The sequence below is a fragment of the Streptomyces sp. NPDC090021 genome, from assembly GCF_044748225.1.
Lineage (GTDB): Bacteria > Actinomycetota > Actinomycetes > Streptomycetales > Streptomycetaceae > Streptomyces.
Genome location: NZ_JBIVFO010000003.1, coordinates 110,306 through 165,824 on the forward strand (window position 1 = coordinate 110,306; position 55,519 = coordinate 165,824).

Annotated in this window: 57 protein-coding genes (1 of these 57 only partly in view); 25 read left to right on the plus strand and 32 right to left on the minus strand. The window is 71.0% G+C overall.

Annotated elements, in window-relative coordinates; genetic code table 11:
* Window positions 1-109: 109 nt before the first annotated feature.
* From ACIPXC_RS02915 to ACIPXC_RS02925, 3 genes are all read right to left on the minus strand, one after another.
* Window positions 110-706, minus strand: a complete 597-nt coding sequence (locus tag ACIPXC_RS02915) for a CBS domain-containing protein (protein ID WP_401612850.1) — start codon at window positions 704-706, stop codon at window positions 110-112.
* 116 nt (window positions 707-822) lie between these two features.
* Window positions 823-1,692: a universal stress protein gene (locus ACIPXC_RS02920; protein ID WP_401612853.1), complete on the minus strand. Its 870-nt coding sequence runs from the start codon at window positions 1,690-1,692 to the stop codon at window positions 823-825.
* A 31-nt stretch (window positions 1,693-1,723) separates the two neighbouring features.
* Window positions 1,724-2,392, minus strand: coding sequence for a CBS domain-containing protein (locus tag ACIPXC_RS02925; RefSeq protein WP_401612856.1), 669 nt, complete (start codon window positions 2,390-2,392; stop codon window positions 1,724-1,726).
* 265 nt (window positions 2,393-2,657) lie between these two features.
* Between ACIPXC_RS02925 and ACIPXC_RS02930 the strand changes: the two genes are divergently transcribed.
* The 5 genes from ACIPXC_RS02930 to ACIPXC_RS02950 all read left to right on the plus strand — a co-directional run bounded on the left by ACIPXC_RS02930 (window position 2,658) and on the right by ACIPXC_RS02950 (window position 9,090).
* Window positions 2,658-3,566 carry a universal stress protein gene (locus tag ACIPXC_RS02930; protein ID WP_401612859.1) on the plus strand — a complete coding sequence of 303 codons (909 nt, stop codon included), beginning with the start codon at window positions 2,658-2,660 and terminating at the stop codon, window positions 3,564-3,566.
* Entirely contained in the window at window positions 3,563-4,420 is an 858-nt protein-coding gene (locus ACIPXC_RS02935) for a universal stress protein (RefSeq protein ID WP_401612862.1), read from the plus strand. Before ACIPXC_RS02930 ends, ACIPXC_RS02935 begins: the two co-directional genes overlap by 4 nt.
* A 7-nt stretch (window positions 4,421-4,427) precedes the next feature.
* Window positions 4,428-7,004 (plus strand): cation-translocating P-type ATPase, encoded by a 2,577-nt coding sequence (locus ACIPXC_RS02940; RefSeq protein ID WP_401612865.1) that lies wholly within the window; start codon window positions 4,428-4,430, stop codon window positions 7,002-7,004.
* On the plus strand, window positions 7,001-7,255 hold the full coding sequence (locus ACIPXC_RS02945) for a DUF1918 domain-containing protein (protein ID WP_401612868.1): 255 nt from the start codon (window positions 7,001-7,003) through the stop codon (window positions 7,253-7,255). The genes ACIPXC_RS02940 and ACIPXC_RS02945 overlap by 4 nt, the downstream gene beginning before the upstream one ends.
* 86 nt (window positions 7,256-7,341) lie before the next feature.
* Window positions 7,342-9,090: a GAF domain-containing protein gene (locus tag ACIPXC_RS02950; RefSeq protein WP_401612871.1), complete on the plus strand. Its 1,749-nt coding sequence runs from the start codon at window positions 7,342-7,344 to the stop codon at window positions 9,088-9,090.
* A gap of 25 nt (window positions 9,091-9,115) precedes the next feature.
* Here ACIPXC_RS02950 and ACIPXC_RS02955 read toward each other — a convergent pair whose 3' ends face one another.
* Window positions 9,116-9,580 carry a Crp/Fnr family transcriptional regulator gene (locus tag ACIPXC_RS02955; protein WP_401612874.1) on the minus strand — a complete coding sequence of 155 codons (465 nt, stop codon included), beginning with the start codon at window positions 9,578-9,580 and terminating at the stop codon, window positions 9,116-9,118.
* A 179-nt stretch (window positions 9,581-9,759) separates the two neighbouring features.
* Here ACIPXC_RS02955 and ACIPXC_RS02960 point away from each other — a divergent pair, with 179 nt between their 5' ends.
* From ACIPXC_RS02960 to ACIPXC_RS02985, 6 genes are all read left to right on the plus strand, one after another.
* Window positions 9,760-10,041 carry an SHOCT domain-containing protein gene (locus tag ACIPXC_RS02960; protein WP_401612877.1) on the plus strand — a complete coding sequence of 94 codons (282 nt, stop codon included), beginning with the start codon at window positions 9,760-9,762 and terminating at the stop codon, window positions 10,039-10,041.
* Window positions 10,042-10,098: 57 nt separating this feature from the next.
* A complete protein-coding gene (locus ACIPXC_RS02965) occupies window positions 10,099-10,569 on the plus strand; it encodes a pyridoxamine 5'-phosphate oxidase family protein (protein ID WP_401612880.1) in 471 nt (156 codons plus the stop codon).
* An 85-nt stretch (window positions 10,570-10,654) separates the two neighbouring features.
* Window positions 10,655-12,358, plus strand: coding sequence for a SulP family inorganic anion transporter (locus ACIPXC_RS02970; RefSeq protein WP_401612883.1), 1,704 nt, complete (start codon window positions 10,655-10,657; stop codon window positions 12,356-12,358).
* A 492-nt stretch (window positions 12,359-12,850) separates the two neighbouring features.
* Window positions 12,851-13,552: a pyridoxamine 5'-phosphate oxidase family protein gene (locus ACIPXC_RS02975; RefSeq protein WP_401612885.1), complete on the plus strand. Its 702-nt coding sequence runs from the start codon at window positions 12,851-12,853 to the stop codon at window positions 13,550-13,552.
* A gap of 232 nt (window positions 13,553-13,784) precedes the next feature.
* A complete protein-coding gene (locus ACIPXC_RS02980) occupies window positions 13,785-14,246 on the plus strand; it encodes an Hsp20/alpha crystallin family protein (protein WP_401612887.1) in 462 nt (153 codons plus the stop codon).
* Window positions 14,243-14,746, plus strand: coding sequence for a flavodoxin domain-containing protein (locus ACIPXC_RS02985; RefSeq protein ID WP_401612890.1), 504 nt, complete (start codon window positions 14,243-14,245; stop codon window positions 14,744-14,746). The genes ACIPXC_RS02980 and ACIPXC_RS02985 overlap by 4 nt, the downstream gene beginning before the upstream one ends.
* Before the next feature lie 274 nt (window positions 14,747-15,020).
* Here ACIPXC_RS02985 and ACIPXC_RS02990 read toward each other — a convergent pair whose 3' ends face one another.
* From ACIPXC_RS02990 to ACIPXC_RS03050, 13 genes are all read right to left on the minus strand, one after another.
* The gene (locus ACIPXC_RS02990) at window positions 15,021-15,512 is read right to left on the minus strand and encodes a CBS domain-containing protein (RefSeq protein ID WP_401612893.1); all 492 of its coding nucleotides are present in this window, start codon (window positions 15,510-15,512) and stop codon (window positions 15,021-15,023) included.
* Between the two features lie 52 nt (window positions 15,513-15,564).
* Window positions 15,565-16,224 carry a CBS domain-containing protein gene (locus ACIPXC_RS02995; protein ID WP_401612895.1) on the minus strand — a complete coding sequence of 220 codons (660 nt, stop codon included), beginning with the start codon at window positions 16,222-16,224 and terminating at the stop codon, window positions 15,565-15,567.
* Window positions 16,225-16,264: 40 nt separating this feature from the next.
* Window positions 16,265-16,867 (minus strand): CBS domain-containing protein, encoded by a 603-nt coding sequence (locus tag ACIPXC_RS03000; RefSeq protein ID WP_401612898.1) that lies wholly within the window; start codon window positions 16,865-16,867, stop codon window positions 16,265-16,267.
* A 104-nt stretch (window positions 16,868-16,971) separates the two neighbouring features.
* Window positions 16,972-17,238 carry an acyl carrier protein gene (locus ACIPXC_RS03005; RefSeq protein ID WP_401612902.1) on the minus strand — a complete coding sequence of 89 codons (267 nt, stop codon included), beginning with the start codon at window positions 17,236-17,238 and terminating at the stop codon, window positions 16,972-16,974.
* On the minus strand, window positions 17,235-18,539 hold the full coding sequence (locus tag ACIPXC_RS03010) for a dihydrolipoamide acetyltransferase family protein (protein WP_401612904.1): 1,305 nt from the start codon (window positions 18,537-18,539) through the stop codon (window positions 17,235-17,237). The genes ACIPXC_RS03005 and ACIPXC_RS03010 overlap by 4 nt, the downstream gene beginning before the upstream one ends.
* 1 nt (window position 18,540) lies before the next feature.
* The gene (locus ACIPXC_RS03015; RefSeq protein WP_401612906.1) at window positions 18,541-19,548 is read right to left on the minus strand and encodes an alpha-ketoacid dehydrogenase subunit beta; all 1,008 of its coding nucleotides are present in this window, start codon (window positions 19,546-19,548) and stop codon (window positions 18,541-18,543) included.
* On the minus strand, window positions 19,545-20,600 hold the full coding sequence (gene pdhA / locus ACIPXC_RS03020; protein ID WP_401612908.1) for a pyruvate dehydrogenase (acetyl-transferring) E1 component subunit alpha: 1,056 nt from the start codon (window positions 20,598-20,600) through the stop codon (window positions 19,545-19,547). The genes ACIPXC_RS03015 and pdhA overlap by 4 nt, the downstream gene beginning before the upstream one ends.
* Window positions 20,601-20,624: 24 nt before the next feature.
* Entirely contained in the window at window positions 20,625-22,415 is a 1,791-nt protein-coding gene (gene acsA / locus ACIPXC_RS03025) for an acetate--CoA ligase (protein ID WP_401612910.1), read from the minus strand.
* Window positions 22,416-22,571: 156 nt separating this feature from the next.
* Window positions 22,572-23,282 carry a response regulator gene (locus tag ACIPXC_RS03030; protein WP_401612912.1) on the minus strand — a complete coding sequence of 237 codons (711 nt, stop codon included), beginning with the start codon at window positions 23,280-23,282 and terminating at the stop codon, window positions 22,572-22,574.
* A 129-nt stretch (window positions 23,283-23,411) separates the two neighbouring features.
* Complete coding sequence (locus ACIPXC_RS03035) at window positions 23,412-24,056, minus strand: CBS domain-containing protein (protein WP_401612914.1); 645 nt, start codon at window positions 24,054-24,056, stop codon at window positions 23,412-23,414.
* 648 nt (window positions 24,057-24,704) lie between these two features.
* Window positions 24,705-25,688: a hypothetical protein gene (locus ACIPXC_RS03040; protein WP_401612916.1), complete on the minus strand. Its 984-nt coding sequence runs from the start codon at window positions 25,686-25,688 to the stop codon at window positions 24,705-24,707.
* Window positions 25,689-25,712: 24 nt separating this feature from the next.
* The gene (locus ACIPXC_RS03045) at window positions 25,713-27,389 is read right to left on the minus strand and encodes a hypothetical protein (protein WP_401612918.1); all 1,677 of its coding nucleotides are present in this window, start codon (window positions 27,387-27,389) and stop codon (window positions 25,713-25,715) included.
* Window positions 27,390-27,470: 81 nt separating this feature from the next.
* Window positions 27,471-27,908 carry a hypothetical protein gene (locus ACIPXC_RS03050; RefSeq protein ID WP_401612920.1) on the minus strand — a complete coding sequence of 146 codons (438 nt, stop codon included), beginning with the start codon at window positions 27,906-27,908 and terminating at the stop codon, window positions 27,471-27,473.
* A gap of 135 nt (window positions 27,909-28,043) precedes the next feature.
* Between ACIPXC_RS03050 and ACIPXC_RS03055 the strand changes: the two genes are divergently transcribed.
* From ACIPXC_RS03055 to ACIPXC_RS03100, 10 genes are all read left to right on the plus strand, one after another.
* Window positions 28,044-28,283, plus strand: coding sequence for a hypothetical protein (locus ACIPXC_RS03055; RefSeq protein ID WP_401612922.1), 240 nt, complete (start codon window positions 28,044-28,046; stop codon window positions 28,281-28,283).
* 220 nt (window positions 28,284-28,503) lie between these two features.
* The gene (locus ACIPXC_RS03060; RefSeq protein ID WP_401612924.1) at window positions 28,504-28,923 is read left to right on the plus strand and encodes a CBS domain-containing protein; all 420 of its coding nucleotides are present in this window, start codon (window positions 28,504-28,506) and stop codon (window positions 28,921-28,923) included.
* 312 nt (window positions 28,924-29,235) lie between these two features.
* Window positions 29,236-30,639, plus strand: coding sequence for an alanine racemase (locus tag ACIPXC_RS03065; RefSeq protein WP_401612926.1), 1,404 nt, complete (start codon window positions 29,236-29,238; stop codon window positions 30,637-30,639).
* Between the two features lie 85 nt (window positions 30,640-30,724).
* Complete coding sequence (locus ACIPXC_RS03070) at window positions 30,725-31,705, plus strand: ornithine cyclodeaminase (protein ID WP_401612928.1); 981 nt, start codon at window positions 30,725-30,727, stop codon at window positions 31,703-31,705.
* A complete protein-coding gene (locus tag ACIPXC_RS03075) occupies window positions 31,702-33,183 on the plus strand; it encodes an MATE family efflux transporter (RefSeq protein WP_401612930.1) in 1,482 nt (493 codons plus the stop codon). The genes ACIPXC_RS03070 and ACIPXC_RS03075 overlap by 4 nt, the downstream gene beginning before the upstream one ends.
* Entirely contained in the window at window positions 33,180-34,322 is a 1,143-nt protein-coding gene (gene hisC / locus ACIPXC_RS03080) for a histidinol-phosphate transaminase (protein WP_401612932.1), read from the plus strand. The genes ACIPXC_RS03075 and hisC overlap by 4 nt, the downstream gene beginning before the upstream one ends.
* Complete coding sequence (locus ACIPXC_RS03085; protein WP_401612934.1) at window positions 34,319-35,302, plus strand: PLP-dependent cysteine synthase family protein; 984 nt, start codon at window positions 34,319-34,321, stop codon at window positions 35,300-35,302. The genes hisC and ACIPXC_RS03085 overlap by 4 nt, the downstream gene beginning before the upstream one ends.
* Window positions 35,303-35,420: 118 nt before the next feature.
* A complete protein-coding gene (locus ACIPXC_RS03090) occupies window positions 35,421-36,440 on the plus strand; it encodes an ABC transporter substrate-binding protein (RefSeq protein WP_401612936.1) in 1,020 nt (339 codons plus the stop codon).
* Window positions 36,441-36,521: 81 nt separating this feature from the next.
* A complete protein-coding gene (locus ACIPXC_RS03095; RefSeq protein ID WP_401613116.1) occupies window positions 36,522-37,550 on the plus strand; it encodes a FecCD family ABC transporter permease in 1,029 nt (342 codons plus the stop codon).
* Complete coding sequence (locus ACIPXC_RS03100; RefSeq protein WP_401612938.1) at window positions 37,550-38,365, plus strand: ABC transporter ATP-binding protein; 816 nt, start codon at window positions 37,550-37,552, stop codon at window positions 38,363-38,365. The genes ACIPXC_RS03095 and ACIPXC_RS03100 overlap by 1 nt, the downstream gene beginning before the upstream one ends.
* Before the next feature lie 245 nt (window positions 38,366-38,610).
* On the opposite strand, the gene ACIPXC_RS03105 is transcribed toward ACIPXC_RS03100, so the two are convergent.
* From ACIPXC_RS03105 to ACIPXC_RS03165, 13 genes are all read right to left on the minus strand, one after another.
* On the minus strand, window positions 38,611-39,366 hold the full coding sequence (locus ACIPXC_RS03105) for a class I SAM-dependent methyltransferase (RefSeq protein WP_401612940.1): 756 nt from the start codon (window positions 39,364-39,366) through the stop codon (window positions 38,611-38,613).
* Between the two features lie 48 nt (window positions 39,367-39,414).
* Window positions 39,415-40,617, minus strand: a complete 1,203-nt coding sequence (locus tag ACIPXC_RS03110) for an aminotransferase class V-fold PLP-dependent enzyme (RefSeq protein ID WP_401613118.1) — start codon at window positions 40,615-40,617, stop codon at window positions 39,415-39,417.
* Between the two features lies 1 nt (window position 40,618).
* Window positions 40,619-41,938: a pyridoxal-phosphate dependent enzyme gene (locus ACIPXC_RS03115; RefSeq protein ID WP_401612942.1), complete on the minus strand. Its 1,320-nt coding sequence runs from the start codon at window positions 41,936-41,938 to the stop codon at window positions 40,619-40,621.
* Window positions 41,935-43,401, minus strand: a complete 1,467-nt coding sequence (locus ACIPXC_RS03120; protein ID WP_401612944.1) for a Y4yA family PLP-dependent enzyme — start codon at window positions 43,399-43,401, stop codon at window positions 41,935-41,937. Before ACIPXC_RS03120 ends, ACIPXC_RS03115 begins: the two co-directional genes overlap by 4 nt.
* 108 nt (window positions 43,402-43,509) lie before the next feature.
* Window positions 43,510-43,938 carry a GNAT family N-acetyltransferase gene (locus tag ACIPXC_RS03125; RefSeq protein WP_401613120.1) on the minus strand — a complete coding sequence of 143 codons (429 nt, stop codon included), beginning with the start codon at window positions 43,936-43,938 and terminating at the stop codon, window positions 43,510-43,512.
* Entirely contained in the window at window positions 43,881-45,263 is a 1,383-nt protein-coding gene (locus ACIPXC_RS03130; RefSeq protein ID WP_401612946.1) for a Ni/Fe hydrogenase subunit alpha, read from the minus strand. The genes ACIPXC_RS03125 and ACIPXC_RS03130 overlap by 58 nt, the downstream gene beginning before the upstream one ends.
* Complete coding sequence (locus tag ACIPXC_RS03135; protein ID WP_401612948.1) at window positions 45,260-46,075, minus strand: oxidoreductase; 816 nt, start codon at window positions 46,073-46,075, stop codon at window positions 45,260-45,262. Before ACIPXC_RS03135 ends, ACIPXC_RS03130 begins: the two co-directional genes overlap by 4 nt.
* 1 nt (window position 46,076) lies before the next feature.
* Complete coding sequence (locus ACIPXC_RS03140) at window positions 46,077-46,883, minus strand: FAD/NAD(P)-binding protein (RefSeq protein ID WP_401612950.1); 807 nt, start codon at window positions 46,881-46,883, stop codon at window positions 46,077-46,079.
* Window positions 46,880-47,356, minus strand: a complete 477-nt coding sequence (locus ACIPXC_RS03145) for a cyclic nucleotide-binding domain-containing protein (RefSeq protein WP_401612952.1) — start codon at window positions 47,354-47,356, stop codon at window positions 46,880-46,882. The genes ACIPXC_RS03140 and ACIPXC_RS03145 overlap by 4 nt, the downstream gene beginning before the upstream one ends.
* Window positions 47,353-48,522, minus strand: a complete 1,170-nt coding sequence (locus ACIPXC_RS03150) for a 4Fe-4S dicluster domain-containing protein (protein ID WP_401612954.1) — start codon at window positions 48,520-48,522, stop codon at window positions 47,353-47,355. Before ACIPXC_RS03150 ends, ACIPXC_RS03145 begins: the two co-directional genes overlap by 4 nt.
* 101 nt (window positions 48,523-48,623) lie before the next feature.
* Window positions 48,624-49,211, minus strand: a complete 588-nt coding sequence (locus ACIPXC_RS03155) for a hydrogenase maturation protease (protein WP_401612956.1) — start codon at window positions 49,209-49,211, stop codon at window positions 48,624-48,626.
* 247 nt (window positions 49,212-49,458) lie between these two features.
* The gene (locus tag ACIPXC_RS03160; protein WP_401612958.1) at window positions 49,459-50,529 is read right to left on the minus strand and encodes a hemolysin family protein; all 1,071 of its coding nucleotides are present in this window, start codon (window positions 50,527-50,529) and stop codon (window positions 49,459-49,461) included.
* Complete coding sequence (locus ACIPXC_RS03165) at window positions 50,526-51,857, minus strand: hemolysin family protein (protein WP_401612960.1); 1,332 nt, start codon at window positions 51,855-51,857, stop codon at window positions 50,526-50,528. Before ACIPXC_RS03165 ends, ACIPXC_RS03160 begins: the two co-directional genes overlap by 4 nt.
* Window positions 51,858-52,273: 416 nt before the next feature.
* Between ACIPXC_RS03165 and ACIPXC_RS03170 the strand changes: the two genes are divergently transcribed.
* The 4 genes from ACIPXC_RS03170 (at window position 52,274) to ACIPXC_RS03185 (ending at window position 54,193) form a co-directional block, all read left to right on the plus strand.
* Window positions 52,274-52,492 carry a hypothetical protein gene (locus tag ACIPXC_RS03170; protein ID WP_401612962.1) on the plus strand — a complete coding sequence of 73 codons (219 nt, stop codon included), beginning with the start codon at window positions 52,274-52,276 and terminating at the stop codon, window positions 52,490-52,492.
* Window positions 52,493-52,607: 115 nt separating this feature from the next.
* Entirely contained in the window at window positions 52,608-53,624 is a 1,017-nt protein-coding gene (locus tag ACIPXC_RS03175; RefSeq protein WP_401613122.1) for a sporulation protein, read from the plus strand.
* A gap of 84 nt (window positions 53,625-53,708) precedes the next feature.
* The gene (locus ACIPXC_RS03180) at window positions 53,709-53,924 is read left to right on the plus strand and encodes a hypothetical protein (protein ID WP_401612964.1); all 216 of its coding nucleotides are present in this window, start codon (window positions 53,709-53,711) and stop codon (window positions 53,922-53,924) included.
* Window positions 53,921-54,193 carry an antitoxin gene (locus ACIPXC_RS03185; RefSeq protein WP_401612966.1) on the plus strand — a complete coding sequence of 91 codons (273 nt, stop codon included), beginning with the start codon at window positions 53,921-53,923 and terminating at the stop codon, window positions 54,191-54,193. Before ACIPXC_RS03180 ends, ACIPXC_RS03185 begins: the two co-directional genes overlap by 4 nt.
* Window positions 54,194-54,227: 34 nt before the next feature.
* Here the strand turns inward: ACIPXC_RS03185 and ACIPXC_RS03190 are convergent, their stop codons facing one another.
* A complete protein-coding gene (locus ACIPXC_RS03190; protein ID WP_401612968.1) occupies window positions 54,228-55,160 on the minus strand; it encodes a M56 family metallopeptidase in 933 nt (310 codons plus the stop codon).
* A 4-nt stretch (window positions 55,161-55,164) separates the two neighbouring features.
* Window positions 55,165-55,519, minus strand: the 3' portion of a protein-coding gene (locus ACIPXC_RS03195; protein ID WP_401612970.1) for a BlaI/MecI/CopY family transcriptional regulator. Its footprint extends 53 nt past the window's final position; the window shows 355 of its 408 coding nt (coding positions 54-408); the start codon falls outside the window, past its right edge; it ends in the stop codon at window positions 55,165-55,167.

The window sequence follows — 55,519 nt, forward strand, 5'->3', positions numbered from 1 at the left end:
TCCTGTGCGGCGGGCCGGGTAGTTCCGGCTTCTGCCGCCGGACGCCGTCGGGGGGGAGGGGGGAGGGCCGAGCGGTCCCGTCGGGGACCGAGAGGCCCCGCTCGGGAAGTCAGTCGTGTGCCGCTTCGGCGCAGGTCAGCCGGTCGTCCACGTCGACGACCCCGTCGACGCTCTGACAGAGCCGGATGACGACCGGCACCAGCTCGGCTCGTGGCCGTACGCCGCTGAGCGTCACCACACCGTCCTCGACCGCGACAGTGATCGTCGAGGGTGCGATGCGGAGCGTCCGGGTGAGGACGTCCTCGATGATCTCCTCCTGGATGGCGTGGTCACTGCGAAGGAACAGCCGGATGAGATCGCTACGGCTGAGTACTCCGATCACACGGTCCTCGGCGTCTGTGACGGGCAGCCGTTTGACCCGGTGCCGCCGCATGACGCGGGCTGCGCGCACCACACTCCACTCGGGGCGGGCGGTAATCGCCGGGCTCGTCATCAGCGTGGCGGCCGTTGCCGCCCCGCCGGCGGGCCGCCGGTCGAGCAGGTCGGCTTCCGATACGACACCGACCGGATGACGCCATGCGTCGACGACGGGAACGGCGGTGATGTCGAACTCCTTCAGGAGCCGGGCGATCTCCTTGACAGCCGTGGTGGGCCGCACCGTGACGGCGGTGGGGGTCATCAGCTCCCCGACGCTGCGGTGTCTCATGGGCCGCCCCTGGAGCCCGGGAGGGCCGAAGTCCGCCTGTACGTCCACGGCGATGGTCACCCGCCGGTCATGACGTCGTCAGCGGTGCGCACACGGAGCTGCATCGCCCGCTCCCCTCACTCATGGGCCACGACGGCCACCGGGGCCGCCGCGTGGTGCAGGACCGCGTGGGTGACCGGTCCCAGGTGTGCGCCGAGGGGGGACCGGCGCAGGTGGCGGCCCACGACGACGAGCCCGGCGCCCTGCGAAGCGCGGACGAGGTGGTCTCCTGCCGAGCCCATCGACACGCTGTGGCTGACATCCACGTCGGGGAACTTGTGGCGCCAGGGCAGCAACATGTCCTGGAGCATGTGCGTGACGCTCCTGCCGACGTCCCGCTCGTTGTCCGGGTCGAAGAAGGGGACGTACGCGTAGGCGGGCGGCATCTTCCAGCCGTGTACGGCCCGCAGAGCGCAGCGGCGCCGGGCGGCCTCCTCGAAGGCGAACGTGAGCACGCGGTCGCACGATGCGTGGATGTCGACCCCCACGACCACCTCGGAGCCGGTTGCGGTGCCCGGTCCGTCGGGGTCGTCGCCGACCCGGACCAGCACGACCGGCGTGTCCGTGGCGACCAGGGTGGACATCGCCACCGAGCCGACGACGAACCCGACCAGCCCGCCCAGGCCCCGCGATCCCAGGACCAGCAGTGCGGCATCGGAGGCCTCGGCCGCAAGGGCCGCTGCCGGACGCGCCGCCAGGCATCGGGTGGTGATCTCCAGCAGGGGATGGCGCCGGTGCAGTTCCCGTGTCGCGTCCGTAAGGGCCTGGTCGGCCCAGCGGTCCATGTCCTGGCGTCCCACGCCCGGGAACACCGGGTCCAGCGGCCAGTCGACGGCGTGCACGAGGCGTAGCGGCACCTGCCGCAGGACGGCCTCCCGTGCGGCCCAACGCGCGGCTGCCCGGCTCTCGGGAGAGCCGTCGACGCCGACGGTGATGTGATCGTTCATGGTGTGTACTTCCTGTTGAGGGAGGATCGCTTCACCACTGCGCGGCCTGGCGTGGTCGGTCGGCCCGGGCGGTCGGTGAGTCGTCCGTCCGCGCGGTGACACGGGATGCCACGGCGACGACCCCGTCGAGCTTTTCGACGAGGCTGACGAGTGCCGAGAGCTGGCTCCGGAGCTCGACGCGGCCTTCCAGGGTGACGATGCCGTCCACCACGTGGACTTCGACCCCACCGGTGGGCACGCCCAGCACACCGGTGAGGACCTCGTCGTCGACCCGTCCGCGTATCTCGGAGTCGGGGCGGACGAACAGGCGCAGCAGGTCCCTGCGGGTGACGATGCCGACCAGCCGGTCCTCCTCGTCCACGACGGGCAGCCGCTCGATGCCCCGACGGGTCATCAGCCGCGCGGCATCGGCGGCCGTGTCCTCGGCGCGGATGGTGATCGCCGGATCGGACATGACGCTTCCCGCTGTGAGCGGGTCGGCCGCAGTGCCGGCCTGCCCCGACGGATCGGGGGCCCGGGCCGTGCGGGCCAGGAGATCCGTCTGCGAGACAACGCCCACGACGCGGTCCTCGTCGTCCAGCACGGGGAGTCCGGAGATGTCGTACCGCGTCAGGAGCTTCGCGACGTCCTTGAAGGCCGTGTCCGCAGTGACGGAGACGGCGTTGCCGGTCATCAGCTCACCCACCGTGATGTGTTTCATCAGGCCCTCCATCTCCGCCGTGCCGCTCGGGCCCGTGCCGGTGTCGGTTGTCGTCCCACCCTTTCGCCGATGCCCGTGCGCGAGCGAGGGCCGAACGGGCCCCGTCCCGGGGCCGGGCGGTCCATGGCCACCGGGCAGAGCGGCGGCCTGCGGAAACGATGGGGACCTTTGGCCCCGATCCCGGTCCCGGGCGGCCCTCTCCCGGGCCTGTCGGGGATGCCAGCGTGAGATGTGTCCCTCATCGGCTTCTCGGTTGGGAGGAATCGTGGAAAGCGCCTTCCGTACCCCGGACACCAGCTCAGTGGTAGTTGGCGTCGACGGATCGAACTCGGCACGCACCGCCGCCCTGTGGGCGGCGGCGGAGGCCCAACGCCGCGACCGTCCCCTGCACATCGTCTACGGGGCCGACACGGACGGCCGAGCCCTGTACGTCGCGGCGGAAACCCTCGAAAGGGTGCGTGCCAACGGCCGCGAACTCCTCGACGAAACGGCGAAGGCCGTCACCGACGAGTACCCCGGTCTGCGTGTGAGTACGGAGCTCGGCCGGTCCGACGCCGTCAGCAGCCTGCACCGGGCCGGTGCCCTGCACGGCACCGTCGTGGTGGGCAACCGCGGCCTCGGGGGATTCGACTCGCTGATGCTCGGCTCGGTCGGCCTCGACGTCGCCGCCGCCGCCATGACCCCGGTCATCGTCGTCCGCGGCACCGAAGGCGCGGAGGAGACCGGTACCGTCCTCGCCGCCGTCCGCGACGAGCACGACCTCCTGTACGCCCGGTACGCCGCGTGCGAGGCGCAACTGCGCAAGGGATCACTCCGGCTCCTGCACGTCTGGAACATCCTTCAGTCCGTGGGCCTGGTGGTCAGCATGCTCGACGGTGTCGACGAGATCGCCGGGGCGCACGCGGAGACCCTGAGCGCCGTCACGGACGCGGTTCGTGAGGAGTTCCCCGACCTGGAGGTGCGGGCCGATGCCGAGAAGAGCGTCTCCGTGGCCGGTGTTCTGGTCGAGGCGTCCCGCCACGCCGACCTGCTCGTCATGGGCGGCCGGCGGGCCCCCGGAGCCCTCGGGATGACCCGCAGCCTGGGCCGGGCCACGCACAGCGTCCTGCACCACGCGCACTGCCCCGTACTGCTCATCCCCCGGACGGGCACCGACTTCGGGAGCCGGTCGTGACCGGCCACCGCGGCCACGACATCGTCGTCGGGATCGACCCGGACAGGGACTGGCACCTGCCCCTCGCCTGGGCCGCCGACGAGGGACACCGCCGACGGCTCCCGCTGCGCCTGGTACTCGCGGTACCGCCCCACCACGACACACACCACGTCGACGACACTCCCGGCCACCTCGCCCTGCGACAGGCGGGAGCCGACCGACTCGAGCAGGCGTGCAACTGGGTACGCGACCGGCATCCCGAGGCCGACGTCACGGGCAGCCTGCTGCACGGGTTCCCGGCCCCCGCCCTGGGCGCGGCGGCCGAAGGCGCCCGCCTGATCGTGCTGGGCTCCCGGCGCCTGAGCCGCACCGCGGAGTTCTTCAGCGCGGGCTCCACCGTGGTCCCCGTCAGCGCCCAGGCCCGGTGCCCGGTCGTCGTCGTGGGCGACGCGGAACACATCAGCCACCAGCCGCCGTACCTGGTCGTCGGCCTCGACGGCAGCGCATCGGCCACGGCCGCGCTGGCGTTCGCCTTCGACGAGGCCGACCTGCGCGGAGCGGCACTCCGAGTCGTCTGTGTGTGGCAACCGCCGCTCTTCATGCTGAACGACGAAGAAGTGGCCCTGCAGGCTCAGCGTGCCCTGCTGTCCGAGGCCACCGCAGGCCTGTCGGACAAGTACCCGGACGTACACGTCACCCACGAGATCATGACGGGCCACCCGGTCGAGGAACTGGCGAGGGCGGCCGAGCACGCCCTGGCCGTGGTGGTGGGCCGCCGGGGCCGCGGCGGGTACACCGGTATGCGCCTCGGGTCCGTCGTCCACGGTCTTCTGCATCGCGCGCACTGCCCGGTGATCACCGTACCGACCGAATGAAGCTGCCATGACCATCCGGACGACCGCCGCGCGTCCCGCCGGTTCCCCGGTGGGACAGGGGCTCAGCCAGGCCGAAGCGGAACTCCGCCTGTCCCGGTACGGCACCAACGAAGTGGCACCTCCACGGCCCACGCCGTTGTACCGACGGGTCCTGGCCCAACTGCGCGACCCGCTGATCATGGTGCTCCTCGGGGCCATGCTGCTGACCGTCGCGATCGGCGACCACCCGGACGCCATCGTCATCGGCCTGGTGGTCCTCTTCAACACGACCGTCGGAGTGGCACAGGAGGTCCGGGCCGACCGCGCGGTCGCCGCGCTCTCCGCCCTCTCCGCCCCGCACGCGAGGGTGCTGCGTGACGGCACCCCGCACGAGCTGTCGGCCAGACTGGTGGTGCCGGGCGACACCCTGCTGCTGGGGGAGGGGGACATCGTCGCCGCGGACGCCGACCTCACCGAGGCGTCCGCGCTCCTGGTGGACGAATCCATGCTCACGGGCGAATCCGAGCCCGTGGAGAAGACCGCCGACGGCACGGTCAGTGCCGGCACCGTCGTCGTGCGTGGCCGCGGGGCGGCCACCGCGACGGCCACCGGGTCGGCAAGTGCCCTCGGGCGGATCGCGGCCCTCCTCGACACGGGCCGGGACCTGACCCCGCTCCAGCGCCGCCTCGCCTCACTGGGCCGGATCCTGGCGGTCGTCACCATCGCCCTGTGCGTGCTGTTCTTCGCTCTGGGCCTGGTACGCGGCCTCCCGTTGAGCACGATGGCAGTGACCGCCATCAGCCTGGCCGTCGCCGCGGTGCCGGAGTCGCTCCCCGCGGTGGTCACCCTCGCCCTCGCGCTCGGAGCGCGCCGGATGGCGGCCCGCAACGCTCTGGTCCGCCGCCTGCCGGCCGTGGAAACCCTTGGCTCCGTGAGCGTCCTGGCCACCGACAAGACGGGCACCCTCACCGAAGGCCGCATGGTCGTCCAGCACCTGTGGACCCCCTCAGGCACCGTGGACGTGGCCGGCAGCGGCTACGAACCGCAGGGAACCCTCACCCGAGAGGGTCAGCCCCTGGCGGCAGACCGGCTCCGCCCGTCCCAGGAACTGCTGACGACGGCTGCCCTGTGCAATGACGCCGGCCTACGACCACCGGGAGGCGGCTCGGACACGTGGACGGCCGTGGGTGATCCGATGGAGGCCGCCCTGCTGGCGGCGGCCGCCAGAGCGGGCTGCCCGGACCAGGACGCGCTGCACCGTGCCTGTCCGCGGTTCGCGGAGGCTCCCTTCGACAGTCTCCGCAAGCGGATGACCACACTGCACCACCTGCCCGACGGCAACGTCCTCATCTGCCTCAAAGGCGCGCCGGAGGCGGTGCTGAGCGCCACGGTGCTCGACGCGCCGCAGGAACTCCTGGAAGAGGCGCGCCGCCAGGCCGCTCTCCTGGCCGCGCGGGGTTTCCGGGTGCTGGCCGTGGCCGGCGCCGAGCGGCTCGTGTGGGACCGTCCGGCTCACGAGGCCGAGCACGGCCTGGGCCTCCTGGGGCTCGTCGCGATCAGCGACCCTCCCAAGGCGTCGGCCGCCACGACCCTGGCGGCATGCCGCGCGGCGGGCATCACCCCTGTCCTGATCACCGGCGACCATCCGGCGACGGCCCACGCCATCGCCCTGCGTACCGGTCTCGTCGAGGACGGAGCCGCCGGTGAGGTCCTCACCGGGCCCGAACTCGCCGCCGCCTCGGACAGCGACCTGACGGCGGTCCGGGTCTTCGCGCGGACCGATCCGCAGCAGAAGCTGGACATCGTCCGCGCGTGGCGCGCCCGGGGTGCCGTGACGGCCATGACCGGGGACGGGGTCAACGACGGCCCTGCCCTCCATCAGGCGGACATCGGTGTGGCCATGGGCGCCCGCGGAACCGAGGTGGCCCGGCAGGCGGCGGACCTGGTGCTCACCGACGACGAGTTGTCCACCGTGGTCAAGGCCGTCGAGGAAGGGCGACGCGTCTACGACAACATCCGGCGCTTCCTCGTCTACGCCATGGCGGGCGGAGCCGCCGAGATCCTGGTGATGCTGGCGGGCCCGATGCTCGGCCTGGCCCTGCCGCTGCGGGCAGGGCAGATCCTGTGGATCAACCTCCTCACCCACGGGCTGACAGGCGTGGCCATGGGAGCCGAACCCGTCACTCCGCAGGCCATGCGACATCCGCCCCGTCCGCCCGGGCAGCACATCCTGGCCGCGGGCGTCTGGCAACGCCTCCTGGTGCTCGCCGCGGTCGTGACGACGTTGAGCCTCGCCGCCGGCGTCGCAGCGCGCAGCACGGACCTGCCGTGGCAGAGCGTGCTCTTCCTGGCCCTGCTCACGGCCCAGCTCGGCGTGGCCCTGGGCCTGCGGGCCCGCCTGGTCACCCGGGAGAACCTCTTCCTCCCGGTCTCCGTGGCGGTCTCGGCGCTCCTGGCCGTGGCCGCCCTGTACGTGCCCGCGCTCCGGTCCCTGCTGGACACCGAGCCCGTGGGCTGGTCCGGTACCGGGCTCGCCATCGCGGCCGGCCTCGGGGCGTTCATCGCAGCCCGGATCCTCCGGGGCGCGTTCCACAGAAAGGCATGATCATGAAGACGTACGTACCGGGAACCGGCGTGCACGCCGAGGTGGGCGACCAGATCGTCGTAGGCGGCCCCGCCGTCGGCACACCGGGCCGCGACGGTGAAGTGATCGCCCTCCACCACGAGGACGGCACTCCGCCCTACGACGTGCGCTGGTCCGACACCGGCCGCACCACTGTGTTCTTCCCGGGTCCGGACGCGCACGTCCGGCATCTGCACGAGGAGTCGGGCAGGCCCCGCCCCTCGGAGCAATAGCGGCCCGGCCGGAAGGGAAAACCGCGCCCTCCGGGATTAGCGTGGAGGTGACGGCCCTCCAACGAATCCGTCGGCCGGAGGTGGACATGAGCGCGGACGCCCGGCCTGCTCAGGGCGGTGTGCCCCGGCTGCGGCTGGACGAGCTCCTCGAAGAGCTCCAGGTGCGCATCGACGAGGTCCGGGGCACTCGGGACCGGCTGAACGGCCTGCTGGAGGCCGTCATGTCGGTGGGACGCGAGCTGGACCTGCCGCAGGTCCTCCACGGCATCGTCGAGGCCGCCGTCGTCCTGGTCGACGCCGAGTACGGGGCACTGGGCGTCATCGGCGACGACCGGAAGCTGGCCGAGTTCCTGCCTGTCGGCATCGAGGACGACCTCCGTGCCCGGATCGGCGACCTGCCCTCCGGCCACGGCATCCTCGGCGAGCTGATCAGGCACCCGGAGCCGCTGCGACTGTCCGAGCTGTCCGAGCACCCGGCCTCCTACGGCTTCCCGGCCCACCACCCCCCGATGCACTCCTTCCTCGGGGTCCCCATTCGCGTGCGCGAGGACGTCTTCGGCAATCTCTACCTCACCGAGAAGCGCGGCGGCCTCGACTTCGACGAGGAGGACGAGGCGGTCCTGTCCTCGCTCGCCGTCGCCGCCGGCATCGCCATCGAGAACGCCCGCCTCTTCGAGGAGGTCCGCGTACGCGAGCGCTGGCTGGCCGCCGGCTCGGACATCACCAGCGCCCTGCTCTCCGGCACCCCGCAGGACGAGGTCCTGGAGGGCATGCTGGAGCGCGCCCAGGACATCACCGGCGCCGACGTGGGCGTCTTCTATCTGATCGGACCATCGGGAGAGCTGCGCGGTTCCATGGCCTCGGGAGACGGGGCGGAAGCGCACCGGGGAATCGTCCTGCCCAGTCCGGCCGGAACCCTGGCCGAGGCCGCACTGGTGCGGGACGGGCTGATCACGGTCGCGGATGTCGAGAGCGACCGGCGCGTCACTGTCCAGCCGGAGAGGTGGACGGGCTTCGGCCCGGCCGTCGCCGTCACCGTCGGCACCAAGGAGAAACTCAGCGGGGTCCTCATCCTGGCGCGTCGCCGTGGCCGTCCCGCCTTCGCCACCGCAGAGGTCGCGGCCCTCCCCGGCTTCGCCGGCCAGGCCGCCCTGGCCCTCGAACTGGCCGAGCGACGCCGTGACGCCGAACAGATGAGCATGCTCGAAGACCATGACCGCATCGCCCGTGACCTGCACGACCTCGCCATCCAGCGGCTCTTCGCCACCGGCATGACCCTGCAGAGCGCGCAGCGGTTCGTCGACCACCCCGAGGCCTCCGAACGCCTCGCCCGAGCGGTCGACGACCTCGACGCCACCATCAAGATCATCCGCTCGACCATCTTCGGACTCCGTGACCACGACGCCTTCGGCAGATCACCCAAACTCCGGTCCCGCACCGTCCAGGCCGTGGAGGCGGCCTCAACGGCCCTTGGTTTCGCCCCGGCACTGCGCATGGAGGGACTCATCGACACCGACGTACCTCCCGAGGCGGCGGACGCGGTCCTGGCCGTGGTCGGAGAGGCTCTGACGAATGTCGCCCGTCATGCCCGGGCCACCCGCGCCGAGGCTTCGATCGCCGCAGCCGACGGTGTACTCACCGTCACCGTGACCGACAACGGCGTCGGCCTTCCCGAAGGCGGCCGACGCAGTGGGCTGCGGAACCTCGCCGAGCGCGCCGAGAGGCTCGGCGGCGGCATGAAGGTCAGCCCGGCGGCGCCCGGTGGAGCGGGAACCCGTCTTGAGTGGTGGGTGCCGCTGACCTCGCCGAGCGGCTTGACCGCCACGGGCGGCTGAGAGGCCCGCCCCGCGGGCCCGTGTGTCAGAGGAAACTGCCACTGCCATGGGGGGCGTACAGGTCGAGCAGGCGGATCCGAGCAGCCTGCAGCCGATGGGCGAGGACCTGCCCCACCCAGTGGCCGAGCGCCGAGCCGAACGCCGTATCGGCGTCCATCAGGGCGCGGACCCCCTGCGCGTCGAACTCGTAGGCGCGGACCGGTGTCATCGCCTCGGCGCCCAGGCGCCACGTGTAGGGCTTGAACAGCCACGAGCAGCCGACCAGCTCGCCGGCCCCGAGGGTCTCGATGACGGCGGCCCGCCGGCCAGGGACGTGGACGTCCAGGGTGACGGTTCCCGAGCGGACGATCCAGAACCGGTCCGCCCGGCCCCCCTCGCGGAAGAGGCGGGTCCCCTCGTCGAAGTTGACCTCGTGGGCATGCTCCATCAAGCGAGAACGGCAGTCGGCCGACAGCGCGGCATTGATGCGGATGGGAGAAGGCGTACTCATGAACGGCCTCCTGGCTTGGTTCCGCCTCCAGTCTTGGGGAGCGGGTCTGCCCGGGGCAGGGGTCCTATGGGCCACCGCAGGGGCCGAACGGCCCATGCCGCGAGCGCCGGGAACGGGGATCCTCGACAGCAGACGGCCTGAGCACGGCCGCCGTTCCCGCTGAACCCGGCAGGTGTGAGATGTACTGGAACGGCCACGGCATGGGCGCCTGGGGATGGTTCGCCATGTCCTTCACCCAGCTGATCATCTGGGCCCTGATCCTTGCGGCAGCCGTCCTGATGATCCGAACCTTCAGACACGAAACGGACAGCAGGGTGGCTCCGGACCGTGGGGCCGCACTGTCCGAGAGGGCCGAGAGCCTGTTGGCGGAACGATTCGCCATGGGGGAGATCGACGACGAGGAGTACCAGCGCCGGCTCGCGGCGCTGCGCAGCAACGCCCGAGGCCCAAAGGGGCGGTGAGATGTCCGCCGCGGGACCGCGCCCGCGGCTCGCTCGCTGAACGCAGGAGGTCCGACGATGGAGGACCGGCCGGTCCGCACCGCCCCGCTCGCTCCTGCCCGCCCTGCGCCGTGGAGGCGAGCGGAAGAACTCGGCACCCAGGAGGCGCTTCGACTGCTCGCGAGCGTCGGCCTGGGCCGCATCGTCTTCACCCGCGATGCCCTGCCCGCCGTGCGCCCCGTCAACCACCTCCTCGATCGTGGGGACGTCATCGTCCGCGTCCAGGACGGCTCGACACTGGCGGCCCTGCTCGCATCGCCGGACAGCCCGGATGTCGTCGTCGCCTACGAGGCCGACGCCATCGACCCCGACACGTGTCTGGGCTGGAGCGTGGTGGCCACCGGCTACGCCAGCGCCGTCACCGATCCGACCGAGCTGAACCGCTACGCACAGCTCCTGAAGCCCTGGGCCGACGCGCCGTCATCGGGTGCCGTTCGGATCAGACCGGGCGTGATCACCGGCTTCAGGCTTCGGGCCGGTGATCCATAGTGTGTCCCTCGCGTGCTCGCCGTCCGAGCGGAACTCCACACGGCACGATGGTGCGGCAGATGTCACCAGTGACTCCGGAGGTGTTGTGTCGAGCCGCAGCCGCATCACCTTGGTGCCGTCGGCCTTCCGTGGGTACCGGAAGGCCTGGCTCAACCGCGACGTGCTTGCCGGTGCCACCGTCGCCGCCTACCTCGTGCCCCAGGTCATGGCCTACGCAGGTGTCGCCGGCCTTCCCCCGGTCGCGGGCCTGTGGGCCGCCCTGCCCGGCCTGGTCCTCTACGCAGTCATCGGTTCCTCCCGGCTGCTGTCCGTCGGACCGGAGTCGACCACCGCACTGATGACCGCAGTTGCCGTCGGCCCCCTGGCCGCTGGTGACCCCTCGCGGTACGCGGCACTCGCAGCCGCCCTGGCCCTGACCGTGGGTCTGCTCTGTCTGGTCGCGTGGGCCGTCCGGCTCGGTTTCCTCGCCGACCTTCTGTCCAGACCCGTGCTCGTCGGGTACCTGGGCGGAGTCGCCTTCATCATGATCGTGGATCAGCTGCCGCGGCTCGTCGGAACCACCGGTGGCGGTGAGGGCTTCTTCCCCCAGCTACTCGTGTTTCTGGGTCAACTGCCGGAGACTCAGCTGCCCACGGCGTTTCTGGCCGCCGGCTGCCTCGCCCTGTTGTTCACCCTGCCCCTCCTGTGGCGGCCGCTGCCCACCCCCCTGATCGTCCTCGTGCTGGCCACGGCAGCGGTGGCCGTGTTCGACCTCGACAGCCGCTATGGGATCGAGGTCATCGGTGCCGTTCCCACCGGGCTGCCCGGGTTCGCGCTGCCCGCACCGTCGGACTTCGCCCACTTGGTCCTCCCTGCGGTGGGCGTGCTGCTCGTCGGATACTCCGACGTCATCCTGACCGCACGGGCCTTCGCCCGCCGGGACGACCCCCGGCCGCTGGACGCCAACCGCGAACTGCTGGGCCTCGGTACGGCCAACCTGGGCGCCGGTCTCCTGCAGGGTTTCCCCGTGAGCAGCAGTGCCAGCCGTACGGCGCTCGCCGATTCGGCGGGTGGCCGTACCCAGGGGTACTCCCTGGTCGCGGCTGGCTGCGTGGTCGCCGTCCTGCTGTTTCTCGGCCCGCTGCTCGCCGATACTCCGGCCGCGGTCCTCGGCTCGATCGTCGTCTACGCCGCCGTGCGCCTGGTGGAGCTGGGCGAGTTCCGCCGACTCGCGGCCTTCCGCCGGCGTGAGCTCCTCCTCGCCCTGGGCTGCACGCTCGGCGTGCTGACCCTCGGCATCCTGTACGGCGTCGTCGTCGCGGTGGCGCTCTCCGTCATCGAACTGCTCGCCAGGGTCGCCCGCCCGCACGACGCGGTCCTCGGCACGGTGGCAGGCCTGGCCGGTATGCACGATGTCGACGACTACCCGGAGGCGCGAACCATCCCCGGTCTCCTCGTCTACCGCTACGACTCACCCCTCTTCTTCGCCAACGCGGAGGACTTCCGCCGTCGGGCACTGGCCGCGGTCGAAAGCCAGGACGAGCCGGTCCACTGGTTCGTCCTGAACACCGAGGCCAACGTCGAGGTCGACATCACCGCCCTGGATGCCGTCGAAGCCCTGCGCGCGGAGCTCGTCCAACGGGGCATCGTGTTCGCCCTGGCCCGCGTCAAGCAGGATCTGCGTGTCCCCCTCGACGCCTACGGGCTGACGGCTTCGGTTGGTCGGGAGAGGATCTATCCCACCCTCCCCACAGCCGTCACCGCCTATCGCGCCTGGCAACACGCCTCGGGACATGATCCCGGGCGATGACGGTACCGGCGTTCCGGGTCAGCCGAAGAGATCGCGCACGCGTAGGGTCCGGATCCGCCGTGTTCGGGGTTGTGGAGGAGTGTCCTGTGCCGTGCGCCGCCGACGACGGCCGCTGTGGGGGAGTCGAGCGCCCGGTCCGGCTTCCCGGGTCTTGAGCGCCGGCCGGGATGGGGGAGGAGCTGCCGGTTCCCGTTTCATCGGCGTGCTGCCTTCCGGCAGGTCCAGGGTCGTTCTCCCATGCGATCAGGGTCAGCGAGAAGCCATCGGCCCGGGGAGGGCAGGGTGGGCCACTCAGGCGGCCCGTGCGGCCCAGGCTCACGCGGTGCACACGTGTGTCGGATCCGTTCGGGTCGAGGGTTGGGACCGACCGGCCCAAGCGGGACGGCCTGCCGCTGGGGCAGTCTGGCAAGGAGTACCGGCGAGCCCGAGCCCGAGCCGGTGCCCGGGACACAGGACGCTGCAGAGGCCGGGAGCCTGAGGAGCGATGACGTCATGAGCACCATGGGTGGAGAGGGGGCAGCCCGTTCGCCCCACGAGTCCGGCGACCGGAGCGGGGGCCGCAGGACCGACCTGGGCCGTCGGCTCGCGGCCCGCCGTGCGGCGGCCGGACTGAGTCGCGCGGAACTGGGTGGGCGCTGCGGCGCCGACGCGCACTACATCGCCTCCTTGGAGGAGCAGGCCGCCCTCCCGGCGATCGGTACCCTCGTCCGCCTGGCCGATGAGCTCGGAACCACCGTCGAAGACCTGGTCGGCCAGGGCAGCGGGAGCAGTTCCCAGCCGTCAGCCGAAAGGCCGGACGCCCAGCTCGTCATTCTCGACGAAGGCGAGTGCCGAAGACTGCTCGGTATCAGGGGCATCGGACGAGTTGCCGTCTTCACCCCCGACGGCCCGGCCGTCCACCCCGTCAACTACCTCGTCGTCGACACGGGCATCGCATTCAGCACGGCAGCCGACACGGTGCTGGCACGCGCTGTGGGAACCGAGGCCGCCTTCGAGACCGAGAGGATCGACGATGTGGCGGCGACGGGATGGAGCGTCCTGGCCGTCGGCCGACTCGACGCGGTGTCCGATGCGGGCGCGCTCGAACGTCGCGCCGCGGCAGCGCACTTCGCACCGTGGGCAGGCGGGGACCGCACGCACTGGATGAAGATCACCCCTGTCAGGATCACCGGGCGCCGGGTGGCGGCCCGCTGAGCGGGCCCGAAGCCGTAGCCATGAACGAGCCGACCGGCCGACGGGGTCCCGCAGCAGTCAATGGCGATCACTCGCAGGGTGTTCTCGCTCGCGCAGGCCCCGTCGGGGGCCGAACGGCCCTGGCGCTGCCCCGACAGGCCCAAGCGGATCGGCCGGCGGCAGAACCAAAGTGGAGACAGAACCCGCACGAAGGGCGCCGGGTGACACGGCGCCGGAGATCCAGGAGCACCCCATGTCAGGCACACAGATGGAGCGGAGGCGCAGCCTCTTCCCCGACCTCACGGACTGGTTCGGAGCCGACTTCCCGCGATTCCCGACGTGGCGGCCGGCCCTCGACGTGCACCCCATCCCGATCGAAGTGACCAGCAGAGACGGAGTCTTCACGCTCCGCGCCGAGATGCCCGGAGTGGACCCCGAGCAGGACATCGAGATCACCGTCGACGGTGACACGCTCACCGTGAGCGCCGAGCACTCCGAGAGCAAGGAGGACAAGGACCACTCCGAATTCCGCTACGGCTCCTTCAGCCGCAGCGTCCGCCTGCCCGGCACGATCCCCGCCGAAGGGGTCGAAGCCGGGTACGAGGACGGCATCCTCACCGTACGTGTACCGATGCAGACCGAGCCGCCGGCCGGGCGCCGCAGCATCCCCGTGAAGCGCTCCCAGGCCGCCCCGGAGACGAGCGAGCGGTCATGACTGCCAAACGGGTGCTGGTCGCCTACGGGAGCAAGCACGGCGCGACCGCCGGGATCGCCGCGGAGATCGGCCGGACCCTCCGAGAGGACGGCCTGGACGCCGTCGTCCTGCCCGCCGACGACGTCGATGACGTGCGCGGCTTCGACGCCGTCGTCCTCGGCGGTTCCCTGTACGCCGGCCGCTGGAGCGGCAAGGCCATGCACTGCGCGGAACGCAACGAGCACTACCTCAGGCACCGTCCGGTCTGGCTGTTCAGCAGCGGCCCGGTCGACAGCTCCGCCGAGCAGCACGAGATCCCACCGGTACCTGCCGTGGCACGTCAGATGGAACGGCTGGGTGCCCGCGAGCACATCACCTTCGGAGGCAGTATCACCACGAGCACACCGGGACTCATCGCCAAGGCGGTCGTCCACCACGGCAAGGGTGGCGACTTCCGGAACCCGGAGAGGATCCAGACCTGGGCCCACCACATCAGCAGCGAACTCGCCGCGGCCGCCTGAACGGCCACCATGACGAGCCGGCCCGCCGAGAGGCGGGCCGGCTCGTCGGAGTTGCCGGGTCGGCGTAGAAGGCCGCCGGACCCAAGGGGGCGGCGGCGGGAGGGGCGGCGGCGGGTCCACCGTGACCGACACGTCCGAGGAACGCGAGGGCTGTCCGGGGCCGGGAGGGGACCGTTCGGCCCTGGCGGGCAGCGCCGGGCCGTGGTGTGCTGAAGGTGACGGAAGGAGTCCTGTGAGGATGCGGAGAAGCGGCTGACGGCCGTGCACCGCACGATCAGGATCCGCGAGAAGCGGGCGGGCTCCTTCCGTCCGTTCGTGCGTGCGGGCCCATTTCGTCCGGAGGGCCCGGGGGCTCCTCCAGGACGCTCCACGCGACCGGCCCCAGCAGGTCCGCCACCCTGCGGAAGACGTCCATCAGCAGGTCGTCCACGGTCAGCATGCCCACGACTCGCTGCCCGTCCACAACGGGCAGGCGTCGGACGCCGCTGTTGCGGAACTTCCGGTACGCCGCGTGGATGTCCTCGGCGGCATCGACGGTCACAGCCGGACTGGTCATGACCTGGCCCACCGGATCATCACGGTCGAGCCCGCCGGCCACGGCCCGCACCGTGACGTCACGGTCGGTGACGATGCCGCGAAGGGCTCCGCCCTCCGTCACGACCAGGCAACCGACGCCGTGGAGATCCATGCGGCGGGCCGCCTCCCCGATCGTCGTCGTGGCGTCGACGGACACGGCGGGCGCGGACATGGATGCGGACACGTTCATTACCCGACTCCTTCCCACGGGATCCACTGGGTTGACCGTAGGCCCGTGCGGCTCAGGGACGTGCGCCGGTGTCGTCCGTCTCCCACGCGAGCCGCTCCGTGACGCCGACCACCCCGTCGACGGTCCGGCACAGCCGCTCGACGGCGGGGACGATGCTCCGGAAACGCACCCTGCCGTGCAGCGTCACCTTGCCGTCGACCACCTCGACGTCGACGGCGGCCGGATCCAGGTGCAAGGTCCGGTCCAGTACGTCACCGGTGATCTCGTGGCGGATGGCGTCGTCGTCGCGCAGGAAGATCCGCAGCAGGTCGCCGCGGGTGACGATACCCACGAGGACATCGGCATCGTCGACGACCAGCAGCCGTTTGACCCGCTGGCTCTCCATGAGCCGCGCCGCCTCCGCCACCGTCCAGTCCGGGCGGGCGCACACCGCCGGGGCCGACATCAGCTCCTCCGCCTTCATACCGGCCGCTTTCTCCCTCTCCCAGGATTCGGGACGCGGCAGTGAGCGGAACCAGTCCCCCTGGTCTGCGGGCTTCGGCAGCAGATCCCCCTCGGAGATCACCCCGAGCGGGCGGCCGGTGGCATCGGTGACCGCCACCGCGGACACGTCGTGCTCTTCGAGGGTACGGATGATGTCCTTGAACGTGGCGTGTCCGGGGACCGTGACGACGTCGCGCGTCATCAACTCACCCACTTCTCTGTGCCTCACCGCGATCTCCTTCCGTCGTTGTCGCATCAGTGCGTTGGCGTCAGGCCGCCACGCGGGAGTGGAGCAGGGACGTGACGTCCACGACCCCGGGCACCGAACGGGCGACGCGCACCAGTACGTCCGCCAGAGCCGCATCGGCCACCTCGCCCTCCAGCCGTACGACCCCGTGGTCGACGTGGACGTGCACGATCGCGGTACCGGAGGGAATCAGTCGTGCCGTGAGCATGTCCCGCAGTTCCTCCGCGATGTCGGCGTCGGGCCGGAGGTAGATCTTCAGCAGGTCGCCGCGGCTGACGACGCCGACGAGCCTGCCTTCGCGGTCAACCACCGGCAGCCGCTTGAAATGGCCCTTCGCCATCAGGCGGGCGGCGCCGGCGATCGTGGCGTCCTTGGGTACGGTCACCGGTGGAACGGTCATCATCTGCCCGGCGGTCACGGTGTGGGACGTGTCGGTCCCCTCCACCTTGATCAGCAGGTCGGCTTCGGAGACCACGCCGACGACCCGGCCCTCGGCCGACAGCACGGGCAGGGAGCTGAAGCCCCATCGCCGCATGGTCTCGACGATGTCGTGGACCGGTGCTCCGCTGTCGACCGAGATGACGGCGTGGGTCATGACGTCGTTCACGGTGCGCAAGTGCTTCATGGTTCCTCCAGCCGCTGGATTCGGGGCCCCTATCAGCCTGACTTCACAGGTGAACGGTGGGTAGGGCCGACTGGGCCACGGGCGGGGCTGACCGGACCAGCCCCTTATGAAGAAGCCCCCTGCGTGCCGCCGGTGCGGGCCGTCACGTAGCCGGCGCAGCCGTTGAGGGTGGTGAACGAGGCGTAGTCCTGTTCCGGCAGGTCGAGCCCGGTCCGGCCGCTGAGCAGCTCGATGAAGCTGAGGAAGTCCAGAGAGTCCATCTCCAGACGCTCCCGGAAGGGCTCGTCGGGCGACACGGCCGTGAGGTCGGCGCCGGGGACGGCCTCCTCGATCGCGGCCTTGACCGTCGCGAGGGCTTCGTCGTGGGTCACAGGTCCTCCGGATGCTGGAGCAGGCGGTCGAGCGCGGTGAGGAAGCGGGCGCCGGTCGCGCCGTCGGTGGCCCGGTGGTCGGCGGACAGGGTGGCGGTGACGGCCGGGTGGACGGCGAGCATGCCGTCCACCGCCACAGGCCGGTCGGTCACCCTTCCGAGGCCGATCATCGCCACCTGGGGCGGATAGATCACGCCGAGGACCGACTCGACTCCCTGATCGCCGAGGTTGGTCACCGTGACGGTCGGGTCTGCCGTCTCCGAGGCGCGGAGTCTGCCGTGCCTGGCCCGGAGGACGAGGTCTTTCATGGTCGCCATGACGTCGCCCAGCGGCATGCGGTCCGCGTCGGCGAGGGCGGGTGCGACCAGCCCGCCTCCGCGCAGCGCGACGGCCGTACCGAGGCGGACTCCGGTCGCGGGCACGAAGTGGTCCTCCTTCCAGTGGCCGTTCAGCTCGGGCACCTCCCGTGCGGCCAGCGCGACCGCCTTCAGCAGAAGTGCGGCCGGCACGAGGCGTTCCGCGACGGGGAGCGTGCTGTTCTGCCGGTGCATCCATTCCACGGCCGCGGCGAGGTCGATGGTCGTCGCGAGGTAGTAGTGCGGGATCTCCCGCTTCGCGCGGGACATGAGCCGGGCAATGGCAAGCCGATCACCGGCAGAGGGCGCAGCCGCGGTCGCGGTCGCGGTGTTTGCGGGAGGCGGTTCGGCCGGTGCGGCTCGCCGGCCAACGGCGGTGTGGGTGCGCTCCTTGCTGCCGGCTTCGGCTCCGGTCGCGGCGCGGACGTCGTCGGCTTTGATCGCGCCTCGGCTGCCGGTGCCCTTGACGGTGGCGAGATCGACGCCCAGGGAATCGGCGAGGCGTCGCGCGAGAGGCGACGCGGCGATGCGCGCCGACGCAGGACGGGCGGCCCGGGCCACGTCCGCACGCCTGATCCGGCCGCCCGCGCCGGTACCGTGGACGGCATCGAGGTCCACGCCCTCCTCGGCAGCCTGGTGTCGGACGAGGGGAGTGGCCGACGTGGTTTCGACGGGGACCGGGACGGGCGGGACGGAAGGCGGCCCCGGAGCCGCGGGGGTGATGACGGCCAGGGGTGTGCCGACCGCGACGGTCGTACCGGGCTCCACCAGGAACTCGGTGACCGTTCCGGACTCGAAGCATTCCACCTCGATCGTCGACTTGGACGTCTCCACCACGGCGACGACGTCGCCCCGCGCCACCTCGGCCCCCTGAGTGACCAGCCACTCGACGAGGGTGCCCTCGTCCATGTCGGCCCCGAGGGACGGCATGGTGAACTCGCCCACGTCAGGCCACCGCCTTCCGGGCCGCCGCCACGACGGAGGCGGGCTGCGGCAGAGCGGCTTCCTCGAGCTGCCGCGCGTAGGGCATCGGCACCTCCTGACTGCACACGCGCAGGACCGGGGCGTCGAGCTCGTAGAACGACTGCTCCGTGATGCGGGCCATGATCTCCGCGGAGATGCTGCCGCTGCGCCATCCCTCGTCCACGATCACGGCCCGGTGGGTGCGGCCGACCGACTCCAGGACCGTCGCGTCGTCCAGGGGGCGCAGGGACCGCAGGTCCACCACCTCGGCGCTGATACCCTCCTCCGCCAGTGTTCCGGCGGCGTCCAGGGCCTTGGGCAGCGACCCGCCGTAGGTGATCACGGAGACGTCCGTGCCGGGGCGGCGCACCGACGCGGAGTCCAGTCCGACGGAATCGATCGTGCCGTCCGGCACACCCTCCGCGTTGTAGAGGCTCCCGTGTTCGAAGAGCACGACGGGATCGGGGTCGTCGAGGGCCGCTGCCAGCATGTGCCGTGCGTCGTCCACGGTCGCGGGGGCGAGCACCCGGATGCCCGGGATGTGCGCGTACCAGCCCTCCAGGCTGTGCGAGTGCTGGGCGGCGAGCTGGCGCCCCGCCCCGGTCGTCATCCGGATCACGATCGGCACGTTCAGCTGCCCGCCGGACATGTGCAGCAAAGTGGCCGCGTTGTTCATGATCTGGTCGAGGGCCAGCAGGCTGAAGTTGACGGTCATGATCTCAACGATCGGACGCATACCGCCCAGCGCGGCGCCGATGCCGGCCCCGACGAAGGCGGACTCCGACAGCGGCGTGTCACGGACCCGGTCGGGCCCGAACTCCTCCAGCAGGCCGAGACTCACCCCGAAGCAGCCACCGTAACGGCCCACGTCCTCACCCATGAGGAAGACCCGGTCGTCCTCGCGAAGCGCCTCGCGCAACCCCTCCCGCAAGGCCTCCCGATAGGTGGTGCGAGCGGCTTCGGCCTTCCCGGCCGACGGACGGGCGTTCATCTCGTGCTCCTGGGCGTGCTCGTCACGAACCGCAGCAGGTCCGCGACCGGTTCGTACGGCGCGGCCTCGGCCGTGCGCACGGACTCATCGATCTCGGCCGTCACGTCCTCCTCCAGCTGCTTCCTCACCAGGTCGTCCAGGCCGCCGTCGGCACGCATCCGCTGCTCCAGGTCCGCCAGTGGGTCGCGTTCCTTCCATCGCGAGATTTCGTCCTTGCTCCGGTAGCGGTCCGGGTCGTACATGGAGTGCGCCCGGAAGCGGTACGTCCGCGCCTCCAGGAAATGCGGTCCGCCACCCGAACGCACGGAATCGGCCGCCCGTCGTGCCGCCGCCTCGACGGCCGTCACGTCCATGCCGTCGACCGTCCAGGCAGGCATACCGTACGACGCGGCCCGCATCGCGAGGTTCGTCTGCGCGTGTTCCCGCGCCAGACTGGTCCCCATGGCGTACAGGTTGTTCTCGCAGACCAGCAGCAGGGGCAGCTGCCACAGTGCGGCGAGGTTGGCCGTCTCGTGGAACTCGCCCTCCGCGTAGGCCCCGTCCCCGAAGAAGCAGCACGTCACCCGTTCGGTGCCGCGCATGCGGTCGGCCAGGGCCAGCCCGGCGGCCAGCGGCAGCCCGCCGGCCACGATGGCGTTCCCTCCGTAGAACCGCCGTCCCGCGTCGAACAGGTGCATGGACCCGCCGCGGCCGCGGCTGCATCCGGTGGCCTTGCCGAACATCTCGGCCATCACGGCATCGGCCGGCACGCCTCGGGCGAGCGCGTGGCCGTGCTCGCGGTACGTGGAGACGACGGCGTCCTCGTCGCGCAGAGCCTGGCCGACGCCCACGGCGACCGCTTCCTCCCCGATGTACAGGTGGACGAAGCCGCGGATCTTCGCCGCGCTGTAGAGCTCGACGCAGCGTTCCTCGAACCGGCGGATCAGCAGCATCTGCCGCAGCGTCTCCAGCCGATGGTCATGGCCGGGCCGGGGCTCGCCGGCCTGTGGTTCCGGCGGTCGGCGACGCCCGCCCGCCCGCTTGGGGCCGGGGGCCCGCTTGGTCGTGCTCATGGTCGCGCCTCTCCTCACGTGCCTTCAGGCAGGGCCTTCCAGGGTTGACAGATCGCCCTCGGGCAAGCCGAGCTCACGGGCTCGCAGGAGCCGGCGCATGACTTTGCCGCTTCGGGTTCTCGGGAGGTTCTGGTCGAACTCGATCTCACGCGGTGCCACGGCCGGACCGAGCCGCTGCCGGGCGAACGCCAGCAGTTCGCGCTTCAGCGCGTCCTGCGGCCGGAATCCGGGGCGCAGCGAGACGAAGGCCTTCACCACGGCCCCCACGACCGGGTCCGGGCGGCCGATCACGCCCGCCTCCGCCACGGCCGGATGCTCCATCAGTGCGCTTTCGACCTCGAACGGCCCGATGAGGTGCCCGGCGGACTTGATCACGTCATCGGCCCGGCCGACGAACCAGAACCATCCGCCCGCGTCGCGTTTCGCCAGATCACCGGTGAGGTACCAGCCGTCGGCGAAGCAGGCGTCGTACCGCGCCTGTTCGTTGAGGTAGCCGCGGAACATCGAGGGCCAGCCCGGCCGGAGCGCCAGCTCACCCTCCACGCCGGGACGGGTGACCTGCCGTACGTGCCCGTCGGTCACAGCGGCCCGTCCGTCCGGCCCCCGTTCCAGGATCGCTGCCTCCACGCCGGGCAGCGGGCGTCCCATGGACCCGGGACGGATGTCGCCGGAGGCGTAGTTCGCGATCATGATGGCGCCGGTTTCCGTCTGCCACCAGTTGTCGTGCACGGGAAGACCCAGCACCTCCTGTCCCCACACCACTGCTTCGGGATTCAGCGGCTCGCCGACACTGGCGACGAAGCGGAGCGAGGACAGGTCGTACGGTCCCGGAAGGCCGTGGCCGCCCCGGGGCGTGGCCCGCATCAGCATGCGGATCGCCGTGGGCGCCGTGTACCAGATCGCGACGTTCTGGGAGTCGAGGATCCGGTACCAGCGGTGCACGTCGAAGTCGCCCTCGTCGACCACCAGGGTGGCACCGTGGGTGAGGGGGGCGATGATCCCGTAGGAGGTGCCCGTCACCCACCCGGGATCGGCCGTGCACCAGTACACGTCCTGAGGGCCCAGATCCAGCGCGAAGGCCGCTGTGGCGTGGTGCGCCACCACCGCCTCGTGCACGTGGACCGCGCCCTTGGGGGTGCCGGTCGTGCCGCTGGTGAAGTGGAGGAGGGCCATGTCCTCGGGGTCGGTCGGCGGTACGGCGAACACCGGCGAGGCCTGCGCCATGAGGTGGTCGAGCACGGCAGTACCCGGTGGCGGGTCGGCGACGGGGCCGACCAGCAGCACGTGAGCCAACCCCGGCAGCTGGTGGCGGATTCCGGCGACCTTGCGCCGGTAGAGGGCCTCGGTGGTGACCAGGATCCGGGCGTCGCCCAGGGTGAGCCGCTGTCGTACCGGCTCAGGGCCGAACGCCGAGAACAGCGGGCACAGGACCCGTCGTGAACGCAGCGTGCCGAGCACCGCCGTGTACAGCTCGCGGCGCCGGCCCAGCAGCGTGAAGACCCGGTCCTGCGGCGCCGATCCCAAGCCGTCGAGGACGTTCGCGAACCGGGAGGAGTCTGCGGCGAGCTTCGCGTAGCTCACGCTGGTCACGGAATCGTCGGCGGCCACGCACCGCAGGGCCTCCCAGCCGCCGTGTCCCGCCTCGACGTGCCGGTCGACCGCCTCGAAGCCCATGTTCAGGCCGCTGCCGTCCGGCAGGCCGCTCAGCCATGACCGGGCTTCGCCCCAGGTGAACGTCGCGCGGGTCCGCTCGTAGTCCGAGAGCCTCCAGGTGTCGTGCGGGTGGTGCTCTTTGGTGATGACGGGGTAGGTCATGACGGCTCCTCGTCCACCGCGAGGACTGCTGGTGGTGCCAAACCACCATCCGCCGGATGCGAAGTGCAGGGGGAGGGCCGAACGGGCCCGGGCGGGGACCGCTCGGGCCACCTGGGCGCCGGCTCGTGCCCGAGCGGTGCGGCACCGCGCGGCCGGTCAGTGCTTGGGCGATGCGGTCTCGCCGTCGTGCCCCTGCTCGTGGACCTGTGCGGCGATCACCGCTGCTTGCACGCGGCGTTCGACTCCCAGCTTTCCCAGGAGCCGGGAGATGTGGTTCTTGACGGTCTTCTCGGAGAGGTAGAGCCGCTTGGCGATCTGGCGGTTGGTGAGGCCGTCCCCGATGAGTGCCAGGACTGCCCGCTCCCGTTCGGAGAGCATGGCCAGCCGGGTGTCCTCGGCTTCCCGGGCGGGCTCCGGGTCGCGCAGGGAGTGCATCAGGCGGGCGGTGGTGGCCGGGTCGAGCATGGACTGGCCGGTGGCGACGGTGCGCACCGCGGACACCAGGTCGGAGCCCTTGATCTGTTTGAGTACGTACCCGGCCGCTCCCGCCATGATCGCGTCCAGCAGGGCGTCCTCATCGTCGAACGACGTCAACATCAGGCACGCCAGGTCCGGCATTCGGGACCGCAGCTCCCGGCACACGGTGATGCCGTCGCTGTCAGGCAGACGTACGTCGAGGACCGCGACATCCGGGCGGAGCGCGGGCCCGCGTGCAAGTGCCTGCTCGGCGGTGCCCGCCTCGCCGACGACGGTGATGTCCGCCTCTGCTTCGAGGAGGTCCCGCAGTCCCCGCCGGACCACCTCGTGATCGTCGAGGAGGAAGACCTTGATCGGCACCTCGGAGGGGCCGCCTGGTACGTCGGACATGTTCGCCGCCTGATCCGGATCACGCTCGGCATGCTTCCATCCGAATTGTCTCAGTCGGGGGGCCGGACGCACACCCGACCGAACGCCGTCGAGGTCGCGGTTGTCCACGACGGAGGCGGTCGAGCATGCCTACGCGGCGGCTGAGACCGAGCCGTCGAGCTCCATCCGAACGTCCACGACCCCTTCGACGGCGCTGATGGCGCGCGCGAGCAGCGGTACCAGGGCACGGTCACGCAGTGGCCCTCGGAGGGTGACGACACCGTCCTGCACAGAGAATTCCAGGGTGGCGCCCGGCGCGAGCTCGCCCAGTACGGCCTGGCGGATCTCCTCCTCCAGTTCCTCGTCGGGGCGCAGGAAGACCTTGAGCAGGTCGCTGCGGCTCACGACACCCTCCAGCATGCCGACCCCGTTGACCACCGGCAGCCGCTTGACGTGCTTGTGGGCCATGATGCGCGCCGCTTCGGCGATCGTCGCGTCCGGATGGACCGTGACCGCCGGGCTCGTCATCAGCTCCTCGGCCAGTACACCGCCGGCCTTGGAGGCTTCCTCGATGTTGTCCGGCAGGAGGGGCTGCTCGCGGCGGAACTCCTCCTTCGGCAGGAGATCGGCCTCCGAGACGACTCCGACGACGCGGCCCTCGCCTTCCAGCACGGGGACGGCACTCACCTTCCATTCGTGCATCAGTTCGACTATTTCCTTGTATGACGCCTCGCGGCCTATTGCGATGGCCGTGTGCGTCATGACGTCACTGACGGTGTAGCGCGAGGCGGGCATGACCGACTCCTTCGACGTTGTCCGGGAAGACGTGCTCCTGCTGCCTGACCTTGCGGTCCGGTCGAACCCTTCCATTCGAGCACTCCCGCCTGCTCCGTCCCAGGGCCTGTGGGGTCATGGCCGAGGTCCGATCGGCCCATGGGACGGGACGCGAGCGTCACGCCAGGCAGAACGCGTTGGTGGATCCGTCAAAACCCACCGTGTGGCCCGCTCGGATGCCGGACACGGCGGCTCGTCCCGGACAAGCGCGAGCGGGATGAGCGCCGTAGGAACTCCCCCACGCCACTTCCACCGCGATCGCGCGAAAGACCGCAGATCAGAGCACATTTGACTCACGCCGCGATGAGTCGTGCGTCCACGTGTTTCGTCATCGGAATAGGATCCAGCGAAAACATGTGGAAGTGGACCGCAGGTCCGCGGCACGCAGAATGCAAACCGGACAGGGTTCCTGTGTGCGCTGACGCTGTCTTCTGGCTTCCGTCTGGACATTCCGGGCCCGATACGCCTGCGGAGTCGGCCACACGCGCACAGCACCACGGCGGGGGCGCCGATCGGCGAGGTCACCTCTGCGCCGGGCACGCATGCTGCCCGGGTACGCGGTCCAGGCCCACCGTCTCGTCAGCCGGGGTCAGGGATGACAGGGACCGGTCACTTGATCTCGTGATAGGCGCTCAGTGCGCTGCGTTCGACTTTGGCGAGCAGGCCCTGCTGGGTCTGTTCATCCATCTTCCGTTGCCGGGCCCACTCACGAACCATGTCTACCCCCTGTGTACGCAGTCGGCCGACGCGTTCCTCCTCGGAGACCTTCTTCAGGTTCTGGAGCCATGCCGCCGTGAGTTGGGCGGCCAGGGGATCCTGAGCGCTCTGCGGGGAGGCCTCGCTGCCCAAGAGGTTGTCCAGGACAGTCATGCGCCACGCCCGCGCCTGCCCCTCGTCCTTGCCTCGGGTGACCGCGTCGGCGATTCCGTCGAGGATGCCCAACGCTCGTGCGCCCTCCGTCGGGGGAACGCTGAGGCTGTAGTCCGCGGCATCGGCGGGGACCGCCGCGAGCCGCTGCGCCGTGGTCCGGGTCTCCGTCATGCGCAGCAATGCGTAGGCCTCGGGATCCTGCGCCACAGCGCGGATGACGCCCCTGAGCGTATCGGCGAAGACGGTGAGGTGGTAGGTGCCGTCGGACTGCCACGGCGGGGCCTGAGGTGCGGCCTTGGCCAGGAAGTCGGTGATACCGATACCGCCGAGCATCTCGTGCAGATCGGGTGCGTAGTCGGACAGGGCTGTGGCGAGGGGGACGCGCAGCGCGGGATCCAGAGTGAGTTCCGTCGGATCTCCGGATCCGAGGACGACGAGTACGTCCTTCAACGCCTGGGCCTGAAGCTGAGTGTGACGGCCGGCCTCGTCCCCCGACGACGCCTTCACGATGGCCTCGGCCAGAGCCGCGCAGCTCATGCCCGGGTGAACGGCCGCACCCACCGACTTCTGCACGCGCTCGTTCCCGGCCAGGCCATTACACGGTTCAGCGGATTCCCTGCCGAGTAGCAGCCAGGTTCCGACACCTCCCAGCAGGGCCAGACATAGCCCGAGCACGATGAGTGCCCTGGCTGGTGTCGTGCGGTGGGGGGGCTCCTGCGGCATGGCTGCCTTTCCTGTGGGGGCGCGTCAGTTGGTGGTGTCGGTCAGGTATTTCTGAGTAGCGTTGCTCCCTCGGTCGTGACCGTCGAGGATCTCGTCCTTGAGGCCTGCCCTGGCGTCCTTGTCGATGTCCGGGCGGCCGTCCGCCCAGGAGTCGACCATGAGACCCATCTGGTTGGTGGCGGTGAGGTAGTGGTCGGCGATGCCCGCGTTCGCCGTGGCGTCCGCCTCCGCCTTCAGGTTGTTACCCATGTTCCAAGCCCAGGTGTCCACACCGCGCTGGAGCGCGTCACCGAAGGCTATGGACACGCCTCCGGCTGTCGTGAAGTAGAGCGGTGTGACCGCGCCACCTATGACGTGGTAGGCGGCACCGAGACCGGCGCGGCTGGTGGGGTCGTCCAGGTTCGTGGCGTGGTAACCGAGGACGGTGACGACGGGCCAGTCACGGGTTCCGTCACCCTTGCCCGCGAGGTAGTGCAGGTGGTCGTTGGTGACCTTGTCACCGTTCGGCCCGTTGCCCTTGGGATCGAAGAACGCGGTCGCTGCGTCGGGGTTCTTGCTCATGACGCCGAGCAGACCGTCGACGGCGTCCGTTTCGATCCCCTCGTGCCCGGCTCCCCACTGGGTGAATATGCCGGGGTGCTTCTTCTCGGCCGATATGAGGTCGTCGCCGAGGTCGTACAGGAACTGGTCGTCGTACTGGGTGTCGGCATGCTGCATCAGCGTGACGAACGACTGGTAGCCGTACAGCGGGTTGACCTTGTCCCCGGTTGCCTTGACGCCGGCCTTGTCCAGGCCGTCGGTGAACTCCCGATAGAACTTGCCGTCCGGGCCTGCCAGCCACTCCTTGAACTTCTTGGACCCGGGCGGGGCATCGGAGACCTTCCCCGGGACCTCGGTGGCACCCGCCACCGTATTGGCGAGGCCCTTCTGGATGCTCTGGTAACGGTCGCTGTTCTTCTTGTCCGAGTGAAGGGCCCGGTCGTTCAGCTTGTCCGACAGCGTGATGGTGCCGCCGGGTCCGACGCCCGAGAGGAAGGTCTGGCTGAACGCCTTGTTCCCGGCGTTGTCGCGGAAGGAACGGTCGAGTTCCGCGTAGTCGGAGGCTGAGACGTTTCCGTCGTTGTTGATGCGGGTGGCGATGTCCTCGGCGTTGCGGGCCTCGTAGACCTCGATGTCGCCTTGGGCCCCGGCGTTGAATCCGTTGAGCTGGTCGTCATTGCCCTTGCCGAAAGCGTCCTTGTTGCTGTCGACACCGACGGCTTCGAGGGCCACCTTGACGCCCTGATCGGCGTCGGCGAAGGCCTGGACGAGGTCCCTGATCCGTCGGGCCCATGCCTCGATTGTCTTGTTCAGGGCGGCCACGGCCTCCGGGTGATCCCGCAGGTACATGCGGTCCTGACCCGTGAGCTTGCTCTCGTCCTGCCGCACGCCCCCCTGCGAATCGACGACCAGCCCCTCCTTGACGGCATCCGCACGGACGGAGTCGAGCCTCTTCCTGAGGTCGGTGAACTGGCCGTGGGCGTCGCGCAGGAGAGAGGCGACGGCTTTCGCCTGGATCTGGGCGGCGGCGTACTCGTAGCGCGTACCGGCGAAGTTCGTGTGGGCCACGCCGGCGCTGATGCCCGTCCAGTCCTGACCCATCGTGATCTTCTGGACGGTGTCCCTGTACCGCTCCTCGACCTTCTTGATCTCACCGGCCATGGACTCTCACTTGTCGGCCGCCGTCGTCAGCAGCCCCAGGTCCGTGGTCATCACTTCGTTGTACGTCAGCACCTGTAACCCCTACACCCGGTTGAGCCCCGACTGGCCGATCAGCCGGAACTGGTCGCCCAGCCCGATGTCGTTGCGCGTGAACGCACCCGTTGCACCCATCAGCGCGATCTTCTCGGCACCAAGCCGGCCCATCAGAACCGCGACCTGCTTGTCCCAGGTCTCCCCGACCTTCTTCAGGCCCGTTGCGGTGTCCCACCCGTCGAAGCCCTTGACGGCGGTGTTCGTCGCCTCGTCCGCGTGCTCCGTGGACGTCTGCGTCTTGCCCTCGAGCTCGTTCTCGATCGTGTCCGCAGCCGCCTTCTTCTCCGCCGGCGTGGACCCGAACGTCCCCGACCCCCCAGGGGCAAGCGGCCCCGCCGGACCTCCTGTGCCGTTCAACCGCAGACGCGCCTGCACATCGCCCGCACCAGAGAGCGACTGGCGCCACTCCTCGTCGAAATCCCCCATGCCATGCCCTCCCCATCGACCTCTCATGATCATAGCCATGGCACCTACACACGCGGGAAACCCACCGTGCCGGTGGCATCCGCTCGATCGCCAGGGCACCCGGAGATGCGGCGCCGGGTGTGTCCGATCGCCTCGGTGGCCCTACCACCCGTCGGCCGCCTCGATCCGCCCGGGACGAACACCGCCTACCAGGCCATCGTGAACGCCTTCAACCAGCACCCCGACCAGGTCTTCCGAGCCCGTGAGCTGCACGAACTCCTCGACATGCCCCCCGACGAGGCATCCGTCAACATCACCCGCAGCCGCCTCGGACGTCTCACCCGCCAAGGCTTCCTCACCCAGCCCGGACGAGGCTGCTACCAGAAACGGACTTAACGTCCTCTGAGTGGCCGTACGCGCTGGCGGAGCCCGATGACATCGCATGATCGACCTGATCGCGCTCGCGCCGCCGGGCACCGGGACGGAGAATTGAGGTGTCGGCCGGAGTGGGACGCCACGGTGATCGAAGCTGATCGCAAAGGCCGGGAACGGTGCGCAGCGCACCTCCGGCTCCCGAGGAGGCTCAGCCGGCGTCCTCATGTGCGAGGAGGAAGCCATGGCGACCGCGCGAGACATCATGCACAAGGGTGCGACCTGCGTGCGGGAAGACGAGACGCTCATGGACGCGGCGCGCCGCATGAGCGAACTGGGAGTGGGGTCACTCCCGATCTGCGGACCGGATGACCGGTTGCACGGGATCATCACCGACCGCGACATCGTGGTGAAGTGCCTGGCGAAGGGCAAGGATCCCCATCACATGACGGCAGGCTTGCTCGCCCAGGGAAAGCCGTACACGGTGGCGGCGAATGCGGACACCGGACAGGTCCTGCAGATCATGCAGGAACATCGCGTTCGGAGGCTGCCCGTCATCGAAGATCACCGGCTGGTCGGCATGATCAGCGAAGCCGACCTGGCCCGACACCTGACGGAAGAACAGGTCGGCCATTTCGTCGAAAGCATCTGCGCCGCCCCCTGACCACGGTCGGCGGACGTGGGCGGAGCGGGGCCCGAGAGGCGGGCCCGGCCCTCGCGGGGGCTCGGTGGTTCTGTTCTGACGGATGGTCAGGTTCGAGCGCGGGCGACGCCGAGCCCCCCGCCCGCGGACGGAAGTGGTGGCGGCCGTGGCGCCGCCGAGGCGTGCGTGCGCGGGCGTGTGGCAGGGCTGCACCCGCGCTGACTGCCCCTGCAGTCTTGCCAATGACGACTTTTGTACCTTTTGTATCGAATGGGAGGGGTGCTCGAAGTCCCGCTATTGAAAATGACTGCCATCTTCATATAGAAGTACTGGGTGCTCATCTCGCCACACGTGTTCGAGCGCCCGGCGGCCGCAGTGCTGCCCTTCGCGCTCCCCGCACTCCGACATCCCTCCGCCTCCGCGCTCCTGGCGGACCACCGCGGCCTGCTGGCCGATCTCCTGGACGGCCTGGGTTCACCGCTGCACGTCGTGCTGCCCGAAGTCTTCGAGGAGAACGTCGCCCGGCTCCGCCGTGCGTTCGCAGGAGCGGGCGTGACCGCCGACATCCTGTTCGCCAAGAAGGCGAACAAGGCCGACTGCTACGTCAGGTCCGCCGCCGCCCTCGGCGTCGGGGTCGACGTCGCGAGCGCCCCGGAGCTGGTCGGGGCCCTGGCCGGGGGAGTGCCCGGGCACCGGATCGGGATCTCCGGTCCTGAGAAGAGCGACGGGCTCCACGCCCTTGCCGTCCAGCACGGCTGCCTGGTCGCCGTCGACTCGGTCAGCGAACTCCGCCGACTCGCGGCCACCGCGCGAACGGCGGGCCGGCGGGCGCAGGTACTGCTGCGGACCCGTTCCGCCGGTCAACAGGGCAGCCGCTTCGGTCTCTCGGCGGCCGAGCGGGCGGCCGCCGTCGGACTCTGCGCGGAACTCGCCGACGACATCCGCCTGCGCGGCTTCTCCTTCCACCTCGGCGGCTATTCCACGTCGGAGCGCGCGACGGCGGCGAACGAGATGATCGAGCACTGCCTCGACGCCCGGCGGAGCGGCTCGCCGTCCGCCGAACTGGTCGACATCGGCGGCGGGTTGCCGGTCCGCTACGTCGAGCCGCAGCACTGGGACGCGTTCCTCGCGCAGAACCGGCCGGCCCACTACCACACGGCCAAGAGCTTCCAGGACTTCTATCCCTACGGTGGTCGGACCGCGGACCAGGCCGTGACAGCGATCATGGAGCACCGGGTCGACGGCGCCGAGAGCCTGGCGGCGAAAGCGGGCCGCACCGGAATCCGCTTCGTCGTCGAACCGGGCCGGGCCCTGCTGGACCAGGCCGGATTCACCCTCTTCCGCGTCCAGCAGGTCGACGACCGGCGCGACGCCGACGGGTACGCGATCGTCACCGTCGCGGGCAGCAGCTTCAGCCTGTCCGAGCAGTGGTTCAACAGCGACTACCTGCCCGATCCGCTGCTGCTGTCCGCCGGGCCCGCCGCCCCCGAGGCCGACGTGGTGTTCCCGGCCTGCGTCGCGGGCTCGACCTGCCTGGAGAGCGACCTGCTGACCTGGCGGAAGATCGGCTTCCCGCGCCCCGTACGCCGTGGTGACCATCTGGCCTACCTCAACACCGCGGGCTACCAGATGGACTCCAACGAGTCGCCCTTCCACGACGCCCCACTGCCGCGGAAGGTCGTGCTCCGGCTCGGCGACGGCAGTGGCCCGCCGCGCTGGCGACTGGACGGCGTCTGACGCACCCCCGCGCACATCCCCGAACGCCCCCCGCGCACATCCCCGAACGCACTCCGACGCACCCCGAATGAAGGAGAACCCCCGCATGTCACCGACCTACGCCCCGCCCGGGCAGTTGTGGCTCCTGCCGCAATCGCAGCAGGAAGGGCTGGACGTCGACCACGCGAAGGTGATCGACGTGGTCGAGCAGGCCTACCGCGCGCTGCGCGAAGGAGGCTCGCAGAACCCGGTCAAGACGATCGTCGACGGTCCCGCCCACCGCTCCCTGAGCTACTCGATGGTGGCCCGCGACGCCGGCAGCGACACCGTCTGCTTCAAGGCCGTCTACGAGTTCGACCCGCGCCGCACCCGGGACGCCTACCGGTTCCACTCCTTCGTCTTCCTCGTGGACGACACCACCGGGGCGCCCATAGCCCTGATGGACGTGGTGAAGCTCGGACCCCTGCGGTCCTCGGCCACCACCGCCCTCTTCGCCCGCGCGGCCCGCCCCGACGCCCGGACCGCGCTGGTCGTCGGAACCGGCGTCCAGGGGCAGATGGCGCTTCCGATGCTGGTCGCGGCCATGCCGGAGCTGGAGCGGCTCCAGGTGTTCGGCACCTACCCCGAGGGCCTGCGCGCCGTCCAGGACAGCGTCGAAGGCCGCGAGGTCGAGATCGTCACGGACCTGAGGGAGGCCGCCGGGGAGGCCGACATCGTGATCGGCGCCGCCGGTCTGTCCGCCACCGAGGAGGTCCGGCGCGACTGGATGAAGCCGGGATCGGTCGCCGTGCTCCTCGGGTACGGCGTGCACGCCGACGTGTGCCACGGCGCGGACCACCGGATCGCCACCGACACCGCCCAGATGCACGCCACCTGTGACGACCTGCGGGGCGCTGACGGAGAACTGCCCACCGTGGATGCCCAGTTGCCGGACATCCTGCTCGGCCGGGCACCCGCCCGACGCAGTCCGGACGACGTGGTCTTCGCCTACAACAGCGGCATGGCGGTCACCGACGCCGCGCTGGGCCGCTACCTGGCCGATCTCGCGCTGGCGGCCGGACGCGGGGAAAAGGTCAACTTCTGGTGAGCACCGACACAACGGACACGACCGGTACGTCTGCCACGAACCGTGCGGAGGAGACCGGCGCCGGCCGGTGGGTCACGAACCGGTGGGTCGAGAACTGGTGGGTCAAGAACTCGCGCGCGCTCCTGAAGCTGGCGTTGCCGCTGATCCTGACCAACTTCGCCCACGTCGCCCTCACCACGGTCGACATCGTGATGCTGGGCAGGCTCGGCGCGCTGGAGATCGCCGCCGCCGGGCTCGCCCTCGCCCTGTTCAACCAGCTGCGCACCACCGGGACGGGCCTGGTCACCGGGGTGAGCAACCTGGTGGCCGAGGCGCGGGTACGGAACGACCGAGCACGGATCGGCGCGCTGCTGTTCGCCGGGTTCTTCTGGGCCACCGTCTGCGGTGTGCTGTTCTGCGCGGCGCTCCTGCTGATCGGCCCGCTGCTCGTCCTGCTGGGCCAGGACCCGGCCGTGGTCGACAAGGCGGGCGAGTTCCTGATGGTCCTGGCGCCGGGGATGCTGCCCTGCCTGTGGTTCCAGACCCTGCGGCACTTCACCACCGGCCTGAAGCGGCCCGGCCCGCTGCTGGCCATCACCCTTGTCTCGGTGGGGGTCACCATCGCCCTGAACCACGCCCTGATCCACGGGGAGTTCGGCCTGCCCGCCTTCGGGTTCGTCGGCGTAGCGATCGCCACCGTCACGGTGTTCCTGCTGTCCTTCCTGGCCTTCGTCGTGGTGATCCTCCGGGACGGCGTCCTGCGCTCGTACCTCATCTCGCCCGCGGCGCGGCGCTGGAACGGTGACGCGGTCCGGTCGGTCTGGCGCCTGGGCCTTCCGATCTCGGGCACCTACGCCTCGGAGGCAGGCTTCTTCAGCGTGCTCACCCTGGTCATCGGCTCCCTGGGCGCGGACGCCCTGGCCGCGCAGACGGTGCTGAACCAGATCGTGTACATCGTCTTCATGATCTCCGCCGGCCTCTCGCACGCGGCGTCCATCCACATCAGCGAGGCCTACGGCCGCAACGACTGTGCGACAGTCCGCAGGACGGGACTCCTCGGCACGGCCTGGGGTGTGATCGCCACCCTCGCGGTCGCCGTCCTGTACCTGGCGATCCCCGAACCGATCGTGTCCCTGTTCATCTCGGCCGAGCACGCCGGCAACGCCGACATCGTCGCGCTCACCGTGACCGGACTGATGATCGCCGCCCTCCTGCAGGTCTTCGACGCCACCCAGAACATCGGCAACGGCATCCTGCGCGGCATCGGCGACACCGTCGGCCCCTTCCGGCTCTCCCTCGTCGGCTACTGGCTGATCGGGCTGCCCGCGGGCTACCTGCTCGGGGTGACCGCCGACGGGGGCGTCGAGGGCGTCTGGATCGGCCAGACGATCGGTCTCGCGGCCACCGCCGCCCTCCTGCTGGCCGCGTTCCTGCGCCGCGTCGGCCGGCTCCACCGTGAGACGTCCGGCGCACCCGACCCCGAACCGGAGCCGTCATGAACCCCGTCCTCGCACCAGCCGCTTCGGCCTCACTGATCCGCCGGGAAGTGGCGGGCCTGCCCGGCTACGACCCCGGCGCCGACCCGGACGAGGTGGCCGCCCTCAGCGGCGCCGGCCGCGTCATCAAGCTCTCCAACAGCGAGATCCCGTACGGCCTGTCTCCCGCGGTCGCCGAGGCCGTACGCCTCGGGACCGCCGACGGCTTCGCGCGATACCCCGACCCCACCGGAAAGCGGCTGACCGAGGCCATCGGCAGTCATCTGGGGGTGCCCGCCGAGCGCATCGTGCTCGGCAACGGCTCGGAGAACATCCTGGAGCTGCTGTGCCAGGCCGTACTCGATCCCGGCGACCTCGTCGTCACCCAGGCGCCCGGTTTCAGCCTGCACGAGATCTTCCCCCGCGTCATGGGGGCCCGGGTCGAGAAGGTCCCGGCCACCGCCGACTTCGGATACGACGCGGGCGCCTGGCGCCGCGCACTGGCAGCGGGCCCGAAGCTCGTCTTCCTCGCCAACCCCTGCAACCCCACCGGCGCGATCCTCACCTCGGGCGAACTGGGACGCGTCCTGGCCGACACCCCGGAGTCGGCCCTGCTGGTCCTCGACGAGGCGTACGGCGAGTTCGCCCGCCCCGACCCGGAGTACCCCGACGCCCTGGACGCCCTGCGCGCACTGAACCGGCCCTGGATCGTGCTGCGGACCTTCTCCAAGGCCTACGGTCTGGCGGGCCTGCGCGTGGGGTACGGCATCGCCTCCGACGCCGACCTGGTCCAGGCCCTGGACCGGGTCCGCACCCCGTACAACGTCAACCGGCCCGCACAGGACGCGGCCGTCGCCGCGCTGGGCGACCGCGCGCACCTGGCCGACACGGTCCGCCGTACCCGCCTGGAGATCGGCAGGGTCACCGGCCTGCTGCGCGGCGCGGGACTGCGCGTGGTCCCGTCCTCGACCAACTTCCTTTTCATCGACACCGGCCGCCGCTCCGACGAGGTCGCCCGGGCGCTGCACCGCGCCGGGATCATCGTCAAGGCGTGGCGCGAACCGGGATACGAGACCTACATCCGAGCCTCCCTGTCGACGCCCGAGGACAACGACGTCTTCGTGCGGTGCTTGACGGAGACCTGCGCGAAGGACGAGCTGTGATCAAGAGCAAGATGTCCGAGCTCATCGGGCGGACGCCCCTGCTGGAACTGTCGGTCGCGGACGGTTCGGCCACCGTTCTGCTGAAGATGGAGCAGTTCAACCCCACCGGAACCGCCAAGATCCGGATGGCCCGGAACATGGTGGACGAGGCCGAGGCCGCCGGTCTGCTCGCCCCGGGGGGCCGGCTGGTGGAGTCCACCAGCGGCAACACCGGGCTGGGCCTCGCCCTCATCGCCGCCGAACGCGGGTACAAGTTCACCGCCGTGGTGGACAACCATTCCAGCGCGGACAAGCTGCGCGGCATGCGCGCCTTCGGGGCCGACATCCTCAACGTGGCCGGTGACGCCGACGGCCTGGCCACCGCCGAACGCGACACCACGGCCGAGCGCCTGGCCGCCGAGCACGGGGCGTACTGGACCGCGCAGCACCGCAACCAGGGCAATCCCAACGGCTACCGGGCCCTCGCCCGCGAACTCCACGACGACCTGGGCGACGGCATCGACTACCTGTACGGGGCCGTCGGCACCGGGGGCTCGCTCTGCGGCACCGGCCGTTTCCTGCGCGAACGCATCCCGGAACTGAAGGTCATCGGCGTCGAGCCGGTGGGATCCGTCGTGTTCGGAGGCGAGGGCGCGCCCTACCACCAGTCGGGCACGGGTACGCCCGAGGGTTCGGAGATCGGAGCCGTCGTCGACTACGAGGTCTTCGACCAGGGGGTGAAGGCGAGCGACTCGGAAGCCTTCGAGACCTGCCGCTACCTGGCCCGCAACTTCGGCATCCTGATCGGCGGTTCGGCGGGCGGCGTGGTGTACAAGGCCCTGGAACGGGCGCGGAGCGCGGGGCCCGGGAGCACCATCGTGGTGCTCGTCTGCGACGGGGGCGACAAGTACCTGGACACCGTGTTCAACGACGACTGGATGGCCGCCCACGGCCTCTTCGACGAGCAGGTCGTCCATCGGCTCGCCGCGATGCTGCGGTGACCCCGCCGTGCCGCGCCGCACCCGGTGCGCGGGACTGCCTTCCCCGAGTGCGGTGTTCGCTCCACGCCCTTCTGTCGTCTCGATCGAAAGTGATACTGTCCGGCTAATGAAAACGAAAATGATTACCAAAGTCCTTGCGGCGCTGGCGGTGCTCGGGGCCACGGGGTGCGCCGGCAGCGCAACGTCCGGCGCCGACGGGAAGGCCGGGGCGACGGCGAAGGCGACGGGGGCGACCGCGTACCCGTTCACCCTGGGGAACTGCGGCACCGACGTGACCTACAAGGCCGCGCCGAAGAAGGCCGTCACGCTGAACCAGACCGCCGCCGAGATACTCATCCACCTGGGAGCGGGCGACCGGATCGCCGGCACCGGCTACGAGGTCGAGAAGCCGTCGGCCGCGATCGCCGAGCAGTACGAGAAGATCCCGGTGCTGTCCGCGCCCGGAGCGGAGATCAAGCACGAGAAGCTGCTGGAAGCCCAGCCGGACTTCGTCTACGGGTCCTTCGCGAGCATGTTCACCAAGGAGCAGTCCGGAGACCGCAAGCAGCTCCACGACCTGGGCGTGCCGACCTACCTCACCGAATTCGACTGCGCGTACCACGAGAGCGTGGCGGGCGCGGACTTCACGATGCTCTTCGAGGAGTACCGCCGACTCGGCAGGATCATGGGCGTGCCCGAGGCCGGAGAGAAGCTGGCGACCGATCAGAAGGCCGTCGTCGACACGGCGGTGGCCGGGGTCAAGAAGCGGGACACCCCGCTGAAGGTCATGTGGTTCTACTCCACCTACGAGGGCACCCCGTGGGCGGCGGGCCCCGGCGGCCTGCCGCAGCACATCTCCCAGCTCGTCGGCGTCGAGAACATCTTCGCCGACGCCAGGACCAAGTGGGCCGAGGTCAGCTGGGACGAGGTGGCCGCCCGCAACCCCGACGTCATCATCCTGGCCGACCTGACCCGCGGCGAGCCCAACGACACCGCCAGGGAGAAGCTCGACCTCCTCAAGAAGGACCCCCTCACCAGCAGGCTCGCCGCCGTGCAGGGCGACAGGTTCATCACCATCCCCGGCAGCCACATGGACCCCTCCTACGGCAGCGCGTCCGCCGTCCCCGCGCTGGTCGACGGCCTGAACAAGCTCGGCTGACCCCTCGAAGCCATGACCACGAGCTCACACAAGGCCGCCGCGCGCACCGGAGATCCACTCACCGACCGTGAGGGGATCCCGGTGCGCCGGCGGCGCGCCTCGACAGCGGCGCTCTTCTGCCTCGCCGTGTCCGCGCTCCTGGTGTCGGTCGTCGCCGCATCGCTCTTCGGGAGCGCGGACATCCGGCCCCTGGACGTCGTCTCCACGATCCTGCGCCACACCGGCCTGGGCGCCATCGCCCCCACCGAGCCCCTGCCCGGGCTGCTGGACGCCCTGATCTGGGAATCCCGCTTCCCCCGGGTGCTGCTGGCCGCCGCCGTCGGCGCGGCCCTCGCGGTCTCCGGCGCGGTCCTCCAAGCCGTCACCAGGAACCCCCTGGCCGACCCCTACCTCCTGGGAGTCTCCTCCGGTGCCTCCACCGGCGCGGTCGCCGTGCTCCTGCTGGGCGTCGGCGGAAGCATCTCCCTCTCGACCGGTGCCTTCGCCGGCGGCCTGGCCTCCTTCGCCGTGCTGCTGCTCCTCCTCGGCGGAGGGCGCGTGGCCAGCCCGTCCCGCGTGGTGCTCACCGGCGTCCTGGTGTCCCAGTTCTTCGCCGCCGTCACCTCGGTCGTCCTGATGGTCAGCGGGGACGCCAACTCCACCCGCGGCTTCACCTACTGGCTGCTCGGCACCCTCGCGGGCGCCCGCTGGGAGGGGGTGACCCTCACCGTCGTGATCATCCTGACGGGGGTGGTCGCCGTGCACTTCTTCGCGCCCGCCCTCGACGCCTTCACCTTCGGGTGGGACTCCGCCGCCGCCCTGGGAATCAACGTCACCGCGGCCCGCATCTGGCTGATGGTGCTCACCTCGGTGATCACCGCGGCCGCCGTCGCCGCCTCCGGCGCGATCGGCTTCATCGGACTGCTCGTCCCGCACGCGGTCCGCATTCTGACCGGGCCGATGCACCGCTCGCTGCTCCCCCTGTCCGCGATCACCGGCGCCGTCTTCCTCATCTGGGTCGACGTGTTCGCACGTACAGCGTTCGCGCCCCACGAACTGCCCGCCGGCGTCATCACCGCCCTCCTCGGCGCGCCCGCTTTCGCGCTGGTCCTGAAGCGTCTGGAGTCCTGATGGGCCGCATCACCACCACCCGGCTCTCCTGGTCGGTCAAGGGCCGCCAACTGCTCGACGCCATCGACATGCAAGCCCCTGACGGAAAGACCGTCGGGCTCCTCGGCCCCAACGGCTCCGGCAAGTCGACCCTGCTGCGCCTGCTCGCCGGACTGCGCCGCCCGGACGCGGGAACCGTCCGCTACGACGACACCGCGCTGGAGGACCTGGGCCGCCGGGTACTCGCCCGCCGGCTCGCCGTCGTCGAACAGGACGTGACCGCCCCCCACCACGTCACCGTCCGCCACGTCGTGGAGCTCGGCCGAACCCCCTTCCGTGGCCGCTTCGACGCGCTGACCGGGCACGACCGGCAGGTCGTGGACGCGGCACTGGAGCGGACCGACCTCACCCACAAGCAGCACCGCAGCTGGCACACCCTCTCCGGAGGGGAGAAGCAGCGCACCCAACTGGCCCGCGCCCTCGCCCAGGAACCCCGGGAGATCCTCCTCGACGAACCCACCAACCACCTCGACATCCGCCACCAGCTCGAACTCCTCGACCTGCTGGCCACCCTGGACGTCACCTGCGTCGTCGCACTGCACGACCTCAACCTCGCCGCCCGCTACTGCGACCACATCGTCGTCCTCCACGACGGAGAGGTGGCCGCCGCCGGCGCACCGGAGTCCGTACTGACCCCGGACCTCGTCGAGTCCGTCTACGGCGTGAAGGTCCTCGTGGACCGCGAACCCGCCACCGGCACGCTGCGCATCACCTACCTGGCCTCCACCGCCACGCGAGTGCCCGCCGCGAAGGCGCTGCATCTCGACGTCCGGTAGGCGGAGTTGTGGCGCAGCCTGTCGACGACGTGCGACGTGCGGCGGGCGGTGGTCGGCAACCGGGTCCGGGCGGAGGGGCCTCCTTCGAAGCGGGGAAGTGCGGCCGGGGAGCGCCGAGCCGGCCGGTGCGGACCCGCAGGAAGCGGAAGAACCCCTGCTCGGCGTAGGCGGGCAGGGCCGCGGAGCGGCTGCGAGGAGGCCGGGTGAGCCCGCGGCGGCGGAGCCGCGCTGTGGGTCCAGGGGGGTCAGCGGACGGCGGCCAGTACGCGGCTGGGGCCGACCTGCCACACGGTTCCGACATGCTCGAAGCCGGCGTCACGCAGCAGCGAGAGGTGGCCGGTGAGGGTGAGTCCGTTCTCCTCGCTGCGCGGATGCCCCTCCTGGCCGCGGTCCGAGAGGAGAGGGGCGAGTTCGGGGTCCGCGGCGGCGCCCGACCACCAGGACTCCCAGTCCTCCGGCGAGGGGGAGGCGTTCCGCTCGGCGTAGCGGCGTCCGACGGCGGAGGCGAGCTCGGAGATCCTCGCCGAGTCCGGGCCGATGTGGTCCCCGTTGACGAGGATGCCGCCGGGCCGCAGGAGGCCCGCCAGCTCCCGGTAGACCCGCCGCAGGGTTTCGGCACTCAGGTAGTGCAGGGCCGTGGCGGAGACGACGGCGTCCACGGGCCGGTCGAGTGCGAGGAGGTCGAGCCAGCCGGGTGCGCCGATCACCGCTTCCGCGAAGCGCAGGGTCGTGCCGTAGTGGAGGCTGCCCAGGGCCAGCAGGAGGGGGTCCGCGTCGACCGCCACGACCTCGGCGGCCGGGAGCCGTTCGGCGATCCGCGCCGCCAGGCAGCCGGGGCCGCTGCCCAGGTCGAGTACCAGGGGTGCGGGGCGGCCCTGGGTCACCTGCTCGACCAGGTCGGTGATCACCTCGAATCTCTCCAGGCGGTCGATCGCGTACCTCTGCTGCTGGTGTGCCCAGCGTTCCACCCATCGCGTCGCAGTAGCCGTGTCCACGCCCATGGTCGTTCGAGCCGTCCCTGTTGCCGTGCCTTGTCTCGTTAATGGAAATCATTGCAGGGTGGCGAGGGTCGTGAGGAGCGTTTCCATCTCTTCGGGGGTGTTGTACACATGGAGGCTGACGCGTACTGAGCCCCCCTCTTCCTCCCTCCCCGCCTGGCAGTGGCCGTCGGACCGCACCATGAAGCCGTGGCTGTACAGGATGAACCCCAGGTCGTGGGCGCCTATCTCCCGGTGCCGGAATGCCACGAGGCTGCGGCGACGCTGGACGTCCGACCCGGCTGCCAGGCTGGACCGGCACCCCAGTACCTCGTAGGCCGGCATCCGGCCGAGCCCGTCGGTCAGGCGGGACGTCAGGGCCGCGGTCCAGCGTTCGATCCGGTCGGTGCCGGCCGCGTCGAGCCAGTCGAGGGCGGCTGCCAGGCTGACGATGCCCACGGTGTTCGGGGTGCCCTGCCAGCCCCCAGGCCGGAACGCGGGCCCCTGCCGGGGGCGGGCCCACACCGCCCCGGTGCCGGGCAGGGCCATCGCCTTGTGGCCGGAGAAGGCCAGGAAGTCCACGTCGAGTTCGGCCACCGACACCGGGAGGTGGCCGAGGCTCTGCGCGGCGTCCAGGCAGATCGGCACCTCCGGCCCGACCACCCCGCGTATCCGGTGCACGTTCATGTCGGCGCCGTAGACGTGGTGCACGTGCGTCGCCGCCACGAACCGGGTACGGGGGCCGACGATCGCGGCGAGTGCCGCCGGGTCGTAGTCGCCGGACCCGGCCTGGCACGGCAGTTCCCGGACGCGCACCCGGACCCCCTGCCGGGCCAGCAGCTCGCGGACCTCCAGCCACGGCGACAGGTTCGCCCGGTGGTCGGAGAACGGGACGACGATCTCGTCACCGTCGCAGAGGTAACCGGCCAGCCAGTCCCGCGCGACCGTCCGGAGCCCTTCCGTGGTCCCGCTGGTGAAGTGCACGCTCGACCCGCCGGGATCAGGGTCGCCCAGGAACTCCCCGACCCGCTCGCGGGCACGTTCCAGCAGCGCGGTCGTGCTGTTGGCCCACGGGTACGATCCCCGGCCGGCGTTGGCGTTCGACGTGGTGAGGTACCTCTGGACGGCGTCGAGAACGGGAGCCGGCTTCTGTGCGGTGGCGGCACTGTCCAGGTAGGCGTGCCCCGGATGGCCGAGGACGATGGGGAACTGGGCGCGCAGACCGCGCTGCCACGAGGCCAGCGCCCGGATCTCCCGCTCGGGATCCGCCGCCATCTCAGTCACGTACCAGCGGGGCACCCGCGTCCCGCCAGGCGATGATCCCCCCGGCCAGACTGCGTACGTCCGGGTGGCCCATCCGGGTCAGCAGGGCCGCGTAGCGGGCGGACTGCTCGCCGACCGGACAGGCGAGCAGCACGGGCTGCCCCTTGCCGAAGGGAAGGCCGCCGCGGACGAGTTCCTCGAAAAGCTCGTCGACGATGTTCACCGACGCCTCGATGTGGAGCGCGGCGTACGCGAACGGGCCGCGCAGGTCGATCACCAGCGGCCGCCGTTCCTCGATCCACTTCTGCGCGTCGGCCACGTCGATGACCGGGGCCGTACGGATCTCGGTGTCCGTCAGGGTGGCCACCGAGTTCCGCCCGGGCGGCCTGCCGAACAGTTCCGGGCGGCGCTGCCGCACGTAGCCGAGGTAGCCCTCGGCCCGGTCGCAGACGATGAACACGGCGGTCCTCCGCCCGGTCAGCCCGGCGTCCAGCGGGCGGAGATGGCGAACGGCCCCGAAGTACGCGGCTCCGCCGGTGGGGCCGGCGAGCAGACCGCACCGGCGCAGCAGCGTCACCATCCCGTCGATCGCCTCCTCGGAGCTCACCGCCTCGATCGTGCCGTACGTGGCGGGGTCGAAGATGCCGACCTCCTGCACCTCGTCGGCGGTGCGGATGCCGGGGATGAAGTCGGACTTCTGCCCGACGAGTCCGACGACGCGCACGTTCGGATCGTGGGCGCGCAAGGCCCTCGCCACCCCCGTGGACGATCCGGCGGTACCCACACAGGCGATGAACCAGTCGGGGGCGCGCCCGTCCAGGTCCGCGATGATCTCGGGTCCGGTGCCGGTCGCGTGAGCCTCGGTGTTGCGGGCGTTGAAGTACTGGTCGGTGTGCAGATGGGCGCCGCCCGGTTGGTTCAGCTGCCGGTGGAACACGGTCAGCGGGTCCTCGGTGTCGTGCGGATCGAGGCATTCGCTCTGCCCGGGCAGCTCCTCGATCTCGGCGCCCAGCAGCAGGAGCAGTTCCCTGGTCTCCGGGATGCGCATCCGGTTGGTGACGCTCTTGAACGGCAGGCCGTGGATCCCCGCGATCAGGGCAAGCGCCTTCGCGGTGTTCCCGCTGGACAGCTCCACCACCGTCTCGCCGCGCTCCCGTGCGCCGGCCAGCCCGTGGCGGACCATGTTCCAGGCGGCCCGGTCCTTCAGCGACCCGAACGGATTCAGCATCTCCAGCTTGGCGTACAGGTCGATGTTGCGCAGGCCGTGCACGGCCGGGGAGATGCGGACCAGCGGGGTGTCGCCGATGGCCTCGATGACGCTGTCGTACCTCACGCGATCCGTCCCCCCGTACGTGTGACCGGCCAGTACTCCTCGTCGAGGCACCAGTTCCAGGATCCGCCCTGCTCCGCGACCGCGACCTTGCGCGCCACGGGCTGCCCCTGCGCGCGGGTTGCGCCGAAGTCCATGCAGTAGCCGGCGGTGTTGGCGAAGGCGAGCAGGTCGCCCGGAGCCGGCAGCCGCGGCAGGAACACCTTCCGACGGGTGATCAGATCAGCCTCCAGGCACAGGTTTCCCATCAGGTGCACTGCCACCGGACCCCGGTCCGGTGCGGGGGCGCTGCCACGAGGGACGAGCAGCGGATCCATCAGGACGCCGTGGTCCTCCAGACTGACGTCACCGGCGTTCATCGCGAGCCGGACCAGATGGTCGCCGGTGTCCGTGCCCCGTACTTCCAGCACGGTGGCGAGGGAGAGGCCGCACTGGTCCACCAGTGCCCTGCCGGGCTCGGCGTACAGGTCGTGCAACCCCTCCAGGAGCAGGGTGCCCAGCGGGCGGCCGAGGCCGGCCGCAGGGCGGGAGAGGAGGTCGTCGAGGTATGCGGCTCCGGTGACGGGCCGGTACGCCGGGTACAGGCCGAGCGCCCCCTTGAGGGTCCCGTTCTCGACGCGCAGACCGTAACCGTGCCCGCCCCATGTCAGGGGCGGGCGCCGGCCCATGACGGCCTCGGTGAGCCCGGTGGTGTAGCGCTCCCACTGCGCGGCGTGGGCCAGGTAGCTGACGCCGAAGCCGCCGCCCACGTCGATGACGCGTGGCTGGTGTCCCCGTATCCGTAACTCCTCCATGGCGCGCAGGCACCCTTCCAGGGCGGTCGCCTTCTCGTCCACGCTCGTGGTGTCGAGGTGGTAGCCGACACCGATCGGTTCGAGTGCGTCCCGGTGCCGTTCAAGCAGCCCGAGCAGCGGGGCGAGCAACTGGGCGGGCGTACCGAAGCGACTTTGCCGGGAGAGCGTCCTCCTACCGTTCGTCCCGAACTCCGACAGCCTCAGCAGGACCCGCAGGCGCGGCAGGCCGTGGGCCCGGACGATCCCTGCCGCCTCCTCCAGCTCCGCAGCCCCGTCGGCGTTCACGCTCGTCCCGGTGCGTGCGGCGAGCCACAGGAACTCCGCTTCCTTGGGGCCCGTCGCCACGATCCGGTCACCCGTGAAGCCCGCCCCGAGACCGTGCTGCAGTTCCCCGAGGGAGGCCACGTCGAGACCGGCGTCGGTCGTGGCGAGCGCCCGGACCAGGGCGCTGGAGAGGTTGGCCTTGTGGGCGAAGCAGATCCGGCCGGTGAGGCGGTGGCGGCGCAGGACCGTACGGAAGGCCGCCACGTTCTCCGCGAACTGCTGGGGCAGGACGAGATTCAGGGGGGATCCGAGCCCGTCCACGAGCATGTGCAGGAACGCGGACGAACCGAGCAGGGCCGCCATGCGAGGTTCCAGCCGTGGCTCCAGGTACAGCGGTGCGTTGCTCATCCCAGCTGTTCCTCCCCGACGAGGAATGCGTACCGGTTTCGGCGCACGGCCTCACACCGTAACCCGCACCGCGCGAATAGTGGGGCCGTCGGGTGCGGAGGGGCTCCTTCACACCGTCGGACGGCTTGATTGCGAGGGTCGGAGCACCAGGCTCATGAGGATCTCGTCCCGGTCGTCGCCCGGTGCCACCCGCAGCGCGCCGGGCCATCGGCCCACTTCCACCCAGCCCAGGCGCCGGTAGAAGTCCTCCAGCCCGAGGCCTGCGCGCGCGGTGAGCCGCAGCCGTTCCAGTCCCATCTCCGCCCGGGCGATCTCCTGGACCCGCCCCATCAGGGCGGACCCGATCCCGCGGCAGCGGAACCGAGGGTGCGTCTGGACGTGGTTGACCGTGCCGCAGTGGGCGACCAGAGGGTGCGGATCGCGCCGGATCACCAGCCAGCCGGCGAGCGCACCTCCGGCGGTGGCAGCGGCATCCCGTCTCACCGCGGCGTCGCATGCGTGCGGCGGATGTCCAGCTCCAGGAAATGGGCGGAGCACGAGATGCACGGATCGTGGTTGCGGACGGCCCGCTCGCACACCCTCGCCACTTCTTCGTCGGTGCTCTCTCCGCGGTCCAGACAGGCCTGGACGGTCCTGCGCAGATCCTCCTCGATGGCGGCCTGGTTCTGCGCGGTCGGCGGAACGAGCCGCGCGTCGGTGACGCGACCCGAGGCGTCCAGCACGTAGCGGTGGTACAGAAGCCCGCGCGGGGCCTCGGTGGCGCCGTGCCCGGTGCCGGCGCAGGGCGGCACGGCCACGTACGGGCGTGCCGGCGGCTCGTAGGCGTCGATGATCCGGAGCGCCTCCTCCACGGCGTAGAGCACCTCCACGGCACGTACGAGGATGCTGCGGTAGGGGTTCCTGCAGACCGCGCCGGCCGCGACGCCGGGTGTCCCCGGCCGCGCCGGGGGTGCGCCCAGGCCGGCTTCCCGGGCCGCTTCGAGCGCCAGCGGCGAGAGCAGGTGGCCGCTGATGGCCCAGCGGGCGAGCGAGCCGGTGAGATGCCTGCGGCCGTCCAGCCGGGAGTGCAAGGCCGTGGAGTGCGCGACCTGGGTCTCCGCGACATGGTCGTTGAAATCCCGCAGGGGGAAACCGCGGGGCCGGAGCGGTTCGCCGTACGGCAGTACGGTCGGGACCCCGGACTCGATGGCGTAGGTGCCGCTCTCGGCGAGCGCGAACAGGTCGGCGTCGCACTCGGCGTCGGGGAAGTCGAACCCGGCCACCCAGCGCAGCGTGTCCCAGGCGTCGTCGAGGGCGGCGCGCAACCGCTCCGCCAGGGGCCGGAGCCGGGACCGGGTGGGCGTGCGATGGAAGCCGCCGAGGCGGACGTTGACGGGGTGGATGGCCCGCCCGCCGAGCAGTTCGACCACCGCGTTGCCGGCCTGTTTCAGGCGCAGTCCGCGTTCGACGTGACCCCGGTGGGTACGGGACAGCCCGATCACGTCGTGGTGGCCGAGGAAGTCGGGTGCGTGCAGCATGTGGATGTGCAGGGTCTGGCTCTCGATCCACTCGCCGCAGTACAGCAGACGGCGCAGGGCGGCCAGCTGCCCGTCGACGGTGACGCCGCATGCGTCCTCGATGGCTCGGCAGGCGCTCATCTGGTAGGCGACGGGGCAGATCCCGCAGATGCGGGAGGTGAGGTCCGGGGGTTCCGTGTGCGCTCTGCCCCGCAGGAAGGCCTCGAAGAAACGTGGCGGTTCGTAGATCGCCAGGTGCGCCTCGGTGACGGTGCCGTCCTGGACGAGCAGGCGCAGCGCGGTCTCGCCCTCCACCCGGCTGACGGCGGGAATCCGCAGGACCCGGGATGCGGGCAGGTCCGTCACTGCGTGCCTTCCTCGCGTGCGGGGACCGGCCCCTGGGTCTCCACGGCGGTGAAGGCCGTCACGTTGTAGGTGTGCAGGAACCGGCCGGTGTCCTCGGCGCTCATCCCGTCGCGGTGGAGGAGCGGGATGAGCGCGGGCAGGTTGGTGGTGGCGGCCGGACCGAAGCAGCCGTAGCAGCCGCGGCCGTAGGCGGGGCACAGAGCTCCGCAGCCGGCGTGGGTGACGGGTCCGAGGCAGGGGGTTCCGTGGGCGACGGTGACGCAGACGGTGCCGCGTCGTTTGCAGGCGAAGCAGACGCTGTGGTTCGGGATGCCCGGCTTGCGTCCGGCGAGGAAGGCCGTGATGACCTCCACGAGCTGCCCGCGGTCGATGGGGCAGCCGCGCAGTTCGAAATCGACGCGCACGTGGGCGGAGATCGGCGTGGACGTGGCGAGGGTGGCGATGTACTCGGGGTGGGCGTAGACGGTGGCGAGGTACTCCTCGACATCGGCGTGGTTGCGCAGTGCCTGGATGCCGCCGGCGGTCGCGCACGCGCCGATGGTGACGAGATGGCGGGATTCGGCGCGGATGCGGCGGATGCGGTCGAGGTGTTCGGGAGTGCTGACCGAGCCCTCGACGAGTGCGAGGTCGTACGGCCCCGGAGCGGTATCGCTGGACGCCTCCGTGAAATGGGCGATGTCGAGTTCGGCGGCGATGGCGAGCAGCTCGTCCTCGCAGTCGAGCAGGGTGAGCTGGCAGCCGTCGCACGAGGCGAACTTGAACACGCCGAGCCGTGGACGGGCGGACTGGGGGGGTGGGTCAGGAGGGTGCATCTCACAGCTCCCGCACGGTGAGCAGGGATTCGGCCCGGTCGTAGCCGACCACCGGGCCGTCGCGGCACAGCAGCAGGGGACCGAGCTGGCAGTGCCCGCAGTGACCGGTCGCACAGCGCATGTTGCGTTCGAGGGACACCTGGATGTGTGCGGCGTCCATGCCCCGGTGCACCAGGACGCGTGCCGTGGCCCGGATCATGACCTCGGGGCCGCAGACGAAGGCGGTCGTGTCCGCTGCCGTGAAGCGGGCTTCACCGATCAGACCGGTGACGATTCCGACCCGGCCCGTCCAGCCGGCCGAGGGCCGGTCGACGGTGATCTCCGCGAACGGGTTCCGCCAGGAGGGGGCTTCGTCCGGATACAGCAGGTCGCCCGGACTCCGGGCACCCACGCAGACGTTGAGCCGTCCGTACGCCTCCGGCTCGGCCAGCACCGCGTCGATGAGGGGCCTGAGCGGGGCGAGACCGATGCCGCCGGCGACGACGAGCACATCCCGCCTGCGAGCGGCCGTCGTGTCCCAGCCCGTGCCGAACGGGCCGCGGACTGCGACCTGGTCACCGGGCCCGAGGCCGCACAGCGCTCGCGAGACCGCTCCGACGGCCCGTACGGTGTGGACCAGCCGGCCGCTGTCGAGGATCCGGGACACGGACACGGGGATCTCGCCCACGCCGAACGCGTACACCATCGCGAACTGCCCCGGTGCGAAGGCGGCGAGAGGTCCGTCGGAGGGTGCGAGCGTGAGGGTGACGGTGTCACGCGTCTCCTCCCGCCGGTCGACCACGCGGTAGGGAAGGGGTGTCAGGGTCATGAGGCGGGCCCGTTCGTCGGCGGCCCGTACAGGTCGAGCAGCCGGGTACGTGTCGCCCTGAGCCGCTCTCCGATGGTCTCGGCGACGAGGGTGACCAGGGCCAGGCCCAGCGCGGGCCGCTCGGCGCACAAGGCGCGTACCGCGGTGGCGTCGAACTCCCAGGCGCGGACGGCGTCCCGGGTCTCGGCGCCGAGGTGCCACTGCCGTGGCGGACACAGCCACGACCAGCCGAGCAGGCCGTCCGCGCCGATCGTCTCGACGACGGCGCGGCCCCGGCCGGGGATGTCGATGTCGAGTGCGACGGTTCCCGAGCACAGGATCCAGAAGCGGTCCGCTTCCTCGCCCTCCTCGAAGACGCGGGTGCCGGCGGGCAGGACGACGGTGCGGGCGAGCGAGGACAGTGGCTCGCGCTCGCCCGCAGGCAGAGCGGCGAGCAGTCGTGCGCCGCAGGGACGGTCGGCAGACGTGGTCACGGCGCGTCCTGGCTTCCCCCGGCTTCCCGGTGGAGGGCGTGGGCCTCCTCGGTGAGGTCGATGCCGGTGGGGCACCAGACGACGCAGCGGCCGCAGCCGACGCAGCCGGAGCTGTCGAACTGGTCGTGCCACGTACCGAGTTTGTGGGTGAGCCACTGGCGGTAGCGGCTACGGGGGCTGCTTCGGACGGGACCACCGGGCAGGTGCGAGAAGTCCAGGTCGTAGCAGGAGTCCCAGCGGCGCCACCGCTCGGCGTGGTCGCCGGTCAGGTCGGTGACGTCCTCGGTGGTCGTGCAGAAGCAGGTCGGACAGACCATGGTGCAGTTGCCGCAGCTCAGGCACCGGGCCGTGACGTCGTCCCAGCGGTCCGCCTCCAAGGTGTCGCGCATCAGCGTGCGCAGGTCCACCGGCGGCATGGACCGGCCCATGCGGTCGGCGGCCTCGCGCACTCCGACGACGGCAGCGGTCCGGGTCGCGTCGTCGACGGCGCGTCGGGGGAGTTCCGCGAGGACGCCGGCTCCCTCTTCGGTCCCGCTCCTGCACAGGAAGCGGTGGCCGTCGTCGTCCACCACCTCGGTGAGGGCGAGGTCGTACCCGGCGTCCGCGGCCGGTCCCGTACCCATCGAGACGCAGAAGCAGGTGGCACCCGGCTCGGTGCACTCGACGGCGATCAGGAAGGTTCCCGTCCGCCGGGAGAGGTAGGCCGGATCGCGGTATCGGCCACCCGCCATGACCCGGTCCAGGATCCGGATGGCCCGCAGGTCGCAGGGCCGCACGCCGAGGAAGGCGTAGGAGACCTCCTCCGGTCTCTCCTCGCGCACGGTCAGGCCGCCACCGGGTGCACGGTCCGCGGACCACTGGCGGACCCGCTCGGGGTGCAGGAACGACTTCCACGACTGGGGGCCCGCACTGTGCGAGAATGCGGCCCCGTCCTCACGCCGAACGAGCCGGTAGGTACCCGCTTCCAGCTCCACCCCCCACCCGTAGGGCAGCGCGGTGGCAGAGCCCAGCTCGTCGAGGACGATCGCCCCGTCCCGTACGGTCGGTCCGATCACCGTACGGCCACGGCCTTGCAGGACCGTCACCAGCGCGGCCAGACCACCGCGGTCGAGCACCGCCTCGGTCATGCGGTCGGGGGGCCGGCGGTTCTCCGCGGGGTCGTTCATGGTCTGCCTCCTGTCCGTGCCCCGTCACCGACGCGAGGCAGGGTGCATGTACGACGGCGTCGACCGCCCGCGGGGGAGCCGTACCGCGCGATTGCGCAGGATCAGGGTGCCAGGCAGGTGGCCTGCGGGCGGTGACCGTCGTCCGGCGAGTCCCGGTCGGTGGTTCGGCCTTCCCGGGATCGGGCGTCGTCGGCGGCCGTGCCGTGGCGCTCGATGTCGGCGGTGATGCGGCGGATCAGTCCCGGTACGACGCGCGCCACGGCGGGAGTCATGCCCGGCCCGGGCGTAAGGTCCGCCCCTTCGACCGCGTACACGATCAGGCGACGGGGAAAGCGGCCGAGTGCGCGGCCCAGATCCACGGCCTCGGCGAAGCCCAGTCCGTGCGTGCTGTGTCTCGGTGAGCCGGTCGTGCCCGGTCGGCCGTCCACGGCATCGTCCCACCGGTGCGTGCGCCCCGGCTCTGCGGCGGGTGGAAAACACGCATCCACGACGATGGCCAAACCGGCGTTCTCCCACAGTTCGATCAGGCGCCCGGGATCCCCGTCACACTGCGCGACGACGACACCCGGGGGCAGCCGACGTTCCCCGGCCCGGCGCTTCAGCAGACCGGCCACGGTCCATCCGACACCGTCGTCCCGGCGGAACTCGTTGCCCAGGCCGATGACCACCGTCCCGCTGCCTGCCTCCATCGGATGCTCGATCCCCTTCCGCACTCGGCCCGTGGCGGTGTCCTGCACGGCTCACACCGCCACCGTACGGCGTTGCCGGGCGCGGGGCCCGCAGGCCGGGCACCCCGACCGGATCCCGGCGGACGACGTCCGCTGCTGTGACGCCGTCGTACTCGGCGGGCCCCGGTACGCCGGCCGATGGAGCGGCGAGGCCGGGCACCGCGCGGGACGCGACGAGAACCACCCCGGCCGAGTGGCACCCCACCGCTCACCGAGGCGACGGTGGCTCTTCCCGACGCACTCGCCCGGCAGGCAGAAGCGGGCGGTGAGCCGCTTCGCCGACCAGTTCCTCCAGGACGTCCTCCATGGTGACGAAGCCGATGACCGACCCTTCCGGGTCCGCGACGGCCGCGAGATGGGTACCGGCGGTGCGCATGGCGGTCATGGTGTCGTCGAGGGGTGTGGACCGGTCGACAGTGGTGACGACGTGCAGAGCCTCGCGCCGGAAGGGCGCGGTGCGCTCGGTGGCGGCCAGGGCGTCCTTGATGTGCAGAAAGCCCAGGATCTCGCCGCCGGGGCTGGTGACGACCAGGCGGGAGAAGCCGTGCTCGGCGGCGACTCGCTCCAGTCCGCGCGGGGTGACGTCGTGGTGGACAGTGACGAACTCGGAGCGCGGGATCATGATCTCGTCGACCGTGCGGGTGCCGAGTTCGAGGGCGTCCTGGAGGCGTTCGCTGTCCTGAGCGTCGAGCAGGCCCGCGTCGCGGGAGTCCTTGACCAGCCGGGCGAGTTCGTCGTCGGTGAAGACCGAGGCGACCTCGTCCTTGGGCTCGACCTTCAGCAGGCGCAGCAGGGCGTTGGCGAAGGCGTTGATGCCGAAGACCAGCGGGCGCAGCGTCCGGGTCAGGGCGACCAGGGGCGGGCCGAGGAGCAGCGCGGTCGGGGCCGGGGCGGCGAGCGCGATGTTCTTGGGGACCATCTCGCCGACCAGCATGTGGAGGTACGTGGCCAGGGTCAGGGCGATGACGAAGGCGATCGGGTGGATCAGCGCCTCGGGGACGCCGAGGGAGGCGAAGGGCGGTTCCAGCAGGTGGGCGATGGCGGGTTCGGCGACGGCGCCGAGGACCAGCGAGGAGACGGTGATGCCGAGCTGGGCGGTGGCCATCATCGCGGACAGGTGTTCCAGACCCCACAGGGTGGTCCTGGCGCGCCGGTCGCCCTTGAGAGCGGCCGGTTCGATCTGGCTGCGGCGTACGGAGATCAGCGCGAACTCCGCGCCCACGAAGAAGGCGTTGGTGACCAGCGTCAGCGCGCCGATCAGCAGCTGAACGGTGGTCATCGGACGTCCTCGTCGGTCTTGTCGACGGCGGCGGGCGCGGTGATCGTCACCCGGTCCGCACGGTGGTGGTCGACGTCGAGCACGGACAGCTCCCAGCCGTCGACGTCGAGGGTGTCGCGTTCCTCGGGGATGCGTTCGAGGCGGGCGGCGATCAGGCCGGCGAGGGTCTCGTACGGGCCCTCGGGCGCCTGGAACCCGAGCTCTTCCAGTTCGTCGAGCCGTACGCTTCCGTCGGCTTCCCAGACCCGCCGGCCGTCCTCGTCCGGGGCTTCGATGAGGTTGGGGACCTCCATCGGGTCGTGTTCGTCGCGTACCTCGCCGACGACCTCCTCGACGATGTCCTCCACGGTGGCGACACCGGCGGTGCCGCCGTACTCGTCGATCACCACGGCCATGGTGCGGGCCTGCCGGAGGCGGCCCAGCAGTGTGTCCACCGGCAGGGAGTGCGGCACCAGCAGGGGTTCGGTCATCAGGTCGATGATCGGGGTGAGGGGCCGCTTGTCCTCGTCGAGGGCCAGTACGTCCCGGACGTGGACGGTGCCGATGACCTCGTCCAGGGAGTCCCGGTAGACGGGGAACCGGGAGATTCCGGTGGCCAGGGTCAGGTGCGCGGCGTCGAGCGCGGTGGCGTGGGCCTCCAGCGCCTGAACGTCCACACGCGGGGTCATGACGTTCTCCGCCGTGAGCTCGCCCAGGTGCAGGGTCTTCACGAACAGCTCGGCGGCATCGGCTTCTATCGCCCCCTCGCGGGCCGAGTGCCGGGCCAGGGCGACCAGCTCCTCGGGGGTACGGGCGGAGGCGAGCTCCTCGGCGGGCTCCAGTCCGAAGCGGCGCACCAGGCGGTTCGCGGTGTTGTTCAGGTGGCGGATCAGCGGCGCGAACACGGCCGTGAAGGCCCGCTGCGGACCGGCCACGACCTTGGCCACGCCCAGCGGGTGGGAGATCGCCCAGTTCTTCGGCACCAGCTCGCCGACCACCATCAGCACGATGGTGGAGAGGGCCACGCCCAGCAGGGTCGCCGTGGTGGACACGGCCCCTTCGGGCAGCCCGAGCCCGGTGAGCGGGCCGCGCAGCAGCGCCGACACCGAGGGCTCGGCGAGCATGCCGATCACCAGCGAGGTCACCGTGATGCCGAGCTGGGCGCCGGACAGCTGGAAGGTCAGCCGCTTGGCGGCCTTCAGGGCGCTCTCGGCGCCGCGCTCACCTGCCGCGGCGGCGCGTTCCAGCTCGCCGCGCTCGACGGTGGTCAGGGAGAACTCTGCGGCGACGAACACCGCGCACGCCAACGTCAACGCGAGAGCGAGGAGCAGCAGCAGGATCTCGGTCACCGTGCCACCCCCGCTCCCGGATCGAGGACCCCATGGGTGTCCGGGTGGGACGTGGCACGGCAGGGACTGGGAGGTTCACCCATAACGGGCCGCTGCTCCATTCGCTCTCAGCCGGACCGGGCGGTCCGGACGGTCGTTCGGTTGCGGACAGTATCCGCGCCTGTTTGGTAAAGGGCAAGTAAAGGGGGTTCTGCCTGCCGGGGGCGACCCTTTCCGGGCCCTTTCCGGGCCGATTCCGTGGCGACGCCCCGTGGCCCCCTCGTTACTCCTATGCTTCTACATGTGTGTAGATTCTGTCATCGGCGATCTTCGCGTGTCGAGCCCGTCCGTGCCTGTACGGGCGGCAACGACGGGCGGAGGTATGGCCGTTGGCAGCGCGCACGTGCCTGCTGGCTCGTAATCAGGGAGGGAAGATCATGGCTTCGATCGATCTCGGCGGAGTTCTCGACAAGGCGTGGGCGGACAAGAGCCTGCCGGAGATCCTGGAGGCGCCCGTGGACGCCCTCAAGGGCGTCAGCGAGCGGCAGGGCGCGCTGCTCAAGGAGGCGTTCGGCATCAAGACCGTCGCCGACCTCGCCGACCTCAAGTTCGCGCGATGGGCCCAGGCCCTCGCCGCGCTGGACACCGCGAAGTAACACCGCACCCCGGGGGTGCACCCCCACCCCGGGGTGCACCCCCGAACGCCCCGGCGGCCTGGCGCCGCCGGGGCGCCTGCCTCTGTGAACCATGACTGAAGGAGTGAACGCCACGATGGTGTTCAAGCGACTGCTCGGCTCGATGGGCGTCGGCGGTCCCACCGTCGACACGGTCCTCGACCCCGTGAGCGCCGTCCCCGGCGGCAGCCTGTCCGGCGAGGTCCGCCTCACCGGAGGCCGCGCGGACTTCGACATCGAGCACATCACGCTCGAACTCGTCGCCCGTGTCGAGGCCGAGAGCGAGCACGGCGAGCACGACGGCGTCGCCGTCTTCGAGCGCTTCACCGTCGGCGGCGGTTTCCGCCTCCACGAGGGCGAACACCGCACCGTTCCGTTCGCGGTCTCGCTCCCCTGGGAGACCCCCGTCAGCGAGCTGCACGGCCAGGCCCTCGGAATCCTCCTCGGCGTACGCACCGAACTCGGCGTGGCCGGGGCCAAGGACAAGGGCGACCTCGACGCCTTCGCCGTCCGCGCGCTGCCCGTCCAGGAGGCGGTGCTGGAGGCTCTGGGGCAGCTCGGCTTCGGATTCAAGTCCGCCGACCTCGAATTCGGACGCATCGCCGGCACCGGCCAACAGCTGCCCTTCTACCAGGAGATCGAGCTGGCCCCCGCCCCGCAGTACGCCCACCAGGTGAACGAGATCGAGGTCACCTTCCTCGCCTCCCCGGCCGGCGTGGAGGTCGTCCTGGAGGCGGACAAGCGCGGCGGCCTGTTCTCCGGAGGGCACGACGCCCTCGCCCGGTACACCGTCAGCCACGACCAGGTCGGCCGTACGGACTGGAACGCCGAGGTCGACGGCTGGATCCGTGCCCTGGTCGAGGCGCACGGCGCGCGCACGGCCCACGGGGCCCACGGCCACGACTCCTACGGGCACGTCGGCGGCAAGCACGACCACGGCCACGGCCACGGCCACGCGGGCCATCGCTCAGGCCCGGGCATGGGTACGGTCGTCGCCGCCGGCGCGGCCGGACTGGCCGTGGGAGTGGTCGGCGGCATGGTGGCGGCCGAAGTCGTCGACGAGGTGGGGGACTTCTTCGAAGGCGACGAGGACGAGGGTGACGACGAAGCCTGACGAGTCGCTGGTCCGGACACGGGCTGATCCTCGGGTCGCCTGCCGGCCGGAGCCACTCGTGGGGCCGGCACCGAGACGCGAAGGGTGAACGTGCAGGAGACGGCCGTACTCGACGGCGGCCCGGCGGAAGGGCTGCGGATGCGTGTCGCGGGCCGGCCGGCGGTCGTGCAGGTGACATACCCGTGCGAGCTGGAGGGCCCGGCGACCGGAGCGAGGGCCGCCGCGCTCTACGTGTACCGCCTCGACCGCCGGGTGAAGGAGGAGCCCCTCCGGTACCGCTACGACGGCGCGAGCCCATGAGCGCCGTCGACGCCCGGCAGGAACAGCGGGGCCCGACCGGCCTCTTCACCGACAACGAGAGGGAACTGATCATGTTCGACAGCCTGAAGGGCTTGGTCGGCAAGGCAACCGAGCTGGCGACGGAGCACAGTGAGGTCCTGGCGCAGGGGCTGGAGAAGGCGGCCGACGTCGTGGACGAGAAGACGGACGGCAAGTACAGCGACCACATCGACACCGGCGTGGACAAGGCGAAGGGCTTCCTCGCAGATCTGGGTGAGAAGTCCCGGTAGCGTAGCGACCCGTCGGGCCGCGGGCCGCCGCCGCTCAGGTGGAGAACGTGGCCGCGTGCAGGATGAAGTAGAGGGTGACGGCCGCGTTCGCCGAGGACAGGGCCGAGGCCGTGGCCCCGCCCGCCGCGGTCCAGACCGCCAGGCCGACCCGGGTGAACGCGGGCGGCCAGGCCCGGCCGGCGGGCGCCGGACCCAACAGCGCCGCCACGCGTCGCGGTACCGGCCCGGCCACCGCGAAGTGCGCCGCCGCGGGAGTCGCCTCGCCGCGCGAGATCAACGCGGCCTTGCCGATGGCCCGCGCCACGGTCCGCCTGCTGCCGATCCGGGTCGCGGCCTCCTCGTCGGCCCATCGCTCGGAGGTGTAGGTCACGGCCGTGCGCAACGGTCGCAGGAAGGGGTTCGCCCGGGCCGCCAGCCGCACGACCAGCAGGAACAGGTGGTGGCGGCAGCAGAGATGGGCGCGCTCGTGCGCGAACAGGGCCCGCCGCTCGCGGGAGGTGAGCGCCGCGAGCATGCCGGTGCTGACCACGATCCGGTCCTGGCGGCCCGGCAGGGCGTAGGCGTACGGGGCGACGTCCGGCAACACCGCCACCGATCCCGGCCGAGCCGTACGAAGGGCTGCCTCCGCATGGCGCCGTACCCGCCGGTGCCGATGCGCCGTGACGGAACAGGAGACCAGTACGGTCAGCAGCGCCGGGATGGCGAGCCGTCCGGCGACCTCGTCGTACGGGACGGCCTCCCGGACCTCCGGGTCCGACCAGCTGTCGGGCAGGGGATTGCCCGGGAGTTGCGCCGTGCCCACGACCATGAGCAGGGCGAGGCACAGCGTGCTGCAGCAGGCCAGTACAGCGGCGATGACGGTCAACAGCCGGGTCGCGGTGCGCGGGTGGAGATGCTGTTCCGCCAGGCGCGCGATCGGCCAGGCGGTGAGTGGAAGGACGAGCGGCAGGAAGACGAAGACCCCCATGGCGTCAGTCTCCCCCCTCCTCGCCCGCCTGGGCCAGCAGATCCCGCAGCAGCTGCTCGTCCCCCGGGGGGAGGGCCGTGACGAAGCTGGTCAGTACCGCGTGGCGGTCCTCCTCGCCGTCCAGGACCTTCCGCATGCGCAGGGCGGCAAGCCCGGCCTCGTCGGCGACCGGCGTCCACTGGAACGACCGGCCGACCCGCCGGCGCGCCACGGCGCCCTTGGCGTACAGCCGGGTCAGGATCGTGATCACCGTCGTGTACGCGAGCTCGCCGCCCAGGCGCTCCTGGACCCAGGCCACGGTGACCGGTTCCGCAGCCTCGCCCAGGGCGGACAGAACGGCGATCTCGAGCTCGCCCTGT

Coding starts and splice junctions, on each gene's coding strand:
- ACIPXC_RS03140 (WP_401612950.1), bottom strand. CDS start 46,883: ATGACCCTGACACCCCTTCCCTACCGCGTGGTCGACCGGCGGGAGGAG.
- ACIPXC_RS02920 (WP_401612853.1), bottom strand. CDS start 1,692: ATGAACGATCACATCACCGTCGGCGTCGACGGCTCTCCCGAGAGCCGG.
- ACIPXC_RS02990 (WP_401612893.1), bottom strand. CDS start 15,512: ATGAACGTGTCCGCATCCATGTCCGCGCCCGCCGTGTCCGTCGACGCC.
- ACIPXC_RS02950 (WP_401612871.1), top strand. CDS start 7,342: ATGAGCGCGGACGCCCGGCCTGCTCAGGGCGGTGTGCCCCGGCTGCGG.
- ACIPXC_RS03135 (WP_401612948.1), bottom strand. CDS start 46,075: ATGCACCCTCCTGACCCACCCCCCCAGTCCGCCCGTCCACGGCTCGGC.
- ACIPXC_RS03040 (WP_401612916.1), bottom strand. CDS start 25,688: ATGCCGCAGGAGCCCCCCCACCGCACGACACCAGCCAGGGCACTCATC.
- ACIPXC_RS03170 (WP_401612962.1), top strand. CDS start 52,274: ATGGCTTCGATCGATCTCGGCGGAGTTCTCGACAAGGCGTGGGCGGAC.
- ACIPXC_RS02960 (WP_401612877.1), top strand. CDS start 9,760: ATGTACTGGAACGGCCACGGCATGGGCGCCTGGGGATGGTTCGCCATG.
- ACIPXC_RS02985 (WP_401612890.1), top strand. CDS start 14,243: ATGACTGCCAAACGGGTGCTGGTCGCCTACGGGAGCAAGCACGGCGCG.
- ACIPXC_RS03120 (WP_401612944.1), bottom strand. CDS start 43,401: ATGAGCAACGCACCGCTGTACCTGGAGCCACGGCTGGAACCTCGCATG.
- ACIPXC_RS02980 (WP_401612887.1), top strand. CDS start 13,785: ATGTCAGGCACACAGATGGAGCGGAGGCGCAGCCTCTTCCCCGACCTC.
- ACIPXC_RS02925 (WP_401612856.1), bottom strand. CDS start 2,392: ATGAAACACATCACGGTGGGTGAGCTGATGACCGGCAACGCCGTCTCC.
- pdhA (WP_401612908.1), bottom strand. CDS start 20,600: ATGAGCACGACCAAGCGGGCCCCCGGCCCCAAGCGGGCGGGCGGGCGT.
- hisC (WP_401612932.1), top strand. CDS start 33,180: ATGAACCCCGTCCTCGCACCAGCCGCTTCGGCCTCACTGATCCGCCGG.
- ACIPXC_RS03015 (WP_401612906.1), bottom strand. CDS start 19,548: ATGAACGCCCGTCCGTCGGCCGGGAAGGCCGAAGCCGCTCGCACCACC.
- ACIPXC_RS03185 (WP_401612966.1), top strand. CDS start 53,921: ATGAGCGCCGTCGACGCCCGGCAGGAACAGCGGGGCCCGACCGGCCTC.
- ACIPXC_RS03110 (WP_401613118.1), bottom strand. CDS start 40,617: ATGGCGGCGGATCCCGAGCGGGAGATCCGGGCGCTGGCCTCGTGGCAG.
- ACIPXC_RS03150 (WP_401612954.1), bottom strand. CDS start 48,522: ATGAACGACCCCGCGGAGAACCGCCGGCCCCCCGACCGCATGACCGAG.
- ACIPXC_RS03175 (WP_401613122.1), top strand. CDS start 52,608: ATGGTGTTCAAGCGACTGCTCGGCTCGATGGGCGTCGGCGGTCCCACC.
- ACIPXC_RS03155 (WP_401612956.1), bottom strand. CDS start 49,211: ATGGAGGCAGGCAGCGGGACGGTGGTCATCGGCCTGGGCAACGAGTTC.
- ACIPXC_RS02955 (WP_401612874.1), bottom strand. CDS start 9,580: ATGAGTACGCCTTCTCCCATCCGCATCAATGCCGCGCTGTCGGCCGAC.
- ACIPXC_RS02940 (WP_401612865.1), top strand. CDS start 4,428: ATGACCATCCGGACGACCGCCGCGCGTCCCGCCGGTTCCCCGGTGGGA.
- ACIPXC_RS03060 (WP_401612924.1), top strand. CDS start 28,504: ATGGCGACCGCGCGAGACATCATGCACAAGGGTGCGACCTGCGTGCGG.
- ACIPXC_RS02945 (WP_401612868.1), top strand. CDS start 7,001: ATGATCATGAAGACGTACGTACCGGGAACCGGCGTGCACGCCGAGGTG.
- ACIPXC_RS03090 (WP_401612936.1), top strand. CDS start 35,421: ATGATTACCAAAGTCCTTGCGGCGCTGGCGGTGCTCGGGGCCACGGGG.
- ACIPXC_RS02975 (WP_401612885.1), top strand. CDS start 12,851: ATGAGCACCATGGGTGGAGAGGGGGCAGCCCGTTCGCCCCACGAGTCC.
- acsA (WP_401612910.1), bottom strand. CDS start 22,415: ATGACCTACCCCGTCATCACCAAAGAGCACCACCCGCACGACACCTGG.
- ACIPXC_RS03100 (WP_401612938.1), top strand. CDS start 37,550: ATGGGCCGCATCACCACCACCCGGCTCTCCTGGTCGGTCAAGGGCCGC.
- ACIPXC_RS03070 (WP_401612928.1), top strand. CDS start 30,725: ATGTCACCGACCTACGCCCCGCCCGGGCAGTTGTGGCTCCTGCCGCAA.
- ACIPXC_RS03050 (WP_401612920.1), bottom strand. CDS start 27,908: ATGGGGGATTTCGACGAGGAGTGGCGCCAGTCGCTCTCTGGTGCGGGC.
- ACIPXC_RS03160 (WP_401612958.1), bottom strand. CDS start 50,529: ATGACCACCGTTCAGCTGCTGATCGGCGCGCTGACGCTGGTCACCAAC.
- ACIPXC_RS03035 (WP_401612914.1), bottom strand. CDS start 24,056: ATGCCCGCCTCGCGCTACACCGTCAGTGACGTCATGACGCACACGGCC.
- ACIPXC_RS02915 (WP_401612850.1), bottom strand. CDS start 706: ATGAGACACCGCAGCGTCGGGGAGCTGATGACCCCCACCGCCGTCACG.
- ACIPXC_RS03000 (WP_401612898.1), bottom strand. CDS start 16,867: ATGAAGCACTTGCGCACCGTGAACGACGTCATGACCCACGCCGTCATC.
- ACIPXC_RS02965 (WP_401612880.1), top strand. CDS start 10,099: ATGGAGGACCGGCCGGTCCGCACCGCCCCGCTCGCTCCTGCCCGCCCT.
- ACIPXC_RS03045 (WP_401612918.1), bottom strand. CDS start 27,389: ATGGCCGGTGAGATCAAGAAGGTCGAGGAGCGGTACAGGGACACCGTC.
- ACIPXC_RS03105 (WP_401612940.1), bottom strand. CDS start 39,366: ATGGGCGTGGACACGGCTACTGCGACGCGATGGGTGGAACGCTGGGCA.
- ACIPXC_RS03190 (WP_401612968.1), bottom strand. CDS start 55,160: ATGGGGGTCTTCGTCTTCCTGCCGCTCGTCCTTCCACTCACCGCCTGG.
- ACIPXC_RS03030 (WP_401612912.1), bottom strand. CDS start 23,282: ATGTCCGACGTACCAGGCGGCCCCTCCGAGGTGCCGATCAAGGTCTTC.